General features: G+C 65.7%; 52 protein-coding genes and 1 riboswitch (2 of these 53 only partly in view). Of the genes, 13 read left to right on the top strand and 39 right to left on the bottom strand.

Going from position 1 to position 56,329, the window contains the following annotated elements; translation table 11 throughout:
- From QF118_RS15920 to QF118_RS15830, 19 genes are all read right to left on the bottom strand, one after another.
- Window positions 1–1,063: the 5' portion of a DegT/DnrJ/EryC1/StrS family aminotransferase gene (locus QF118_RS15920; RefSeq protein WP_282300034.1), read on the bottom strand. The gene continues 131 nt to the left of window position 1, outside the view; 1,063 of the gene's 1,194 nt are visible here — the first part of the coding sequence; its start codon is at window positions 1,061–1,063; its stop codon lies beyond the left edge, outside the window.
- A gap of 146 nt (window positions 1,064–1,209) precedes the next feature.
- Window positions 1,210–2,511, bottom strand: a complete 1,302-nt coding sequence (locus QF118_RS15915) for an NAD(P)/FAD-dependent oxidoreductase (protein WP_282300033.1) — start codon at window positions 2,509–2,511, stop codon at window positions 1,210–1,212.
- A 106-nt stretch (window positions 2,512–2,617) separates the two neighbouring features.
- Window positions 2,618–3,982 (bottom strand): glutamine synthetase family protein, encoded by a 1,365-nt coding sequence (locus QF118_RS15910; RefSeq protein WP_282300032.1) that lies wholly within the window; start codon window positions 3,980–3,982, stop codon window positions 2,618–2,620.
- On the bottom strand, window positions 3,979–4,662 hold the full coding sequence (locus QF118_RS15905; RefSeq protein WP_282300031.1) for a type 1 glutamine amidotransferase: 684 nt from the start codon (window positions 4,660–4,662) through the stop codon (window positions 3,979–3,981). The genes QF118_RS15910 and QF118_RS15905 overlap by 4 nt, the downstream gene beginning before the upstream one ends.
- Before the next feature lie 42 nt (window positions 4,663–4,704).
- Window positions 4,705–6,048, bottom strand: a complete 1,344-nt coding sequence (locus QF118_RS15900; protein ID WP_282300030.1) for a glutamine synthetase family protein — start codon at window positions 6,046–6,048, stop codon at window positions 4,705–4,707.
- A gap of 91 nt (window positions 6,049–6,139) precedes the next feature.
- Window positions 6,140–6,946 carry an ABC transporter permease gene (locus QF118_RS15895; protein WP_282300029.1) on the bottom strand — a complete coding sequence of 269 codons (807 nt, stop codon included), beginning with the start codon at window positions 6,944–6,946 and terminating at the stop codon, window positions 6,140–6,142.
- Window positions 6,947–7,034: 88 nt separating this feature from the next.
- Window positions 7,035–7,916: an ABC transporter permease gene (locus QF118_RS15890; protein WP_282300028.1), complete on the bottom strand. Its 882-nt coding sequence runs from the start codon at window positions 7,914–7,916 to the stop codon at window positions 7,035–7,037.
- A 45-nt stretch (window positions 7,917–7,961) separates the two neighbouring features.
- A complete protein-coding gene (locus QF118_RS15885) occupies window positions 7,962–8,687 on the bottom strand; it encodes a transporter substrate-binding domain-containing protein (RefSeq protein ID WP_282300027.1) in 726 nt (241 codons plus the stop codon).
- A gap of 127 nt (window positions 8,688–8,814) precedes the next feature.
- A complete protein-coding gene (locus QF118_RS15880) occupies window positions 8,815–9,588 on the bottom strand; it encodes an ABC transporter ATP-binding protein (protein WP_282300026.1) in 774 nt (257 codons plus the stop codon).
- Window positions 9,589–9,684: 96 nt separating this feature from the next.
- The gene (locus QF118_RS15875) at window positions 9,685–10,428 is read right to left on the bottom strand and encodes a phosphate/phosphite/phosphonate ABC transporter substrate-binding protein (RefSeq protein ID WP_282300025.1); all 744 of its coding nucleotides are present in this window, start codon (window positions 10,426–10,428) and stop codon (window positions 9,685–9,687) included.
- Window positions 10,425–10,862 carry a tellurite resistance TerB family protein gene (locus QF118_RS15870; RefSeq protein WP_282300024.1) on the bottom strand — a complete coding sequence of 146 codons (438 nt, stop codon included), beginning with the start codon at window positions 10,860–10,862 and terminating at the stop codon, window positions 10,425–10,427. The genes QF118_RS15875 and QF118_RS15870 overlap by 4 nt, the downstream gene beginning before the upstream one ends.
- Before the next feature lie 56 nt (window positions 10,863–10,918).
- Complete coding sequence (locus tag QF118_RS15865; protein WP_282300023.1) at window positions 10,919–11,362, bottom strand: tellurite resistance TerB family protein; 444 nt, start codon at window positions 11,360–11,362, stop codon at window positions 10,919–10,921.
- Window positions 11,363–11,440: 78 nt separating this feature from the next.
- Window positions 11,441–12,217 (bottom strand): 23S rRNA (adenine(2030)-N(6))-methyltransferase RlmJ, encoded by a 777-nt coding sequence (locus QF118_RS15860; RefSeq protein WP_282300022.1) that lies wholly within the window; start codon window positions 12,215–12,217, stop codon window positions 11,441–11,443.
- 808 nt (window positions 12,218–13,025) lie between these two features.
- Complete coding sequence (locus tag QF118_RS15855; protein ID WP_282299042.1) at window positions 13,026–13,958, bottom strand: IS5 family transposase; 933 nt, start codon at window positions 13,956–13,958, stop codon at window positions 13,026–13,028.
- Window positions 13,903–14,478, bottom strand: a complete 576-nt coding sequence (locus QF118_RS15850; RefSeq protein WP_282300021.1) for a hypothetical protein — start codon at window positions 14,476–14,478, stop codon at window positions 13,903–13,905. Before QF118_RS15850 ends, QF118_RS15855 begins: the two co-directional genes overlap by 56 nt.
- A complete protein-coding gene (locus QF118_RS15845; protein ID WP_282300020.1) occupies window positions 14,475–16,118 on the bottom strand; it encodes a CTP synthase in 1,644 nt (547 codons plus the stop codon). Before QF118_RS15845 ends, QF118_RS15850 begins: the two co-directional genes overlap by 4 nt.
- A gap of 160 nt (window positions 16,119–16,278) precedes the next feature.
- Window positions 16,279–16,650, bottom strand: a complete 372-nt coding sequence (gene secG, locus QF118_RS15840) for a preprotein translocase subunit SecG (protein WP_282300019.1) — start codon at window positions 16,648–16,650, stop codon at window positions 16,279–16,281.
- A gap of 145 nt (window positions 16,651–16,795) precedes the next feature.
- Window positions 16,796–17,191, bottom strand: a complete 396-nt coding sequence (locus QF118_RS15835; protein WP_282300018.1) for a DUF6524 family protein — start codon at window positions 17,189–17,191, stop codon at window positions 16,796–16,798.
- Window positions 17,192–17,220: 29 nt separating this feature from the next.
- Complete coding sequence (locus QF118_RS15830; protein ID WP_282300017.1) at window positions 17,221–17,700, bottom strand: GNAT family N-acetyltransferase; 480 nt, start codon at window positions 17,698–17,700, stop codon at window positions 17,221–17,223.
- Window positions 17,701–17,805: 105 nt separating this feature from the next.
- Between QF118_RS15830 and QF118_RS15825 the strand changes: the two genes are divergently transcribed.
- Together QF118_RS15825 and QF118_RS15820 are read left to right on the top strand one after the other, a co-directional pair.
- Complete coding sequence (locus QF118_RS15825) at window positions 17,806–19,101, top strand: adenylosuccinate synthase (RefSeq protein WP_282300016.1); 1,296 nt, start codon at window positions 17,806–17,808, stop codon at window positions 19,099–19,101.
- 17 nt (window positions 19,102–19,118) lie between these two features.
- Entirely contained in the window at window positions 19,119–19,352 is a 234-nt protein-coding gene (locus tag QF118_RS15820) for a DUF2842 domain-containing protein (protein ID WP_282300015.1), read from the top strand.
- 108 nt (window positions 19,353–19,460) lie between these two features.
- Here the strand turns inward: QF118_RS15820 and QF118_RS15815 are convergent, their stop codons facing one another.
- Both QF118_RS15815 and QF118_RS15810 read right to left on the bottom strand, forming a co-directional pair.
- Entirely contained in the window at window positions 19,461–20,675 is a 1,215-nt protein-coding gene (locus QF118_RS15815) for a hypothetical protein (protein ID WP_282300014.1), read from the bottom strand.
- A 151-nt stretch (window positions 20,676–20,826) separates the two neighbouring features.
- A complete protein-coding gene (locus QF118_RS15810; protein ID WP_282300013.1) occupies window positions 20,827–23,469 on the bottom strand; it encodes a hypothetical protein in 2,643 nt (880 codons plus the stop codon).
- Between the two features lie 121 nt (window positions 23,470–23,590).
- Here QF118_RS15810 and QF118_RS15805 point away from each other — a divergent pair, with 121 nt between their 5' ends.
- A complete protein-coding gene (locus tag QF118_RS15805; protein WP_282300012.1) occupies window positions 23,591–24,277 on the top strand; it encodes a thiamine diphosphokinase in 687 nt (228 codons plus the stop codon).
- Here QF118_RS15805 and QF118_RS15800 read toward each other — a convergent pair.
- From QF118_RS15800 to QF118_RS15735, 14 genes are all read right to left on the bottom strand, one after another.
- Window positions 24,198–25,133 (bottom strand): DMT family transporter, encoded by a 936-nt coding sequence (locus tag QF118_RS15800; RefSeq protein WP_282300011.1) that lies wholly within the window; start codon window positions 25,131–25,133, stop codon window positions 24,198–24,200. The two genes, QF118_RS15805 and QF118_RS15800, sit on opposite strands and share 80 nt — an antisense overlap.
- A 57-nt stretch (window positions 25,134–25,190) precedes the next feature.
- Window positions 25,191–26,114 carry a DMT family transporter gene (locus tag QF118_RS15795; protein ID WP_282300010.1) on the bottom strand — a complete coding sequence of 308 codons (924 nt, stop codon included), beginning with the start codon at window positions 26,112–26,114 and terminating at the stop codon, window positions 25,191–25,193.
- 155 nt (window positions 26,115–26,269) lie between these two features.
- Window positions 26,270–27,199, bottom strand: a complete 930-nt coding sequence (locus QF118_RS15790; protein WP_282300009.1) for an AEC family transporter — start codon at window positions 27,197–27,199, stop codon at window positions 26,270–26,272.
- Window positions 27,200–27,382: 183 nt separating this feature from the next.
- Window positions 27,383–28,183 (bottom strand): MBL fold metallo-hydrolase, encoded by an 801-nt coding sequence (locus tag QF118_RS15785; RefSeq protein ID WP_282300008.1) that lies wholly within the window; start codon window positions 28,181–28,183, stop codon window positions 27,383–27,385.
- Window positions 28,180–28,974 (bottom strand): TatD family hydrolase, encoded by a 795-nt coding sequence (locus tag QF118_RS15780; RefSeq protein ID WP_282300007.1) that lies wholly within the window; start codon window positions 28,972–28,974, stop codon window positions 28,180–28,182. Before QF118_RS15780 ends, QF118_RS15785 begins: the two co-directional genes overlap by 4 nt.
- Window positions 28,975–29,058: 84 nt before the next feature.
- On the bottom strand, window positions 29,059–30,105 hold the full coding sequence (locus QF118_RS15775) for a TonB family protein (RefSeq protein ID WP_282300006.1): 1,047 nt from the start codon (window positions 30,103–30,105) through the stop codon (window positions 29,059–29,061).
- Window positions 30,102–30,494, bottom strand: a complete 393-nt coding sequence (locus tag QF118_RS15770) for an ExbD/TolR family protein (RefSeq protein ID WP_282300005.1) — start codon at window positions 30,492–30,494, stop codon at window positions 30,102–30,104. Before QF118_RS15770 ends, QF118_RS15775 begins: the two co-directional genes overlap by 4 nt.
- A gap of 4 nt (window positions 30,495–30,498) precedes the next feature.
- Window positions 30,499–30,873, bottom strand: a complete 375-nt coding sequence (locus QF118_RS15765; protein ID WP_282300004.1) for an ExbD/TolR family protein — start codon at window positions 30,871–30,873, stop codon at window positions 30,499–30,501.
- Window positions 30,874–30,955: 82 nt separating this feature from the next.
- Window positions 30,956–31,594, bottom strand: a complete 639-nt coding sequence (locus tag QF118_RS15760) for a MotA/TolQ/ExbB proton channel family protein (protein ID WP_282300003.1) — start codon at window positions 31,592–31,594, stop codon at window positions 30,956–30,958.
- On the bottom strand, window positions 31,588–32,385 hold the full coding sequence (locus QF118_RS15755) for a cobalamin-binding protein (protein WP_282300002.1): 798 nt from the start codon (window positions 32,383–32,385) through the stop codon (window positions 31,588–31,590). Before QF118_RS15755 ends, QF118_RS15760 begins: the two co-directional genes overlap by 7 nt.
- Entirely contained in the window at window positions 32,382–33,131 is a 750-nt protein-coding gene (locus QF118_RS15750) for an ABC transporter ATP-binding protein (protein WP_282300001.1), read from the bottom strand. The genes QF118_RS15755 and QF118_RS15750 overlap by 4 nt, the downstream gene beginning before the upstream one ends.
- Window positions 33,128–34,108 (bottom strand): FecCD family ABC transporter permease, encoded by a 981-nt coding sequence (locus QF118_RS15745; RefSeq protein WP_282300000.1) that lies wholly within the window; start codon window positions 34,106–34,108, stop codon window positions 33,128–33,130. Before QF118_RS15745 ends, QF118_RS15750 begins: the two co-directional genes overlap by 4 nt.
- Window positions 34,109–34,229: 121 nt before the next feature.
- On the bottom strand, window positions 34,230–35,063 hold the full coding sequence (locus tag QF118_RS15740; RefSeq protein ID WP_282299999.1) for an ABC transporter substrate-binding protein: 834 nt from the start codon (window positions 35,061–35,063) through the stop codon (window positions 34,230–34,232).
- Complete coding sequence (locus QF118_RS15735) at window positions 35,050–37,026, bottom strand: TonB-dependent receptor plug domain-containing protein (protein ID WP_282299998.1); 1,977 nt, start codon at window positions 37,024–37,026, stop codon at window positions 35,050–35,052. The genes QF118_RS15740 and QF118_RS15735 overlap by 14 nt, the downstream gene beginning before the upstream one ends.
- A 148-nt stretch (window positions 37,027–37,174) precedes the next feature.
- Window positions 37,175–37,359, bottom strand: a riboswitch (cobalamin riboswitch).
- 256 nt (window positions 37,360–37,615) lie between these two features.
- Between QF118_RS15735 and QF118_RS15730 the strand changes: the two genes are divergently transcribed.
- The 9 genes from QF118_RS15730 (at window position 37,616) to murD (ending at window position 47,781) form a co-directional block, all read left to right on the top strand.
- Complete coding sequence (locus QF118_RS15730; RefSeq protein ID WP_282299997.1) at window positions 37,616–37,783, top strand: hypothetical protein; 168 nt, start codon at window positions 37,616–37,618, stop codon at window positions 37,781–37,783.
- 709 nt (window positions 37,784–38,492) lie between these two features.
- On the top strand, window positions 38,493–39,002 hold the full coding sequence (mraZ, locus tag QF118_RS15725; protein WP_282299996.1) for a division/cell wall cluster transcriptional repressor MraZ: 510 nt from the start codon (window positions 38,493–38,495) through the stop codon (window positions 39,000–39,002).
- 4 nt (window positions 39,003–39,006) lie between these two features.
- Window positions 39,007–39,981, top strand: a complete 975-nt coding sequence (rsmH, locus tag QF118_RS15720; protein ID WP_282299995.1) for a 16S rRNA (cytosine(1402)-N(4))-methyltransferase RsmH — start codon at window positions 39,007–39,009, stop codon at window positions 39,979–39,981.
- A 3-nt stretch (window positions 39,982–39,984) separates the two neighbouring features.
- Window positions 39,985–40,329, top strand: a complete 345-nt coding sequence (gene ftsL / locus QF118_RS15715) for a cell division protein FtsL (RefSeq protein WP_282299994.1) — start codon at window positions 39,985–39,987, stop codon at window positions 40,327–40,329.
- Entirely contained in the window at window positions 40,326–42,125 is a 1,800-nt protein-coding gene (locus QF118_RS15710) for a peptidoglycan D,D-transpeptidase FtsI family protein (protein WP_282299993.1), read from the top strand. The genes ftsL and QF118_RS15710 overlap by 4 nt, the downstream gene beginning before the upstream one ends.
- Before the next feature lie 140 nt (window positions 42,126–42,265).
- Entirely contained in the window at window positions 42,266–43,747 is a 1,482-nt protein-coding gene (locus QF118_RS15705) for a UDP-N-acetylmuramoyl-L-alanyl-D-glutamate--2,6-diaminopimelate ligase (protein ID WP_282299992.1), read from the top strand.
- Window positions 43,744–45,180, top strand: a complete 1,437-nt coding sequence (locus QF118_RS15700) for a UDP-N-acetylmuramoyl-tripeptide--D-alanyl-D-alanine ligase (RefSeq protein ID WP_282299991.1) — start codon at window positions 43,744–43,746, stop codon at window positions 45,178–45,180. The genes QF118_RS15705 and QF118_RS15700 overlap by 4 nt, the downstream gene beginning before the upstream one ends.
- A gap of 11 nt (window positions 45,181–45,191) precedes the next feature.
- Window positions 45,192–46,274 (top strand): phospho-N-acetylmuramoyl-pentapeptide-transferase, encoded by a 1,083-nt coding sequence (mraY, locus tag QF118_RS15695; RefSeq protein ID WP_282299990.1) that lies wholly within the window; start codon window positions 45,192–45,194, stop codon window positions 46,272–46,274.
- 109 nt (window positions 46,275–46,383) lie between these two features.
- The gene (murD, locus tag QF118_RS15690; RefSeq protein ID WP_282299989.1) at window positions 46,384–47,781 is read left to right on the top strand and encodes a UDP-N-acetylmuramoyl-L-alanine--D-glutamate ligase; all 1,398 of its coding nucleotides are present in this window, start codon (window positions 46,384–46,386) and stop codon (window positions 47,779–47,781) included.
- Window positions 47,782–47,910: 129 nt separating this feature from the next.
- On the opposite strand, the gene QF118_RS15685 is transcribed toward murD, so the two are convergent.
- The 4 genes from QF118_RS15685 to QF118_RS15670 form a co-directional block, all read right to left on the bottom strand.
- Window positions 47,911–50,484 carry a putative PEP-binding protein gene (locus tag QF118_RS15685; RefSeq protein ID WP_282299988.1) on the bottom strand — a complete coding sequence of 858 codons (2,574 nt, stop codon included), beginning with the start codon at window positions 50,482–50,484 and terminating at the stop codon, window positions 47,911–47,913.
- Between the two features lie 171 nt (window positions 50,485–50,655).
- A complete protein-coding gene (glyS, locus tag QF118_RS15680) occupies window positions 50,656–52,881 on the bottom strand; it encodes a glycine--tRNA ligase subunit beta (protein WP_282299987.1) in 2,226 nt (741 codons plus the stop codon).
- A 3-nt stretch (window positions 52,882–52,884) separates the two neighbouring features.
- A complete protein-coding gene (locus QF118_RS15675) occupies window positions 52,885–53,421 on the bottom strand; it encodes a DUF6446 family protein (RefSeq protein ID WP_282299986.1) in 537 nt (178 codons plus the stop codon).
- A complete protein-coding gene (locus tag QF118_RS15670; RefSeq protein WP_282302499.1) occupies window positions 53,418–54,347 on the bottom strand; it encodes a glycine--tRNA ligase subunit alpha in 930 nt (309 codons plus the stop codon). The genes QF118_RS15675 and QF118_RS15670 overlap by 4 nt, the downstream gene beginning before the upstream one ends.
- A gap of 222 nt (window positions 54,348–54,569) precedes the next feature.
- On the opposite strand from QF118_RS15670, the gene QF118_RS15665 reads away from it, so the two are divergent.
- Window positions 54,570–56,329, top strand: partial view of a serine protease gene (locus QF118_RS15665; RefSeq protein WP_282299985.1) — the 5' portion only. Its footprint extends 31 nt past the window's final position; the window shows 1,760 of its 1,791 coding nt (coding positions 1–1,760); the start codon lies at window positions 54,570–54,572; its stop codon lies beyond the right edge, outside the window.

Below are 56,329 nucleotides of genomic sequence, written 5' to 3'. Positions count from 1 at the left end.
CGCGGGTCTGCGGCAGCTGCGGCATTTCGGGCATGAACTGCCAGTTCCAGAAGGCCCGCGCGTTGTCGGTGGTCATGCCAAAGACCTGGACCTTGACGCCCTCGGCCGCGGCGGCCTGGACAAAGGCCTGCACCTCTGCGTCGCTCATCCCTTCAAGATTGAACTGAAGCGAGTCCGGCGCGCGCTCTTCGGGGGGCAGGCTGGGCGGCACGGCGATCCAGGGGCTGCGGGCGATGGAGTGGGCGACGTGGTCGTGGTTGCGACGGCCATCGCGCACGCGGCGCGGGATCTCGGCCAGCTGCGGCCGGATGATCGCCGCCGACAGGTTGCCAAGGCGCAGGTTGTACAACGGCAGCTTGTTCTGCCAACGCGCAAAGGCCTGTTCCAGCGCGGCGGAATTGTCGCCGGGGGTCAGGTGTTTGGCCCACATGTGTTCATAGGCGCCGGACATGATCACGGCGCGGGCAACGATTTCGGCGTCGTCGGTGATCAGGATGCCGCCTTCGCCCGCGTTCAGCAGCTTGTAGCTTTGAAAGCTGAAACAGCCGATGCGCCCCAGCGTCCCGATCTTGCGCCCGTTCCAGGTGGTGCCCAGCGAATGCGCGGCGTCCTCGATGACGGGAATGCCGCGCGCGTCGCACAGCGCCATGATCGCGTCCATGTCCGAGGTATGGCCGCGCATGTGGCTGATGATCACCGCGCTGACGTCCTCCAGCCGGGCTTCGAAATCGGCCATGTCGATGCGGTAATTCTGCGCCACTTCGCACAGCACCGGCACGCAATCGGCATGCACCACCGCCGAGGGCACCGCGGCAAAGGTGAACCCGGGGATCAGCACGCGCGCGTCGCGCGGCAGGTCCAGCGCCTTGAGCGACAGGAAAAGCGCCGCCGAACAGCTGGACACCGCAAGCGCGTATTTCACCCCCATCTCGCGGGCGAATTCCTGCTCCAGCAGGGTCACGGGCGCGTCTTGCGGTGCGGTATAGCGGAACAGGTCCCCCGAGCGCAGCAAGCGGTCAATCTCGGCGCGGGCGGTTTCGGGGATCGGTTCTGCGTCATGCATGTTTGGCGTCATGGTTTTCACTTTTCCGAATTCAAGTTTTCGGAAATGTAAATTGAATGCGCGGGTAGGCCAAGCCTTTTCCGCCGCCCGGGGGCGACGGATTGCGGTCAGCTGTCTTTGGGAAGGATTTGGGAAAGCGACGGCGCCTAAAGGCCCAGCTTGTCGCGCAGCGCGTACCAGCTCATCGCCAGGGCCAGAAGCGGGCTGCGCATGCCGACCCCGCCGGGAAACCGCGGGCTGGGCAGGGCGGCAAAGGCATCAAAGCCCGCCGACTGGCCGCGCACGGCCTCGGCCATCAGGCGCCCGGCCTGGACCGCATTGCCCAGACCATGACCGGAATAGCCCGAGGCGCTCAGAACCCGGTCGCCCAGGCGGGCCAGATAGGGCATGCGCTTCATGGTGATGGCCAGGGTGCCGCCCCAGGCATAGTCCAGCTTGACGTCGGCCAGATGCGGGTAGATCTCCAGCATGGGTTTGCTGACAACCGCGCGGATATCGCGCGGAAAGCGATAGCCATAGCTTTCGCCGCCACCAAACAGCAGCCGCCCATCGTGGCTGAGCCGGAAGTAGTTCACCACAAACCGGTCATCCGCCACCGCCACATCGCGGCGCAGAACCTCGGCGGTGCGTGCGCCCAGCGGCTCGGTGGCGACGACAAAGTTGTTTATCGGCATGACCCGCGCCGCGACCTGCCGGTCCAGCCCGCCAAGATAGCCGTTGCAGGCCAGGATCAGGTGATCGGCCTCGACATGGCCGCCGCCGGTGGCGATGCGCAGCGGGCTGCCCTGGCGGATGTCATGCACCTCGGAACGTTCATGGATCCGGACCCCGGCCTGCTCGGCCGCGCGCGCCAGGCCAATCGCCAGGGCCAGCGGATGCAGATGCGCGGCGCCCATGTCCAGAATGCCGCCGCAATAGGCCGGTGACGGGCAAAGCCCGCGAAACGCCTCGGCGTCAAATGTTTCCATCGCATAGCCATAGCGCCGCGACATGTGGTCGGCATAGTCATCCAGCTCGCGCCGCGACGCCTCCGACGAGGCCGCCCAGGCAACGCCATCCTTCAGATGGCACGCGATGCCGTAGCGGTCGACCAGCCCGCGCACCAGAGCCTTGGCATCCTCGCCCAGGTCCCAGAACTGCCGGGCGCGTTCAACCCCGACCAGCTTTTCCAGCTTGACCTGGTCCAGCCGCTGCCCTGACCCAAGCTGCCCGCCATTGCGCCCCGAGGCACCAAACCCGACCCGGTGCGCCTCCAGCAAAACCACGTCCAGCCCCGCCTCGGCCAGGTGCAGCGCGGCCGACAACCCGGTATAACCGGCACCGACCACGCAGACATCGGCCTTGGTCGCCCCGGCAAGCGGCGCAAACCGCGGCAGCGGATCGACCGTCGCGGCATACCAGCTGTCAGGGTATTCTCCCTTGCGATCATTGGCGTAAAGCAGGTTCATGGCAGGGCCTTTCGCTTCCAGTTGCCCGAAATATCCCGGGGTCTGGGGCAGAGCCCCAGGAACGACACCCCGGGTCCAGCCGCACCGGCCCGGGTGGGCATCAGGCCTAGACGTTCATCAGCAGGTGCTCACGCTCCCAGGGGCTGATCACCTGCAGAAATTCCTCGTATTCCGACCGCTTCACCCCGATATAGACCTTGGCGAATTCCTTCCCCAGCACCTCGTGCAGGGCGGTGGCCTCTTCGAACATCTCCAGCGCCTGGCCCAGCACCTGCGGGATGTCGCCCTCGCCCTCGTAGGCATCGCCGCGCAACTGCTTGGATGGGCGGCGTTCCTCCATCAGTCCCAGATAGCCGCAGGCCAGCGAAGCCGCGATTCCCAGGTAGGGGTTGCAGTCCATCCCCGCCAGGCGGTTTTCCACCCGGCGTGCGTTGGGGTCGGAAATCGGGATGCGGATCCCGGTGGTACGGTTGTCGCGCCCCCATTCCAGGTTGATCGGCGCGGCGTGGTCCTTGACGTAGCGCCGGTAGGAATTCACATAGGGCGCCAGCACTGCGATGGCCGACGGCAGGTATTCCTGCAGCCCCCCGATAAAGTGGTAAAAGGCGTCGGTTTCCCCGCCCTGCGGTCCGACAAAGATGTTCTGCCCGGTCTCGATATCCAGGATCGAGTGGTGGATGTGCATGGCGCTGCCGGGTTCGTCGGCGATGGGTTTGGCCATGAAGGTGGCAAAACAGTTGTGGCGCAGCGCCGCCTCGCGGATCAGGCGTTTGAAATAGAACACCTCGTCCGCCAGCTTGACCGGATCGCCGTGCCGCAGGTTGATTTCCAGCTGCCCCGCGCCGCCCTCCTGGGTGATGCCGTCGATCTCAAAGCCCTGCGCTTCGGCGAAATCATAGATGTCGTCGATGACCGGCCCGAATTCGTCCACCGCCGTCATCGAATAGGCCTGACGCGCCGCCGCCGGGCGGCCCGAGCGGCCCATCATCGGCTCGATCTCCTTGGCCGGGTCCAGGTTGCGCGCCACCAGGAAAAACTCCATTTCCGGCGCGACCACCGGTTTCCAGCCCTGCGCCTCGTACAGCGACACGACGCGTTTGAGCACGTTGCGCGGCGAAAACGGGATCGGCTTGCCCTTGCGGTCAAAGGCGTCGTGGATCACCTGAAGCGTCCAGTCCCCGGTCCAGGGCGCCGCGGTGGCGGTGCTCATGTCGGGGCGCAGGATCATGTCGCGTTCCAGGAACCCGACGTCCTCGGCGGCTTCCTCGCTCCAATCGCCGGTGATGGTCTGGAAAAAGATCGAATCGGGCAGGTGGAAATAAGCCTGGCGTTCGAATTTCGAGGCCGGCACCGCCTTGCCCCGCGCAATGCCGGGGAAATCCGAGATGATGCATTCGACTTCGTCCAGGCGGCGCCCCTCAAGGTATTCCTGCGCGGCCTTGGGCAGTTTTTCCAATAGATCGTCGCTCATGACAGGCTCCTTTCGCGGAAGAACCGCGCGAATTGGCGGGCGATATCGGCGCTGTTCAGCGGCGTGCCCATTCGGGCCATGGCGGCGTCCAGCTGGTCATCGGGCACGACACCGCGCCCGCGCGTCTCGATCAGGCCCTGGATGAAATCGTCACCGTATTCGGGATGCGGTTGCAGGCTATAGGCCTTGCCCGGATAGACCAGCGCCGCGTAGGGGCAAAAATCGTTCGAAGCCACGACCTCGGCGCCTTCGGGCAGTTGCGTCACCTGATCCTGGTGCCAGGCCTGAATGGTGCGGGGGCCTTCGGGGAAATCATAGACCTGCGGGCCAACCGCCCAGCCGCCCTTGTATTTCTCGACCTTGCCGCCCAGGGCCTGCGCCATGATCTGATGGCCAAAGCAGACCCCGATCAGCGGCCGGTCCGCCGCGACGATCTGGCGGATCAGCTCTTCGAGGCGGGGAATCCAGGGCAGGTCCTCATAGGCCCCGTGGCGCGATCCGGTGATCAGCCAGCCATCCGCCGCCTCGGGGCCTTCGGGGAATTCGCCATCGACCACCGACCAGCGGTCAAAGTCGAACCCCTGATCGGCCAGCAGGCGTTCGAACATGTCGGGATAGGTCCCGTGCTTGTCCAGAAGGGTGTCAGGGGTCAGGCCGGTTTGCAGGATACCGATTTTCATGGGGCACCGTTGGTCGTGAAAAGGTGGGTGTGTCCGTTCAGGTCACACCGTATCGAGATAGACTTCAATCTGTTCGGGGCCGGAAAGCTCGGCCATGTAGCGAAGTTCCTGTTTCTTGGTCAAAAGCAGGTTGCGGATCAGGTATTCGGGGAAGATGCGCGGCATGATCTTGCTGTTTTCAAAGGCCGCGATGGCCGAGGCCCAGTCCGTCGGGATCTGCGGCAGGTCCAGCGCATAGGAATTGCCGGTGATCGGTTCGGGCGGCATGACGCCATCCTCGATGCCGTTCAGGGCCGCACCCAGCATGGCCGCCACCGCCAGATAGGGGTTCACGTCGCCGCCCGCCACGCGGTGCTCGATCCGCCGCGCCACCGGTGCGCCCGAAGGAATGCGGATCGCCGAGGTGCGGTTTTCATAAGCCCAGCAGATCCCGGTCGGGGCATGGGCATCGGGCACCAGCCGGTCATAGGAATTCTGGTGCGGCGCAAAGATCAGCGTGCTGTCGTGCAGCGCGTCCATGCAGCCGGCCACCGCATGCAGCAGCGCATCGGTGCCGCGTTCGGTGCCATCGTCAAAGATGTTCTTGCCCTTGTCGTCCAGCACCGAGAAATGCGCATGCATGCCGCTGCCGGCGTAATCGTCATAGGGTTTCGCCATGAACGAGGCCGCAAAGCCGTGGCGCCGCGCCAGCCCCTTGACCAGCATCTTGAACAACCAGGCGTCGTCGGCGGCGCACAGCGCGTCGGACTGGTGCATCAGGTTGATTTCGAACTGTCCCAGACCGGCCTCGGAAATCGCGGTATCGGCCGGGATGTCCATCGCCTCGCAGGCCTCGTAGAGGTCGGTGAAAAAGGCGTCAAAGGCATCCAGCGCCCGGATCGACAGGATCTCGGCCGCCTTGCGCCGCTTGCCCGATCGCGGCGCGACCGGAACCTGCAGGTTCCGGGTGCTGTCGTCGATCAGAAAGAACTCCAGCTCGACCGCGACCACCGGCGTCAGGCCATGGGCCTTGTAACGGTCGACGACGCGGGCCAGCGCATGGCGCGGATCCCCCTCGAAGGGGCGGCCGTCCTCGTGGAACATCCAGATCGGCAGCAGCGCGGTGGGCGCATCCAGCCAGGGCATCGGCACAAAGCCGCGTTCCGTTGGCAGCAAGACCCCGTCGCGGTCCCCGGTTTCGAAGACCAGCGGGCTGTCGTCGATATCCTCGCCCCAGATGTCCAGGTTCAGCGCCGACATCGGAAAGCGCGTTCCGCCCTCGACAGCCTTTTCGGCATAGCGCGACGGGATGCGCTTGCCGCGCGCCACCCCGTTCAGGTCACAGGCAGCAACGCGGATGGTCCGCACTGCGGGGTTTTTGCGCAACCAGGTGGAAGGTGCGGACATGGAAAGCCTCTCGAGGTGATCGGGTCAAGGTCAGGGTAATTTGATCAAATTAGTAACGCCGCGCGCCTGTTCTGGCAAGCGACGTGAAAGCTCAGCGCAGGATGGTGGGCCTCAGCTTGATCCGGCGGCGCGCCTCTTGTGGAAGATGGCGATTGAGACGGCGGTTTACCACTCCGAAAAAGCCGATGACCGTCAGGGTCAGCAAGATGAAGAACCCGGCCAGGATCGGATAGGGCACAAAGGGGTTGAAGGTCTTGTCGGCAAAGTAGTTGGCGTAATACAGCGCGTCGCCCTTCTGCCGCCAGGCCGGAAAGCCGCTGAAATAGACCAGCGTGGTGGCATGGAACAAAAAGATCGCCTCGTTGGTATAAGCCGGCCAGGCCAGCCGCAGCATGGTCGGCCAGGTGATCTTGCGAAACTTGGCCCAGCCCGAAAAGCCATAGGCATCCGCCGCCTCCAGGTCGCCGCGCGGGATCGACTGCAAGGCGCCATAGAAAATCTCGCCGCTATAGGCGGCAGTGTTCAGGAACAGCACGATCAAGGCCCCCAGCCAGGCCGCGGTGAACACGTCAAAGATCGGCGACACCCCCTTGAGGCTGAGAAACAGGAAATAGGCAAAGAAGAACTGGATGAACAGCGGGCTGCCACGAAACACAAAGATGAACCATTCGCTCAGCTTGCGCAGCACCAACCGGTCCGACGCCTTGCCAAGCGCGGCCGCCGTGGCCAGGAAAAACCCCGATACCAGCGCCAGCAGGCCAAAATAGATGTTCCAGATCATCCCCGACCCGATCAGCGTGACCTGCTGACACAGGGTAAAATTCTCGCGCGGCAAAAGCCGCTCTCCGATCCCAATGGATCGCAGGCCATAATCGGCAATCGTCTCCCAGCAGCTCATTGCCCGGCTCCCGGTTTCTTTGTGCCGAAAATATCCCGGGGGGCGGCTCGCAGAGCCGGGGGGCAGAGCCCCCAGTGCGCCATCGCCATCATGCCGCCTTCCTCTGTGCTTCGCCGCCCAGCGTCGCCTGGCCGTGTGTCAGACGCTTCATGATGCGCTCCAGCACCAGCTCGGACACCCGCGTGAACCCCAGGTAGAACACCAGCAAGGCCAGGAAATACCACATCCGCCAGTCCGGGTGCGGATAGTCGGTGAACCGCGCGGTCTTGGCGCCGCCCAGCTCGCGCGCCCAATAGACGATATCCTCGACCCCCAGCAGGAACAAAAGCGGCGTCGCCTTGATCAGCACCATCCACAGGTTCGACAGCCCGGGCAGGGCATAGACCCACATCTGCGGCACCAGGATGCGCCAGAACGACTGGCGCGGGGTCATGCCATAGGCCTCGGCGGTTTCCATCTGGGCGCGCGGCACCGCGCGCATGGCGCCATACAGCACGTTGGCCGCAAAGGCGCCAAAGACGATGGCAAAGGTCAGGACCGCCAGGAAAAAGCCATAGGTTTCGTGCACCCATTGCGCGGCATTGCCCAGCGGCAGCTTTGCCTCGGCGCAGACCACGAAATCATTGCCCTGGCGGACCGGCTGGTCCCAGTCGGGGCATTTGACCTTGTGGCGCAGCCATTCAAAGCCCTGGTCCAGCGCAATCACGAAGAACAGGAAAAAGGCGATGTCCGGAACGCCGCGCACCAGCGCGATATAGCCGCGCCCCAGCCAGCGAAGCGGCGCGAAATGCGCCCGCGCCGCCGTGGCGCCGCCAAACCCGAACAACAGCGCGACAGGCGCCGTGATCGCCAGCAACAACAATACCGTTCCCACCGACCAGTAGATCGACAGGTGTTTTCCGGTCGTCAGATAGCACGACAGCCAGGACAGGCCGGACAGGGCAGCGGGATCGGTGCAAAAGTCGAACATGGCGCGAAAAAGCAGGGCGGGGTTTTACCCCGCCCCTCCCGTGGTTCAGAACTGGGCGCCCACTTCCCATTTGGCGATCAGGGCGTTCAGGCTGCCGTCATCCTTCATCGACTGGATGGCTGCGTCGAACTTGGCCTTCAGCTCGCCGTCGCTTTCGCGCAGGCCCAGGCCGATGCCACCACCGATCAGCACGTCTTCGCCGACAAAGGACAGGTCCGCCGCTTCGTCCGCGATCGGCGCCAGATAGGCCTTGTCCGCCAGGACTGCGTCCGCCTCGCCGTTGCGCACGGCGGCGACGGTTTCGTCGGGCGATGCGAATTCCACCAGCGTCGCGCCGGATTCGGCCACGTAAGAGGCCTGGATTGTGCTGGCCTGCGCCGCGATCACGCCGCCGGTCAGGTCCACGTCGGCCCCGTCCAGCGCCAGGTAGGCAGAGGGATCGGGCTGGGTGTAGTTCTGGGTAAAGTCGATGACCTCGTCACGCTCGGCGGTGATGCTCATGCCGGCGATGATGACGTCATAGTTGCCCGACACCAGGTTGGGGATGATCGAATCCCATTCGTTGGTGACCCACTCGCAGGTCAGCTCGGCGCGGGTGCACAGCTCATCGCCCAACTCGCGCTCGAAGCCGTCGACTTCGCCGGCATCGTTGATGAAGTTGTACGGAGGGTAGGCGCCCTCGGTGCCCAGGCGCACAACGGAATGGCTTTCGGCCAGCGCCGCGCCGGCGCTCAGGGCCAGAACGGCGGTTCCCAGGATCAGCTTGTTCATTGGTAGTCTCCCTAAAGTATCGTATCTTGCGCTTTGAACGGGCAAGTTTGATGCCCCAGCGTTAAGCGATTTGCGCGCGATTACAAGCGTTGCGTCGGGTCATATCGCCTGCAAACCGCGCATTTGATCAAACGTGCATCGTGGCGGACAGGAATCCGCGCAGCCGTTCCGATCGGGGTTGCCCGAACAGGGTGCCGGGGGGGCCTTCTTCCTCGATCAGGCCCTGGTGCAGGAACACCACGTGATCGCTGACATCGGCGGCCAGCTTCATGTCATGGGTGACGATCAGCATGGTGCGGCCTTCGTCGGCCAGCGCCTTGATGACGCGCACCACCTCTTGTTCCAGCTCGGGGTCCAGCGCGCTGGTGGGTTCGTCGAACAGCAGCGCCTCGGGCTCCATGCACAGGGCGCGGGCGATGGCGGCGCGCTGCTGCTGGCCGCCCGACAGCTGCGCCGGAAAGACATCGCATTTGTCGCCGATGCCGACCTTGTCCAGATAGCGCCGCGCCGCGTCCTCGACCTCGGCCCGGTCGCGGCCCAGGACCGTCACCGGCGCCTCCATGACGTTTTGCAAGATGGTCATGTGGGCCCACAGGTTGAATTGCTGAAAGACCATCGACAGGTTGGTTCGGATGCGCAGCACCTGCTTGCCATCGGCGGGGCGGCGGGAAAGGCCCTTGCCGTGCCATTTCACCGGCTCGCCCTTGAATTCGATCGCGCCCTGCTGGCTGTCTTCAAGCAGGTTGCAGCAGCGCAACAGCGTGGATTTCCCTGACCCTGAGGACCCGATCAGCGACACGACCTCGCCCTGGTGCGCCGTGATGTCGACCCCTTTGAGCACCTCAAGACTGCCATAGGCCTTGTGCAGGTTTCGGATTGCTATGACGGGGATGTCGGTCACGGGCCGCTGCCTTTTCGCTGTTGGCTGAATTGCGGCACAGGATGGCGCGAAAAGGCGGGCAATGGCAATCGGCAAATGCCCCTTTTTGACGGGGCGTCAGCCCGTCGCCAACAGATGCGCCGGGGTCGGCAGGTCCAGCATCAGGCGGGCCGGAAGTTGCACCAACCCGTTCAGGTTGATCTCCGCGCGGTGTTGGGCGGGCAAGGCGGCGATTGCATGGCTCAGGCCGGCGCGCACCGCGTCCACATCCTGCGCCGCGCCGCAGATATAGGGGGTCGCCGGGGTCGGCACCGTGCGGTCGATTTCCCGCAGGGTATCGGCGTGGTCGTCGTGGCGCTGGATCAGCCGCCAGCTGTGGGCGTCGATGCAGGCGATATCGGCCGCGCCATCGGCCACCATCGCGGCGGAAAACACTTGCCCGCCGCTTTCCCCGGTGATGTTCGGCGTGATCCCCATGGCCTGCGCGTGATCCCACAGCGCAAGATGGCCCGACTGGCTGTGATCCTGGTTGATCAAGGCCCGCGCCGACAGCAGCTGCGCCAGGCTGCGATCATCGTCGCGGCGCGCCACCAGGACCGAGTTGTAAAACCCCGCAGGACAGCCCGGCAGGTCGTAGTCGGGGTGCCCGACAACCTGCACCTTGCCGCTCAGCCGTAGCCGGTAGGGCAGGTTGCAGGTCTGGCCAAGGACCAGGTCGGGGTCTTCCCACCCCTCCCAGAGGCCGACCGTGCGGTTCAGCTGGTCCGGGCCGTATCCCAGATGCGCGCGCACCAGTGCCCAAAGCGCATCATTCGCGGCCCGGCATTCGGGCCGGTCGTACATCGGCAGTGCGGCAATCACGCCTTTTCCACCCTTTGACGGGCAAGGGCGCTGTCGCGGTCATTGATGCCCAAAAGGTTCGATACCAGCCGCAGCAGCGCGTCTTCTTCGGCCTCGCGCACGCCATCGGCCAGAACCACCTGCCACAGCGCTTCGATCACGCCAAGGCGGTCCTCGAAGGGCACGGCATCCTTGATGGCGCGGGTAAAGCGGACGGTGTCGGGGGCCTCGGCCTCGAGCGATTCGGCCTCGTTGCGCAGCTTGGTCGCCTCGAAGGGGGACAGGCCATAGCGGGCGCGCACGATGCGGTCGATGCGCGTCGCCTCGGTTTCGTCGTAAGAGCCATCGGCGCGCGCCACCCGGACCAGCAGGGCGGTCAGGGCAAGGCGGGCGTCGCTGTCATCCAATGGGACGGGTTGGGGCGCGGTCAGGCGCCTGATGAAATCACCGAACATGCAAGGTATCTAGGATCGCCTGTTGAGAATGGAAAGCGCTATGCGGGAAAACGTGATCAGGGGATGCTGGCGGCGGCGCGGGCGGCCTCGGAATCCTCGCGGTCGATGCCTAGGGTCTGTTCGACCAGTTCGACCAGCGCCTGTTCGCGTTCGTCATTCACACCGTCGGCCATGACCACCGCCCAAAGCGCCGCCACCTTTTCGCGGCGGTGTTCGTAATCCACCGCCTCGCGGATGCGCCGGGCCATGTCGGTGTCATCCTCGATGTGAAAAGCGAGCTTTTCGCAATCGGCCCGCATCTTGGCCGCCTCAAGCGGTTTGAGATTGTAGGCACGCGCCAAGATGTGGTCGATTTCCTCAACCTCTTCAAACAGATAGGCGCCATCGGCCATGGCAACCCGCACCAGCAGCGTTCCCAGCGCCAGTCGCGCATCCGGTTCCGGAAGCGGCTGTTTTTCCGGGGTCGGGTGGGTGAAGAAGTGTTTCAGTCGTTCCAGCATGCTGCTCTCTCCCTGCGCGGTCGGCCTGCGCGTTTTGATGCAGTGTGACGTGGCAATCCCTTGCGGGCAATAGCAACCCTAGAGCGCCGCAAAGCGTTTGGCGAGCGATTTGGCCGTCTCGTCCAGACCCCAGGGCGGGTTGATCACGAACATGCCCGACCCGACCATCCGGTGGCCGTCGCGTGCGGGGGGAAAATGGACCTCGCTGGTCAGCGCCTCGGGGTAGGCGGCCTGCAGGGCGCGGATCATCGGGCGGTGCTGGGGATCGGTCAGGATCGGATACCACAGCATGATGACGCCGACGTTCCATTTCCTTGTCAGATCGGCCAGGAACTTTGGCAGCCGGGCGTAGTCGTCCTTGATCTCCCAGCTGGGGTCGATCAGCATCAGGCCGCGGCGCGGCTCCGGCGGGCAAAGGCCCTGCGCCAGCTCAAATCCATCCTGTTGATAACGCTTGGTGTTTCGCGCCCATGCCGCCTTTTTCAAGGCGGCGTATTCCTGCGGGTGCAGTTCGGCCAGGTGCAGCCTGTCGGTGTCGCGCAGCAGTGCCTGCGCAATCAGCGGCGAGCCGGGATAGGCGGCATCCCCATGCGCCGCGCGCACCCTGGACAGCGCGCGCAGATAGGGGCTGTCCTTTGCAAACCAGTGCTGCACTTGGGAAATTCCCTGCGCCGCCTCGCCTGTCTTGAGCGCCTCGGCGCTGGTCAGATCGTAGAGGCCGCGCCCCGCGTGGGTTTCGATATAGGACAGCGGTTTGTCCTTGCGGGTCAGGTATTCCAGCGCCTCGGCCAGCAGGGCGTGTTTGTGAACATCGGCCAGATTCCCGGCGTGATAGGCGTGTTGATAGGACAGCATGAGGGCTGCTTACGGGGGGAGGGGGCGGCGCGCAAGGGGCGTGTTGGAACGGGCCTTTGGTACGAAACCCGCCCGGTTTGGTACGGATTGCAGGGCGGGGCGGGAAATGATCCGTGGTGGCGCGATTATTTCATCAACGGTTTGGCAGGATTGATGAAGACGCGAGGGGGTGGCGCATGGGATTGCTGTTCTGATACCGGGTGATCTTTGCCGGGGTCTGCCTGGGCGGTCGTTGTGATTGGAAACTAGGGCCAGTAGTCTTGGCCGACTTGGCGAAGCTCCCCAAATGGGAATTCTGTTGCCCGCAAATGATACACAGCCGTGCTTATGCCAAATATTTCGTATAACGCGAACGCAAGTTTTGCACATCCTGCATCCAAAGTCGCGAAACAGTTGGTTCCGGAGCACGTAACAATATGTTCAATGTCTCGCCATTGCGCGGCGCCACCTTGCAGACTTGAGTGTGCTCTCTCCTTTTGTATTCTCTTATCTTTTTGGAAACCTAACACGACCAAAATCATGCCAGCTACCCGGAGGCTTTCGTAACTCGCTATGCAGTGCGGTGGAAAGAACTGTGATAGTTCGGATTGGGCTACCGTATTGAGGCTTGATAAAATGCTCTTCACAATATTGGGTGGCCCAAAGTTGTTCAAATATAGAGGGCCAATCTTCTCAGCAGTCATTTCTTCGGCAGAGACAAGAAATCCAGCTTCTCGCCACTGCAATGGCATGTTGCGCGCTGCGTCTTCAGAAGGGCTCTGTTGCACAAATCGGCTGAACGCCGAGTTTCCCCTTTCCCCGGGCGGACTTATCCTACGACTTCCGTGACGGGCATGCCGAGCGCGGTGTAGCCGTTCAGGACGGCAATGCGGACCTGGAGTTCCGCGACCTGGCGGTCGAAGTCCCGCGCCATGAGCCGCTGGCCCAGCAACTTCATACAATGCATTTTTGTCTCGACGCGGCTTCGGCGGTGGTATCCGCTCCATCGTCGCCAGAGTGCGCGGCCCAGGTATTTCGCCGCGCGCAAGGCCTCGTTTCGCGCCACGGCTCCGGCGGTGATCGTCTTCCAGGGCTTCGCGTTTTTGCGGGGCGGGATGACGGCATGGGCGCCGCGATCTGCAATCGCATCGTGGCATTTGCGCGTGTCGTAGGCGCCATCAGCCGTGACGCTACCGATTTCCTGGTCCTGCGGGATTTGGTCGAGAAGGTCGGGTAGGATCGGCGCATCACCGATGTGGCTCCCGGTGATTTCGACGGCCCGAACCTCCAGCGTTTCCTCATCAATCCCCAAGTGGATCTTGCGCCAGACGCGGCGTTTAGGGCCGCCATGCTTGCGGGCGTGCCACTCGCCTTCGCCCTCGACCTTGATCCCGGTGCTGTCTATCAACAGGTGCAACGGCCCCTTGGAGCCGCGGTATGGGATGTTGACGGCCAAGGTCTTCTGGCGGCGAGATAGCGTGCTGAAGTCGGGCACCGTCCAGTTCAGACCGACCAGCTGCAGCAGGCTCTCGACGAACCCGGTCGTCTGCCGGAGCGCCATGCCGAACAGCACTTTCATCGAGAGGCACGTCTGTATGGCGGCGTCGCTATAGCTCTGCTGGCGGCCACGCCTGCCTGTCGGCACGGCATCCCAGATCATCTCAGGGTCGAACCAGATCGTCAGCGAGCCCCGGCGCTTGAGCGCTTCATTGTAGGCTGGCCAGTTTCTGGTCTTGTAGGTCGGGGGTATGGGTCTGCTCATGCATCCCAGCTACCACGCTGGATTCACGAGATGAATCCCTCACGCGATTTGTGCAACAGAGCCCTTCAGAAGCAAAAAAAAGCCGTTCTCTCAGGCCGTAAAGTCCGAATTCTTGCAAGTCAGTTTCAACCGGCTTCATCGTTTGCTCAACCGACCTTAGAAGGCTTTTTGACAAGTCCAGATCCGACTTTGTACCTGCGACCTTTCTAAATACATCGATTAAAAAATCTTCGGCGTACTTACCGCTTTCGCTCAAAGGTACCTCGTTCGCGTTCCAGCTATCTGGGCGGATGGCATTGGAATCAGTAGGCAGGCCGAGCACTACGGCTTCAACATCAATGAGGAGTTGTTCCTCACCTTCTGGTTTGCCGTTGCCGATTTCCGCAAAACATGTTGCCGAAGTGAAAACTTGAATTCTGTCGGACCCAAGCAATTGGGCCGATGGAGAATTGGGGTGTTTCCTAGCGTTGCTGATAAAGTTCGTGTCAATCGCTAAGCTGATAGGGGCAATATCATTCACACCAACCGCGACACCTCTTTCGCCGCCCGGACAAAGTCGCGGAACAGCGGGTGGGGGGCGAAGGGTTTTGATTTCAGTTCCGGGTGGAATTGCACGCCGATGAACCACGGGTGGTCGGGCCATTCGACGATTTCGGGCAGGGAGCCATCGGGCGACATGCCGGAGAAACGCATGCCGGCCTCTTCCAGCGCCTTGCGGTACTTGATGTCGACCTCGTAGCGGTGGCGGTGGCGTTCGTCGATGGCGCAGGTGCCATAGACCTCGGCCACCTTCGATCCGGGCGTGAGCACCGCGTCATAGCTGCCCAGGCGCATGGTGCCGCCCTTGGCGTCGGTGACCTTGCGCGACACTTTTTCGTTGCCCTGCACCCATTCCTTGAGGTGGTAAACCACGGGCTCGAAACGCTTTTCCCCGGCTTCGTGGTCGAATTCCTCGGACCCCGCCTTGGCCATGCCGGCGACGTTGCGGGCGGCTTCGATCACGGCCATCTGCATGCCAAGGCAGATGCCAAGGTAGGGGATCTTGTGTTCGCGGGCGTATTGCGCGGCCTTGATCTTGCCCTCAGTGCCGCGTTCGCCAAAGCCGCCGGGCACCAGGATGGCGTCGAATTTTTCAAGGTGGGGGGCCGGGTCCTCGCGTTCGAAAATCTCGGCGTCGACCCATTCGACGTTGACCTTGACGCGGTTGGCCATGCCGCCGTGGGTCAGGGCCTCGGCGATGGATTTGTAGGCGTCTTCAAGCTGGACATATTTGCCGACGATGGCGACGGTGACCTCGCCCTCGGGGTTGTGGACGCGGTCGCTGACGTCCTCCCATTTGTCGAGGTTGGGTTTGGGGGCGGGGGTGATGCCAAAGGCATCCAGAACCGCCTGATCCATGCCTTCGCGGTGATAGGCCAGCGGGGCGTCGTAGATCGTGGACAGGTCCTGCGCGGCGATCACGGCGTCGGGGCGCACGTTGCAGAACAGCGCCAGCTTTTCGCGTTCCTTTTCGGGGATCGGCCCTTCGGAGCGGCAGACAAGGATGTCAGGGGCCAGACCGATCGAGCGCAGCTCTTTGACGGAGTGCTGGGTCGGCTTGGTTTTCAGCTCTCCGCTGGCCTTGATGTAGGGCAGCAGCGTCAGGTGCATGAAGATGCACTGGCCGCGCGGCTTGTCCTGGGAAAACTGGCGGATCGCCTCGAAGAAGGGCAGGCCTTCGATATCGCCGACAGTGCCGCCGATCTCGCACAGCATGAAATCGACCTCGTCTTCGCCGATCTTGATGAAGTCCTTGATTTCATTGGTGACGTGGGGGATCACCTGGATCGTCTTGCCCAGGTAGTCGCCGCGCCGTTCCTTTTCCAGAACGTTGGTATAGATGCGGCCGGAACTGATGGAATCGGTCTGGCGCGCGGGCACGCCGGTAAAGCGTTCGTAATGGCCAAGGTCGAGGTCGGTTTCGGCGCCGTCATCGGTGACGAACACCTCGCCGTGTTCAAAGGGCGACATGGTGCCGGGATCGACGTTCAGATAGGGGTCCAGCTTGCGCAGGCGTACGGAAAAGCCGCGGGCCTGAAGCAGCGCGCCAAGGGCGGCCGAGGCAAGCCCCTTGCCAAGCGAAGAAACAACACCGCCGGTGATGAAGATAAAGCGTGCCATGTGCGGAGCCCCGTGAAACTGAGTGCAATTGGTGGTCACCCGCTGGCCCGAGGGACAGCAGCATCACGGGATTTGACCAATAGAGGATTCGGACGAGTTTGTCCAGCGGACCGCAAGATGCTGTTGCGGTCCGTGGGGAATGTTCAAGGTTTGGTGTGGCTTAGTCCGCGCGCGGGACCAGCGGGGCGTCGGTGTCGGCGCCCGAGGGCGGCGGCAGAAGGCCGTCGGTTTCCAGCGGCGCCGGGGCGTCGGTGGTTTCGGCCGCAGGGGCCGGGCCATCGCCGATCCGGTCAAGGATCGAAGCGCCCGAGGCATTGCGCGCCGAGATGATGGTCAGCGAAATCGAGGTGATGATGAAGGCGATCGCGAGGATCCAGGTCACCTTGCCCATGGCGGTTGCCGCGGAACGCTGGCTCATGGCGCCGCCACCGCCACCCATGCCAAGGCCGCCGCCTTCGGAGCGCTGAAGCAGCACAACCCCGATCAGGCCGAGGGACAGCAGAAGATGGACAATGAGGATGACGTTTTCCATGGGGCGCGGGCCTATCGTTCGGGTTTGCGGGTATGTAGGCGCAAAGCGTCGCCTGTGCAACCCGGCTTTCGCCCCTGACGCCGGGTTTGGCAGGCGCGCAAAAGCGCCCATGGTGAGCGGCGTTCAGGCGGGGCGTAGTCCGGTGTCAGTCTTCCACATCGTCCATGTCGACCTGACCCGACAGCTTGCGCCTAATGATCGACCACGACAGCCCGACGCCCAGCACCAGCGACAGGGCAAGGATGCCGACCCATGTCATCAGCTTGGGGTTGGACAGGTCGAACAGGCCAAGGTCGATCAGCACCCACAGGATCGCGCCGACCAGCGCCAGCACGAGGATCATGCCAAAACCGCCGATCGAACGCAGCGTGGCGCGCAGGTAGATGACATAGCCGACCAGCAAGATCAGCCCGAACAGCACCGCCAGCGGCAATTGCGCCTGCCAGTTGGTCATGGCCCAGCGGGTGAAATTATAGGGCGTCGGGTTGTAGGTGGCGGTCAAAAGGATCAGGGCGAACAGCCAGCGTAGCAGGAAACTCATGGAAACTCCGGTCTTGGGGTGCGCCCTGTTTAGCGCATCATGGCGCGCTGGCCAGCCCCCTGGCGCTGCATCAGGGCGCGGGTCAGGGTTTCGCCGCCGCGCTGCACGTCTTCGTGGTGCATCAGCGTAAAGCCAAGCGCCGCAAAGGGGCCTTGGGCGGCAAGGCTGGCGTGGGTGGTCAGGGCGGGCATTTTCTGGGCCTCGGCCTCTTGGATCAGCATGTTCAGCAACGCGCGGAAATGGCCGCGCCCGCGGGCCTGCGGCAAGATAAAGGCCAGATCGACATAACCATCGGCGCGCAGGCTGGCGAACCCCAGCGGGCCCGTCTTTGTTTCGGCCAGGGCGACGCGCTGCGCGGCAAGGCGGTTCTGCCAGTCCGGTCCAACAGGCGGTTGCAGCGCCCAGACGGCGCGTTGCGCTTGGGTATAGGGGCTGGGCTCGGCGTGAATAGCCTGGAACATCACTTGTCCAAGCGCGTCATAATCGCCCGAATTGGCCCAACGATACATTTTGCCCCTCATCTGCGCGACGCTTTGGTGATTTTGAGGTTTCACGCGCCTGTCCCCGGTTATATAGGGAGCCGGGTTTGAGGTCATCACCGAAAGGTTCGAGATATGGCAAATGTGGTCGTCGTGGGCGCCCAGTGGGGCGACGAAGGCAAAGGCAAGATCGTCGATTGGCTGTCCAGCCGCGCCGATGTGATCTGCCGCTTTCAGGGCGGGCACAATGCGGGCCATACCCTTGTGGTCGATGGCAAGGTCTACAAACTGCACGCGCTGCCCAGCGGCGTGGTGCGCCCCGGCAAGCTGTCGGTGATTGGCAACGGCGTGGTGCTGGACCCCTGGCACCTGCTGAAAGAGATCGAGACGATCCGCGCGCAGGGCGTTGAAATCACGCCCGAAACGCTGATGATCGCGGAAAACACGCCGCTGATCCTGCCGATCCACGGCGAATTGGACCGGGCGCGCGAAGAGGCCGCCAGCAAGGGCACCAAGATCGGCACCACCGGGCGCGGCATCGGCCCCGCCTACGAGGACAAGGTCGGCCGCCGCGCCGTGCGCGTTGCGGACCTGGCCGACGCGGCGACGCTGGAGGCGCGGGTGGACCGCGCGCTGATGCACCACGATCCGCTGCGCAAGGGTCTGGGCATCGAGGCGGTGGACCGCGATGCGCTGATTGCGCAGCTGCGCGAGATCGCTCCGAAAATCCTGGAATATGCCGGTCCGGTCTGGAAGGTGCTGAACGAAAAGCGCCGCGCCGGCAAGCGGATCCTGTTCGAAGGCGCGCAGGGCGCGCTGCTGGACATCGATTTTGGCACCTATCCTTTCGTGACCTCGTCCAACGTGATCGCGGGGCAGGCGGCGACCGGCACCGGCATCGGCCCGGGGGCGATCGATTTCGTGCTGGGCATCGTCAAGGCCTATACCACCCGCGTCGGTGAAGGGCCGTTCCCGTCCGAGCTGTTCGACGCGGATGGCGAGATGCTGGGCAAGCGCGGCCATGAATTCGGCACCACCACGGGGCGCAAGCGGCGCTGCGGCTGGTTCGACGCGGTGCTGGTGCGCCAGACCTGCGCGACCTCGGGCGTCAACGGCATTTCGCTGACCAAGCTGGACGTGCTGGACGGGTTCGAAACGCTGAAGATCTGCACCGGCTACGAGCTGGACGGCAAGGTTCTGGACTATCTGCCCTTTGCCGCCGATGAGCAGGCGCGCTGCAAGCCGATCTACGAAGAGATGGAAGGCTGGAGCGAGTCGACCGAAGGAGCGCGCAGCTGGGCCGACCTGCCGGGCGCCGCGATCAAATACGTGCGCCGGGTCGAAGAGTTGATCGGCTGCCCTGTCGCGCTATTGTCCACGTCACCCGAGCGGGATGACACGATCCTTGTGACGGACCCGTTCGAGGACTGACCGGAAAGGGGGCGCGGATGGCGCTGAGTTATAAAGCGAAAAAGCGCTGGTCGCTGATTGTGCTACTGATCGGACTGCCGGTTTACGTGGTGGTGGCGGTGACGCTGGCCGATTGGCTGCGCCGGGTGCTGGAAACGCCGCCGATGATCCTGGAACTGGTAGTGTTCGTGGTGCTGGGGTTCTTGTGGATGCTGCCGCTACGCTCGGTCTTTCTGGGTGTTGGCCAGCCGGACCCGGACGAAAAGGAGTGACGCCGTGCGGCGCTGTTTCCCCTGACGGGGAAAGGCGCCCCGCCCACCGTCCCATCTGGTTTGTACTGCAAACGGCGCCCCGAGACGGGCGCCGTTTGTCTTTGTGCCTCAGTCCGAGGGGCAGGCGTAGGGCCGCGTCTGGAAGGCGATCGGCCACATGAAATCGAGCGAGACATAGCCATCGCCAAGTGCTGTGGAAAAACCGTTGCAATCTTGCGTGGTCGTGCCGGTGCCGATGTAGTGGTCGGACAGGGTTCCCACCGGCACGGTGAAGGGAAAGAAGTTCCCGGTTTGCGGATTGATCGAGGCCGAGGCGTGACAGGTGTGGCACGAGGTGCTGTCGGTGATCCAGCCGCTGGGGTCGTCGTGGTCGGGGTAGCCCGCGAAATCCTCCATCATCGTGTGGCCCAGGATCACCGGCGTCTTGCCGTCGGCGTTCACGGTAAAGCGGATCTGAGTGCCGTTGGGCGAGTAGTTTTCATAGCCGATGCCCGCGATGCCGCCCTGTTCGAGCACGCGCGCCACCATGTCCGCCCCGATTGGCGCGTTCTGGTTCATGAAGGCGTCGCGGACATGGGCCACGCCCAGACCGTTGGTGAATTCATAGGTTGTCCAGAACCAGCTGGGGTCCTCGCTGAAAAACGGATCGGCCGGCAGCGGGCGCATCTTGGCCATGATGTGGATGCCCGCCCACCAGTAATCGCCCGAGGCAAAGCGGAACACCATCGCGCCCTCGGGGGCGGGGGTGCGGGCGTTGACCTTGACCCATTTGATCTTGGTCTCGATCGTGCCGATGGGCATGTCGACCTGTGCGCCGCTGCGCACATGGGCCAGCACCCCGGCATAGGTATTCAGGCCCTTGCCGGTGAGATAGTCATAGCTGATGGCGTTTCGGGTGACTTCCTCGCCGCCGGCGTTGGGCGCGCCCTCGGCCGTGGTGCTGGCGATCTTGCCGGCCAGTTCGTCCTTTGGGGTGATGAACTGCGGGTCGTCGCGCGGGGTCGGGGCATAGGTGAATGCGGGCGTTTCGGTAAAGGTTTCGGGATCGGTGGCCCAGGCCATCCAGACCGGGACCGTGCCGGTGTCGATGTCGACGCGTTTGCCTTCGGCGGCGATCTGCTGGTTGACGCGGGCGAACCAGAGCCAGGCGACAAGCTGGCGCTGTTGCAGGTCGTCGCCAAAGGCCATGTCGGCATAGGCGGCGGCAAACTCGGCGTCGCTCATGCTCAGCCAGTCGTCGTCGATGGATTGGGCAAGGGCAGGCAGCGACAAAAGCGCGGTAGAGATCAGCCCGAGGGCTGTCTGACGCAGGGGAAGGGCCATGACGAATATCCTTTGAATGAAACGCCCCAAAACGGGCAATTGCAATAAAAATACAACCAAAAGGATAGTCCGGCGGGCTTTGTGCTGTCAAAGGAAAAGCCCGCCCCGATGGATCGGGACGGGCCTTGTGGTCTGGTCCGGCGCGGCGCGGTTACCCGGCGGCGCGGTCCGGTTTGAAGCTGATCCGGTCCGAGGCGGTAAAGCGTCCGCCGCTGGTCTTCTCGATCTTGCCCTCGCGCAGCAGCTGTCCAAAGCTGCGCAACCGGTCCTCTCGGCTGGATTCGCGGTCTTCGGCCTGGCGCACCGTCGACATCAGCTGCGGCCTGGAGAATTGGTCGCGCCCTTCGACAAAGGACATGTAGGCGGCCGCTGCTTCGAGCAGGTCGGACAGCTCGGAGGCGCCGACGCTTTCGGCGTAGGCCGCGAAATCGCCGCCATCGACAGGCGCCTCGGGGGCTGCGACCTGGCGCGGGGTCGGCGCTTCGGCGTGGTCGCGGCCGACACGGCGCGGACGCACCGGCGTGACCGGCTGCGCCGGGGCGGCGGGCTGGTCCTCGACCCGCTGTTCGGCCACCAGCTTCAGCGGCGCGGGGCGCGCTGCCGGGGCTTCGGCCGGACGGTCCGTGCGCGGGGTGCCCGCCTGCGGACGGCGCGGACGCACCACGGCAGACAGGTCCTCGCGGTAGCTTTCCATCTCTTCTTCGGCCTGGGCGGATTTGCGGCCCAGCAGCTTGTCGGCCTTGGTCGCGGCGACAGCGGCACGCAGATGTGCGATGGCGCTGCGGCGGCGGTTGCCTTCCGGTTCTTCCAGCTCTTCGTTGGTCTGGTCGAGAATGCGCGAGGTGTCGTTGTCCTCGACCTTTTGTTCGGTCAGCATGGCGCGGGCCGGGCTGGACATCTTGACCGCCTTGCGCACCCCTTCGACGGCCGAGCGGATGTGATCCTCGGTCTTGTCGGTGACGGCATCCTGGCGGGCGGCGTCCTGATCGTCGTCAAGGTCCGAGGCATCGCCCCAACCGGCGCGCGGCTTGGCCACGGGGTTGTCCAGACGCAGCGGCGCGGCGGGGGCCTGTGCGGCGGCGGGGGTGTCATCCCAGTCGTCGTCATCATCCCAATCGTCGTCGTCATCGTCCCAGCCGGTGTCCATCGGGGCGGGCTTGGCCGGCTCGCTCAGGCGCTGGGGCGCCTTGGCTTCGGGGGCCTTGGCCACGATCTCTTCGTCGTCAAAGGCATAGTCCTCGTCGTCCTCGTCCTCATCGTCCCAGGCGGTCGGGGCCGGTTCGGCCTTGGCCGTCTGCGCGCGCGGGGCGGGGGTGTCCTGAACGTCGTCGTCAAAGCCCAGGTCGTCATCGTCCCAATCGTCATCGTCGAAATCGCCGGCAAGCTCGGCCTTTACGGCGGCCAGTTCGCGGGCCAGTTCGTCCTCTTCCTCGGCGCTCAGGCTGCTGCTTGCGGCACCGGGCACGGCGGGCACGGCGGCGCTGGCCTTGTCCTCTTCGTCGTCGATTTCCTCAAGCTGGCCTGCGGCCACGGCCTGTTCGAAGGCGGCGCGCTTGACCTTGATCACGCGGGCGCGCAGCGGGGCGGGGCGGGTTGCGGGCTGGGCCGGGGGCGGCGGCGGTGTCTGTTCGGCCAAGGGGGCGGTTGCCGCGTCCTCGCCGATGTCGTCCTCGTCCTCGTCGTCGAAGTCCCAGTTGTCCGCTTTGGCCGCGGTCTGCGCCGGAAGATCGTCTCCGGCGTCCTCGTCCCAGGCGGCAAAGGCGTTGTCGTCTTCGGCCTCGGAAGGGGCGGTCGCGGCGGCGACCAGATCGGTCAGGTCCGCGTCATCGTCTTCGTCGTCCTGCTGGTCGGCGAACAGACCGGCAACGGTGCTGTCGATATCGGCGGTTGCGGCGTCTTCCAGGTCGTCCTCGATGAAATCCAGGCTGTCGTCGCCGGTTTCGGTGCCCTGAAGCGATCCCAGGATGGCGTCAAGGCCGGTGTCGTCCTCGTCGTCAAGATCGTCCTCGAGGAAGGCGTCGCTGTCGTCCTGGGCGCTGGGCGCCTCGGCGACAACGGCGCGAATCCGGTCCAGCTTGGCCGCCACAGAGGCCGGGTCGGCCTGGCGCGGAGCAGGCGCGCCAAGGGCCGGTTCGACCGCCTGTGCACCCGTATCGGGCAGCAGGGCGTCCAGGCTGAAGTCGGCGCCGGCCTCGGGGGTATCCCCGGTCGTCAGCTCGGCGGCGCTGTCTGCGGCCATGTCGGCCAGCAGCGAAGGATCAAGCGCCAGCGCGCTGTCCGCCGTCGCATCCGGGGCCTGCGCGGGTGCAGAGACCGTGGCAGCGGTCGGGGCAGGCTGTTGGATGGGGGCGGATTGTGCGGCGTCGGCTGCGGCTTGCGCCTGGGCTTCGGCCTGCGCTTGCGCGGCGGCTTTTGCCTCGGCCTCGGCGGCGGCGGCCTCGATGGTATCGTCATCGGGCAGGGTGGCGGCGGCGCGTGCGGGGCCTGCGGACAGGGCGGCGGTCAGGGCACCGGACGATGCGGCACCGGCGGCGATCGCCGGACGCAGGGTCAGCTTGCCATCGCGGGATTCGGCCGCGATCTGCTGGCGCATCAATTCGCCCGCCAGTTCGGGATCGAACTGCGGTGGCTCGGCCCCGAAAAAGCGGTCCTCGCCGACGACGCCGCGGAAGAAATGGGTCGTCTCCTTGACGACGGCCAGCGGATCTTCGAAACCTTCCGCGGTGCAAGAGAATGTCCCATAAGAGACTGTCAGGATCTTGCTCGAACTCACCATTGTGCTGCTCACTTTCATTCGTTCTGCAACAGAGTGTTTACCACGCTGTCCAAGACCAAAGCTGACCGAATCTGTGCCCTGCAGGGTATCATTTCGTGACTTGATTGTGGTCTGTTTCCTAAATTGCCATTAATTCGCCATGGAAAACGAGATTGTTCACGCCTCCGGGCCCGTTCTACTGGTTGGCGGCGGCGAATGCACGGATAGCGTGCTGAAACGCGCCGCGGCGCAAGCGTCCCGGATCGTCGCGGCGGATGGCGGGGCCGTGCCCCTGCTGGCCGCGGGGGTGATTCCGGACGCAGTGATCGGCGACATGGATTCGCTGGACGCGGCGATGGCCGCGCGGATTCCGGCAGGGCGCATCCACCGGATTGGTGAACAGAACAGCACCGATTTTGATAAATGTCTTCGCAATATCCGCGCGCCGCTGGTGCTGGCGCATGGCTTTCTGGGCGGGCGGGTCGACCATCAGCTGGCGGCGATGACGGTGCTTTGTGCCCGTGCCGACCGGCGCTGTGTGCTGATCGGGCGCGAGGACGTGATCGTTCTGGCGCCGCCCGACCTGGCGCTGGACCTGCCGATCGGCAGCAGGCTGTCGCTGTATCCGATGGGGGCGGTCTCTGGCCGCTCCGAAGGGCTGCGCTGGCCGATCGACGGCATCGCGATGCGCCCGGATGGCCGGACCGGCACCTCGAACGAAGTGACAGGCGCGGTGCGGCTGCAGATGGATGCGCCGCGGATGCTGCTTATCCTGCCGGTGGCGCAGCTTGCGGCGCTGATGGCGGGGTTGGCGGCCGCGCCCGGTGGCTGGCCCGCTCGCGCATGACGACATAAAGCCCCGAGGCGATGGTGATGGCGATCCCCAGCGCCGCCAGCGGGCCGGGAAGATCGCTGAACAGCGCCCAGCCGATCAGTGTGGCCATGGGGATTTCTAGGTATTGCATCGGCGCCAGGGTCGAGGCGGGCGCATAACGCAGCGACCATGTCATCAGCAGGTGGGCCAACGTGCCCGCCGCGCCCATGGCGGCGATCAGCGTCCATCCGGTCGGGCTGGGCGGGGTCCAGGCCAGCGCCGGGGTGCCAGGCAGCAGCGCCATCGCGGGCACCAGGATGGCCAGGGCGATCAGGGCCGACACCGCCTGCATGCCGATCGGGTCGGTCTGCGCCGCGATGCGCCTTGTGACCAGCATGAAGGCGGCAAAGATGAAGGCGACGGCCAGCGGCAACAGGGCCGGCGCGCCGACGGTGTCAAAGGCGGGCTGGATGACCAGCAGGGTGCCGACAAAGCCCACAGCGCAGGCGGCAAGACGGCGCCAGCCGACCTCTTCACCGAGGATATAATGGCCCATCAGCAGAAGGATGAAAGGCATGACATAGGCAATGGCGATGGCCTCGGCCAGCGGCAGGTACAGCAGCGAGACAAAGACCGTGGCGATGCCCGCGATGTGGAGCAAGGTGCGCAGAGTGACCAGCAGCGCGATGGTGCGGTCCATCCGCATCGGGCGGCGGGTGGCGATGGCAAAGGGCACAAGGATCACGGCCTGAAAAGCAAAGCGCAGGGTCACCAACTGGCCCACGCCCATGTGCGGCCCCAGCAGCTTGGCCAGGGCGTCGGCCAGCGGCGCCAGGGCGCAAAAGCCCAGCATCAGGGCGATGCCGAAAAGGGGGCGGTCCTTGTCCATCGCGTCAGGCTAGGCCGGTGCCGCCCGCCGGACAAGCCTGCTGAGGCCGAGGGGCGCTCAGACCGGGGGTTTGGGCGCGCGGGCCTCGCGTTCCAGGCGGCGTTCGCGCTGGATGATATAAAGCCCCGAGCCGACGATGATGGCGATCCCGACCCAGGTCAGCGGCGTGGGGAAATCGGCAAAGGCCAGGTAGCCGATGACCGTCGCCCCGACGATTTCAAGGTATTGCAGCGGCGCGATGATCCCGGCGGGGGCAAGGCGCAGGGCCTTGGTCAGCATCAGGTGCGACAGGGTGGCGATCACGCCAAGGCCCAGCAGGGTCCAGACGGCCTTGCCCTGCGGCATGATGGGATCGAACAGGGCGTTTCCGGTGCCATTCATCAGCGCCAGCGGCGGCAGGATCATCAGGCTGGCGGCCAGGGCGGTGTGAGCCTGCAACACGATCGGGTTGAGCCGCTGGCTCATGGCGCGGGTCAACAACATGTAGATGGCAAACAGCATCGCGGTGCCCAGCGGCAAAAAGGCGACCGGCCCAAGATCGGAAAAGCTGGGCCGGATGACCAGAAGTGCCCCGCCAAATCCGACAGCCGAGGCGGCCACACGGCGCCAGCCGATCGGCTCGCCCAGAAAAACCGCCCCCAATAGGGTCAGAATGAACGGTTCGACAAAGAAGATCGCGATGGCGTCGGCGATGGGCATGTAGCGCAGCGCGGTAAAGAAACAGCCCGTGGCCGCCAAAAGCGCAAAGGCGCGGGCCGTGTGCAGCCCCAGATCGTTGCGCGACAGCATCAGCGGAAGGCCCATCAGCAGCGCAACGGGATAAAGCAGGACAACCTGGATGGAAAAGCGCGCGGCCAGAACCTGCGGGATCGGGACCTCGTGCGGGGTGGCCTTGGCCAGCGCGTCCATGCCCGGGGCAAGGATGCAAAAGGCCAGCATGAAGGCGATGCCAAGCGTGGTCTGGGTCTGCGGCTGGGTCATCGCTCGTGGTTTCCAAAAAGGGGGCTCGCTGTGCGGGCCGTGTCGCAATTGAGTATTTGTGCCAAGAAGAGTTTGAAATGGCTCATGGCTTCTTCTTGGTCCAAATACTCAGATTCCCGGGCTCGGGGCAAACGGGCCGGTTGGTTGTCCGGGGGCTAGGGCAGGATGGAAAGCCAGACCCAGGCGGTCAATACGGAAAGGGCGGTGGCAAAGAGCACGCTGGAGGCCGCGACGCGGCGGGCGCGGCCGTAGATGTTGGCAAAGACATAGGTGTTGATCCCCGGCGCCATGGCCGCCGTCAGCACCGCCGAGCGGAAGGCCTGGGTGGACAGGCCGGTCAGGCTGCCCAGCGTCCAGGTGATCGCCGGGTGCAGGATCAGAGAGATCGCGCAGATATAGGCGATCACGCGCCCGTCGCCTTGCGGTTTGTAGCGGCACAGCACGCCGCCCATGCCGAACAGCGCCGCCGGAAGCGCCGCGCGGATCATCATGTCAAGCGCGTCGGTCACCGTGCCGGGCAGGGTGATGTCGGTCACATTGGCCAGCGCGCCCAGCCCGATGCCGATCACCAGCGCGTTGCGGAACATCGCGCGCAGCACCTTGGCGGGCAACTGCCGGGCCGGGGCGCCCTTGGCCCGTACGATCTCCATCGCGGTGATGCCGATGCCGTAGCAAAAGGGCGAGTGCACGGCGACGATGACATAGTTCGCCTGCAGTGCGTCCACCCCATAGGCGCGTTCGGTGATGGCAAGGCCGATCATCACCGAGTTGGCGAAGAGGCAACAAAAGCCGATGGCGACGGCGTCCTCCCAGTCGCGGTCGAACAGCAGGCGGGCGCCCAGCAGGCCGGCGATGAAGCAGGTCAGCGAGCCGGTATAGAAAGACACCAGCAGCCAGGGGTTGAAGTCGGGACCAAGGTCAAGCGTCCAGATCGCGCGGAACAGCAGGCAGGGGATGGCGAAGCTTTGGGTAAAGCTCATCAGCCCGTCGACGGCGCTGTCCGAGAACCAGCCTTTCCAGACCGCGCCGTAGCCGGCGCCGATGACAAGGAAGACGGGAAGGATGACGTCAAGAAGTGCCTGCATGGGACCTGGCCTGTCGAGTTGGCGGCGAGCCTGCGTTTGTTGCGGCGCAGGGTTGGGGGCGGGGCGGAGGCGCCCCGGGGTCAGAGGGTCCGGCCGTGGAGGGCGGGGGAGCCTCCGGCGGGGATATTTACGGCACAAAGAAGCCCGGGCGCGGCGCGCCGCATCGGGCCCGGGGTGGCGTGATCAAAGCGCATGGCGCAGGATCATGCCGTCGTAGGCCGGGACAACGTGCTCGGGGGTTTCGTCGAGCACGGTCTGGTAGTCGAGGTCGATGTGCATGTTGGTCAGCACGGCGGTTTTCGGTTTCGCCCGCGCGATCCATTCCAGCGCCAGGTCAAGGTGGGCGTGGGTCGGGTGCGGGGTGCGGCGCAGGGCGTCGAGGATCCAGCAATCGAGGTCTTGCAGGTGGGTCCAGGCGGTTTCGGGAATGCTGGCGACATCGGGCAGGTAGGCCAGATCGCCGATGCGGAAACCCAAGGCCTCGATGCTGCCGTGGTTGACCTCGAAGGGGGTCAGGGAGATCGCACCGCCCGCGCCGTGGATGGAAAAGGGGCCGTCGATGGTGTGCAGGTTCAGGATTGGCGGGTAGGGCGAGCCCTGCGGCTGGGCGAAGGCGTAGCCAAAGCGCGAGAGCAGTTCGTTCTGCGTATCGCCATCGGCCCAGACGTTCAGGCGTTGGCGCGTGTTGAAGACGATCTGGCGCAGGTCGTCGAGCCCGTGCACGTGGTCGGCGTGGCTGTGGGTCCAGGCGACGCCGTCCAGCGTGCCGACCCCGGCGTCGATCAGCTGGGCACGCATGTCGGGGCCGGTGTCGATCAGCACGCGGGTCACGCCCTGCGCGGTTTCACGTTCGACCAGCAGCGAACAGCGGCGCCGGATGTTGCGCGGGTTGTCCGGGTCGCAATCCCCCCAGTGGCCGCCCAGGCGCGGCACGCCGCCGGAGGAGCCGCAGCCAAGGATGGTAAAGCGCAGTTCGGCGGTCATTCCGGGCTCCGGATTGCGGCCTTGGGGAAAAGGCGTTGGAAATTGGCCTCGGTCGCGGCGGCGAAATCCTCGTAGGACAGGCCAAAGAGTTCGGCCCCGACCTTGGCGGTGTTCACCACATAGGCCGGTTCGTTCCGTTTGCCACGGTTGGGCGGCGGGGCAAGATAGGGGCTGTCGGTTTCGACAAGGATGCGGTCCAGCGGCGCGGCGGCAAAGATGTCGCGCAGTTCCTGCGACTTGGGGAAGGCGGCGATGCCGGACATCGACAGGTAAAAGCCAAGGTCAAGCGCCGCGCGGGCGAGTTCGGCCGAGGAGGAGAAGCAGTGCATCACGCAGCTGTAGGGCTGGGCGCGGTAGCCTTCGGCCAGGATGCGGGCCATGTCATCGTCGGCGGCGCGGGCGTGGATGATCAGCGGCAGGCCGGTGTCCTGCGCGGCCTCGATATGGATGCGCAGGCTGTCCTTTTGGATCTGCGCGCTGTCGGCGGTGTAGTGATAGTCCAGCCCGGTTTCGCCGATGCCGACCATCTTGGGGTGGCGGGACTCGTCGATCAGATCGCGGGCCGAGATCAGCGGCTGGTCCGCCGCGCTCATCGGGTGGATGCCGTAGGCGTAGAACACCGGGTCGTTGGCCTCGGCGATGGCGCGCACGGCAGCAAGGTTTTTCGGCCTGGTGCAGATGGTGACCATGCGGTGCACGCCCGCGTCCAGCGCGCGCTGGATGACCTGCGGGCGTTCGTCGTCGAAATCGGGAAAATCGAGATGGCAGTGGCTGTCGGTGATCTGGGTCATGTGGCGTCCTTTGATCCCTTGGGAGGTATCGGGGGGCGCGGGGCGGGTCAAGTCAGGGCGGCCCTTGCGCCGGGTGGGCCGGGTTCAGCGCGGTTTGAAGGTCAGCGGGATGGCAAAGTGATAACTGCTGTCGGTCAGGACCTTGGGGGCGCGCGGAAAGCGGGCGCGCCTTGCGGTGTCCAGCGCGGCCTTGTCGAGCGCCGCGCTGCCCGACGAGCGGGTGATTTTGGCGGCGCGCAGGCTGCCCCCCGGTGAAATCGAAAGCTGGAGCCTGACGACGCCCTGATCGGCGGTGCCGCGCGGATAGCGATGGGCGCGTTCAAGGGCGCGGCGCACCTGGGCCTGCCATTTGGCCTGGGCATCGCGCAGGGCCGATTTGCCCGGCCCGGCGGCGGCTTTGGGTTTGGGCGCGGGCGGCGCGGCGGTTTCCCCGCCACCGCTGCCCGAGGCCCGCCGCGCGGGGCTGGGCGTCGAGGGTTTCGGTTTGGCCTGGGCCTTGGGCTTTGCGCTGGCCTGGGCGGCCGGTTTGCTGGCCGGGCGGGGCCTAGGCGGGATCATCAGGGTGTCAGGGCGCGGCGCGGGGCGGCGCGAGGTGGCCACCGCCATGGGCGAGGCGGCGCTGACCGTGTCGATCTGCGGCAGGGCTTCGGTGCGGGCCGGGGCCTGCGGCGGTTGCGGCATGGCCGGGGCCTGAGGCGCCGCGGGGCGCGCGGCCAGGGTGACAGTGCTGTCCGGGCTTTGAAGGGCTTTCGGCGCAATCGGGGCGTCATCGTGCAGGCCGGGCGGCGCGGGCAGGCGCGTGTCAAAGACCGGGGGCTGATCCGCCGCGCCCGGGGCGGCCATCCGGGGGGGCAAGGCGGCGGGCCGGGGGGGCTGCGCTTCGGGCGCGGGGGCGGTGAGGGTGGCGGTTTGGTCGGCCGGGGCGGTCAGGTCCGGGGCCTGGGCTGTGTCGGGCGCGGCCTCCCACCGGGCCACGAGGTCGGACAGGTGTTCGGGGGCGGCCTGCATGCTGAAGGCGGCCTGCCCGCCCGCGCCGCCCTGTGCGCCGCCGGGCAGGCCCGTCAGGGCAAGCGCGGCCACGTGCAGGCCGCCGGCAAGGGTCAGGAAGGTCAGGCCCTGAAGCAGTTTCATGGCGCGGCCTCGAGCGTGACGAGGGTGATGTCGGTCGCGCCAAGCGCCGCAAGGTCGCGTAGCAACGTGGCAAGGGTTTCGCCGCTGGCGCGCTGGTCGGCGTGCAGGCGGATGGGGCCGGCGGTATGGGCGGCGGTCAGCGCCTCGGGGCCGCGGGCGGGGCCAAAGGCGATGTCACCTGTTTGCGACAGGAACAGCGGCTGGCCCGGCGCTGGGTCATCGCCGCTGCTGGCGCTGGGCAGCTCTAGCGGAAAGGGATCGGGCGGGGTGATCTGCGCGGTCATCAGAAAGAAGATGAGCAGCAGGAAGACCACGTTGATCATCGGCACGATGGGTTCGGACCGGGTGGCGCGCGGGGTGGTGGGGCGCAGGAAGGGGCGACGGCGCATCGGGCTATTCCACCACGGCGAGGTTGGTCATGCCGGCGGCGCGCAGGGCGGTCAGCGTGTCGACAAGGCGCTGGACATCGGCGCCGTCCCGGCTGCGCAGGATGATGGTGTCGGTGGGGTCTTTCATCAGCGGGGCAAGGGCAGCGGGCAGGTCGGTCACGGGTTGGCCGTTCAGCAGGGTCTGGTCGGGGCGCAGGGTGATCAGGCGCGGCGGGCCTTGCCATGCCTCGCCGCCACTGCCTGCCAGATGCAAAGGCTGCGCCAGCGGCGCGCCGAACCGGGCGGCCAGCATGAAGAAGACCAGCAGCAAGAAGACGACGTCGATCATCGGCGTGAGCGAGGGGCGGCGTCGCTGGGGTCTGGTTGGCAGGTCGAGCATGGTTGGCGGGTCTTGGTGTTTGGGGCGGCCGGGGGAGCCTCCGGCGGGGATATTTGGGGCAATTGGAAGCGGGGTGGCGGGGTCAGGCGGCGCGGGTGTTTTCGGCGGGCAGGGGCAGGGTGAAAAGCCGGGTGGCGAGGTCTTCGAGATCGTGGGCGAGGCTGTCCGAGAGGCTGTCGAACCACGACAGGCCGATCGAGGCGGGAATGGCGACGCCCATGCCGGCGGCGGTGGTCAGGAGCGCCTCCCAGATGCCGCCGGCGAGGGCGGCGGGATCGGCGCGGTTGCCGGTTTCCTGCAGCGCCTGAAAGGCGTCGATCATGCCCAGCACGGTGCCCAGAAGGCCGATCAGCGGGGCGATGGTGACGACCAGATCAAGCGCGCGCAGACCGGTGCGGGTTTCCTGCAAGGCGGCGCGGGCGTGGCGGGCGGCCTCGTCCCTGGCGTCGAGGTCGGGCAGGGTCAGGCGGGCCTGCATGGCGGCGTGCAGGGTGCGGGCGCGCAGGCCGGGGCGGTTTGCCAGCAGCGATGTGGCGCTGCCAGTGTCGCCTTTGGCCCAGAGGCTCAGCGCCTCTTCGGCGCGCGAGCGGCGCCAGAGGCCGAGGCGCCAGAGCGTCCAGAGTTTCCACAGGATCAGGGCAAGGGTCAGGACCGACAGCGCGGCGATGGCCCAGAGGGCCGGGCCGCCACGGTTCAGGAACTCGGTGATCTGGGTCAGCATGGTGGCTCCTTCTTTTTCGGGACCTCGGCGATGATCCGGGCGATGGCGTCCAGCCCTGCGGTCAGGGCGGCGGGGCCGGGGGCAAGGATCAGCGGGGACTTTATCTCGTGAATCTGGCCGGTTTGCACGGCGGGAATGGCGTCCCAGCCGGGGCGGGCGGCGATCCGCGCAGGGCTGACCTTTTTCCCGCACCACGAGGCGAGGATGATGTCGGGCCGGGCGTCGATGACCTGCCCGGGGGTGACGATGCGATCGCTGGCTTTGGGTTTGGTCGCGAGGTCGGCAAAGATGTCCTGCCCGCCCGCGATGGCGATCAGTTCGGAGGCCCAGCCGATGCCCGAGATCAGCGGATCATCCCATTCCTCGAACCAGACGCGCGGCGGCGTGGCGGGGGCGGCGGCGCGCAGCCCTGCCTTGCGGGTGTTGAATTCCGTGATCATCTGCTGTGCGCGATCACTGGCTTCGGTCAGGCGGCCAAGGGTGTCGATCATCCGCAGGATGCCCGCGACGTCGCGCTGGTTGAAGGCGAGCACCTCGACGCCGGCGCGGATCAGGTCGGCGGCGATCTCGGCCTGCAGGTCCGAAAAGGTCAGGACCAGATCGGGGTTCAGGGCCAGGATCTTGCCGGTGTCGGCCGAGGTGAAGGCGCCGACGCGGGGCTTTTCGCGGCGCACGCGCGGGGGGCGGACGGCATAGCCGGTGACGCCCGCGATGCGGTGCTCTTGCCCCAGCAGGTAGAGGGTTTCGACCGTTTCGGCGGTCAGGCAGACGATGCGCTGCGGGCCGGTCATGGCAGACGCTCGAGCGGTTGCAGCAGCGGGCCTTCGGGGGTGTCGTGGATGCGCGCGCGCAGGTGGAAGGTTTGGGCGAGGTGGTCCGGCGTCAGGACCTGGGCGGGCGGGCCGTCGGCCCTGATCCGGCCGCGGTCGAGCAGGATCAGCCGGGTGCAATAGCGCGCGGCCAGCGACAGGTCGTGCAGTGACAGCAGCACGCCGCGCCCTTCGGCGGCGAGGCTATGCAGGACTTCGAGCGTGGCCAGTTGTGCGGCGGGATCGAGGCCCGCGATGGGTTCGTCAGCCATCAGCAGGGGCGTGTCCTGCGCCAGCGCGCGGGCGATCAGGACGCGGGCCTGTTCGCCCCCCGAAAGCGCGGTCGCGGGGCGGCTGCGAAAACTGTCAAGGCCCATGCGGGTCAGGGCACGGTCGATGGCGGCGCTGTCCTGCGCGGTGGCCTGGCGGCCGTGTGGCAGACGGCCGAGGGCGACGAGGGATTGCACGGTGATGGGCCAGGCGATCCTGCGGTCCTGCGGGATCCAGGCGGCCTGCCTCGCGCGTTGGTTGGCGGGAAGAGCAGCAAGAGAGGAGGCGCCCTGATGCGCCAGCAGGCCGAGCGCGGCGCGCATCAGGGTCGTCTTGCCCGCGCCATTGGGGCCGATCAGGCCGACACATTCGCCCGCCTGAAGGGTCAGCGAGACGTCGTCGATCACCGGGCATTCGCCGCGTCTGACGGTCAGGTTCCGCAGGCTCAGCAGGGTCATCCCATTTCCCTTCTGGTCTTGTAGATCAGGTGCAGGAACAGCGGCGCGCCGACCAGCGCCATGAGCACGCCGAGTTTCAGGTCGCGGTCCGGCAGGATCAGCCGGGTGGCGATGTCGGCGGCCAGCACCATGGCCGCGCCGCCAAGCGCCGAGGCAGGCAGCAGTTTCGACGGGTGATGGCCAGTCAAAGGGCGCAGAAGGTGCGGCACCACAAGGCCGACAAATCCCACGGCCCCGGCAACGGCGGTGGCGGCGCCCACGGCGGCAGCGGTGCCGATCAGAAGGCGCATGCGCAGCGAGGCCAGCGACAGGCCCATGGATTGCGCGGCGTCCTCGCCCAGGGTCAGCGCGTCAAGGCCGCGGCGCAGGGTCATCAGCAGGGCAAGCCCGGCCAGGATCAGCGGCGCGGCAAGGATGACATGGGCCATGGAGCGGTCAGCGACCGAGCCCATCATCCAGAAGATGATCTCGGACGCGGCATAGGGGTTTGGCGACAGGTTCAGCGTCAGCGAGGTCAGCGCGCCCGCAAGCGCCGAGATGGCGATGCCCGCAAGGATAAGGGTCAGCGAAGTGCCGCGCGGTCCGGCCAGCAGCACGATCAGGGTGACGGCGGCAAAGGCAAAGGTGAGCGCGGCAAGCGGCAGCGCGAGGGCAAAGGCAGCGGCCAGCCCGGTTTGCAGGGCGATCACCGCGCCAAGGGCGGCAGAGGCGGAGACGCCGATCAGCCCCGGTTCGGCCAGCGGGTTGCGCAGGTAACCTTGCATCGCCGCGCCGGACAGGCCAAGCGCGGCGCCGACAAGCAGCGCCAGCAGGGCGCGCGGCAGGCGGATTTCCTGCATCACCATCTGGTAAAGAGGATCGCCCCGGCCTGCGAGGCCCTTGAGGGCGGTGGCCATGGGGATCGGGCTGTAGCCGATCAGCAGGGAAGCAAGGAAGAGGGCGGCGGTGAGTGCCGCGAGGCTGAGCAGGAGCTTCATCGGCGGCCCCCCCATGGGGTTTGCGCCGCGCGGGGCGCGTCGCCGTGGGTTGGGGGCTCTGCCCCCGCCGCTGACGCGGCCCCCCCGGGATATTTGGGGCAATTGGAAGCGGGGAAGCGGGTCATTGCGCCGCGCTCCAGTCCTGGCGCAGGGCGATCATCTGGGCGATGGCGTCCAGCAGGTGCGGGGTTTCGCAGACCCAGGATGCGCCGTCTTCGATCAGGCGGAGTTTGCCGCTGGCGGTCAGCACCGGGTGGGTGAGCAGTTCGGTGGCGCGGGCGTGGCCGCCGTAGGGGCGGCCGATCAGGATCAGGTCGGGGTTGGTGAGGACGAGGTCCTCGAGCGGGAGGGCGCCGCCGAAGGCCAGGCCTTTTTCGGCGGCGATATTGGTCATGCCGGCGGCGTCGAGGATATCGCCGGGCAGGGTGTCGCGGCCAGCGGTGCTGCCCAGTTCATAATAAAGCGCGACGCGCGGGGACGGGCCGGGCGTGGCCCTGAGCCGGGTCAGGCGCTGGTCGAACTGGTCGAGGATGGTTTGCGCCCGCGTTTCCTGCCCCAGCAGGGCGCCCATGCGGGTGATGTTGGCGCGGGCTTCGTCCAGGGTATTTACCGGCGCGAAGATTTCGACGCGCAGGCCGAGGCGGGTCAGCATGTCGACCGTGGCGCGGGTGGTCCAGGTTCCGGCAAGCACCAGGTCAGGCTGGGCCAGCACGACGCTTTCGGCGCTGCCGTCGTTGGCGGGAAAGCCGCGGGCCTGATCGGCCATGGCGGAACTGCGCGGATCGGAGGCCAGCGCCGACAGCGAGGCGATCTGGCCGGGGTCGGCCAGCATCAGCGCCAGTTGGTCGGTGCACAGGTTGAGAGAGACGACACGCCGGGGCGACTGGGCCCCGGCGTGGGTGGTCACGGCGCAGATCAGCGCCGCGACGCAGGCCATGAGCCTAGAAGGACGCATTGATCCCGAACTTGATCGCGCGGGGCGAGGTGCCGTAGCCGGGCACCAGTTCATAGTCTTCGTCCAGCAGGTTGTGCACCGCGACATAGGCGCGGGTCGTGTCGGTGATGTCATAGCCGACCTTCAGATCGACCACGGTGTAGGGGTCCATGTCCACCAGCGCAAAGGCGGCGGTGTTGTCCTGCGGGCGGTCGGTGACGTGGCGCGCCACCAGCCCCATGTCCAGCCGGTCGGTCAGCTGGGCGTCAAGGCCAAGCGTGAATTCACGCCCCGGCACCCGGGCCAGGCGGCCGCCGCTGCCATCGTCGGTGGTCATGAAGGTGGCATTGCCAAAGACATCAAGGCGTTCGCCCAGAGGGGCGTCAAAGCTGAACTCGAGCCCTTCGCGGCGGGTGGTGCCGTTGGCATTGGTCAGCGTGCCGATGAACAGCGGCGCGGTGCCGGCCTGGTAGACGACCAGGTTGTCGACATCGAGGCGGAACAGCGTCGCGCTGACGCTGGCGCCATTGCCGAAACGGTGGTCGACGCCCAGCTCGTACGAGCGGCTGCGCTCGGGGTCGAGGGCGGGGTTGCCGACAAAGAACACGTAGTCGCCGTAGAGCTCGTCGATCGAGGGCGGGCGATAGCCGGTGGCCACGGCGCCGCGCAGCGTGGTGCTTTGCGTCGGGCGCCAGGCAAAGGCCAGGCGTCCGGTGGTTTCGCCGCCAAATTCGGAATGGTCGTCGTGGCGCAGGGTTGCGGTCACGTCCAGCTGGTCGCTGGGCGACCAGAGCGCTTCGGCGAAGAGGCCCTTGGTGGTGATATCGGCATCGCCGCCGGGCAGCGAGGTGGCCTCGACCTCTTCGCGCTGGATGTTCAGGCCAAAGCTGAGCCGCCAGTCCGAGGTGACCTGCGACGTCGTCTTGTAGCTGAAGGCCAGACGGCGCGCGTCAAAGGACGACGAGAAGGGCGTGCCATCGGGGCTGCCCACGGTCGGGCTGCTCAGGTCGCGGTCAATGGTATAGACCGAAACATCGGCGACATGGTCCCAGGCGCCGGTGGTGAATTCGGCAAAGGCGCGCAGGCCGCGGGCGCGGCGTTCGCTGATCTCGTCGGCGGTGCCGTCCGTATAGGCATAGACGTCGTCGCCAAAGTTGAAGGTGGGAAAGCCGTTGTTGTCCTGATCGTCGCTGTAGAATTCGTCGAACTCGGTCTCGCCTTCTTCGGCAAAGCCGTTCAGGCCGACGGTCAGATCGCTGTTCACCTCGTAGCGGGCGCCGAAGGTCAGCCGGTCACGGCGAAAGCCGTCGGCTTCGTCGTTCTTGTCGCCGGGGGCGGCGGTGCTGAGGTTCAGGTCGTTTTCGCTGGCGGCCGAGAACCCGTCCGAGCGGTCGCGCGACAGGCCCAGCGACAGGGTCAGCGGGCCGTGGCGCTGGGTGATGCGCGCCGAGGTGGAGACCGACCCAAAGCTGCCAAAGGACAGCCCGAGGTTGCCGCTGGTGCCTTCGGGGGCGTTGGCGGGCAGGGTGGAAATGTCGATCACGCCGGCAACCGCGCTGCCGCCGTACAGCGCCGACTGCGATCCGCGCAGGACCTCGACCCGTTCGACGTTGCCAAAGCCAAAGCCGCCGAAATCGTCATAATAGACGTTGGTGCCCGACGGGTCGGTGACCAGGATGCCATCGATATAGACGGGGATATAGCGCGAGCGGGCGCCGCGGATGGTCAGGTTCGCGGTCGACCCCTGCGGGCCGGTCTGTGAAAACGACACGCCGGGCAGGCGGTTCAGGCGGTCGGCCAGCAGGGCGTCGGCGCCATCGTTCAGGTCTTCGGCCTCGAGGACGGAAACGCTGGTGCCGCTGCGCTCGACTTCGATCGGGGCGGCAGTGGCGGTGACGGTCAGACCTTCGAGTTCGATGATTTCCTGCGCAGAGGCGGCAGAAGCAAGGGCAAGCACAGAGGCAGTCAGCCAGAAACGGTGCATCAGGGCGATCCTTTCCAGATCATCCCGCCCGGAGTGGGGCGGGCCATGAGGGTATGTTCTTGGAAAAGCCTGTGATGGGGCCTCCGCGAACGGTGAATGAAATGCCACCACGCCGGAGAACCGTACCCGCAGACGCGCCCCGCGCCCCGGATGGGTGATCACCTTGGCAGGTCTCCTGACTGGCGGGTCATCGCGTCTGCCGGGCCTTCCCGGGGTTTTCCCCAGTGGCTGTGCCGGCTACGCTCGTCGCTTACAGTTGCGGGGGCAGTCGCGGATTTTCACCGCGTTCCCTATTAACCGGAAATCTTCCGGACCGAGGCAGCCCCGTGCTAGCCGCGCCCCGCAGGAAAGGCAACCGGGCAAAGCGACACCTTTGGGTATTGTCGCGACCTTGCAACGCTGTCGCGTGCGCGGGGGGCGGGCCTTCGGTAATGAATTTTTAACCAAAGATTGATTGAAAGCGAGGATGCTCCCGCCAGGCTTGAAGGTGTGGGGTTTGTGCGGGACAGGCGGGGCAAGCCCGCGGGTTTCCCCGGCGCTTCCATTCTGGAAAGGGGCGGCGCCGGCCCTTATCGCAGGATGATAGTGCATGGGTTTCGATCGAATGCCGCAATTGACCACGATTGTTGCCGCAACCTCGCGGCGCCATCAGGGCGGGCGGCTGGCGTCTGGGTGGTGGATCATCCCCGGCATGGTGCTGGGTCTGGTGGTCTGGTGGCAGATCATTCGCGGCCTTTTGTGGCTGTTTGGCGCCTGACGCCGCGCGCCGTCGTCCTTTCCACCTGATTTCACACTTTTGATCGCCGCTGTCGCCGTCCCATGGGAAACCATGGGACAGGGGCATGGGAAATCGTGGGACGCGGTCTGGGAAAACATGGATCAGACCTGAAGGCACCGCGCGCAGACGAATCAAATCCTTAATTTTTGGGGTGATTCTGGCCCTGTTCTGGGGTAAATGCAGGTTTGGCGGCCTCTCACCCGTCCTGTTTTCGCCCTGTTTTAGAGAAATCCGGGAATTCATGGGAAAAAACTTGGGCCCCCGCGCTGGCCTATATCTTGTGTTTGAATTTGGGATTTCCACCACTTCTGCCCGAAAAATGCCCAAATTCACCGCAATATGTTGTTTTTCAGGGTGGGTCAGAACAACATCCGGTGCCGTTCGCCCATAAAAACAGTTGATCCCCATGAATTCCCATGGCATCCCTAGTTCACACGATGGGAAACGGACAGGGGCAGCAAGACCCCGCACCGAACTACCAAAAACAAAAAAAGAGCAGGTTTCATACAGGCACCGCTTTCCATCGTGAAAACAAGGATCCGGCGCGCGGGCGAGCAGACATCCCCCCAGGTGGCGCGCGCAGTCGGAGATACCCGCATCGCGGGTCAGCGGCGGGTTGATCAGTGGCAGCAGATCAACCCGCCGTTTTACGTTTTTGGGGCAATGTTTACGAGGGACGACCAGGACAGTGGGCCGCAGGCTTAAATTCAGAGGTGAAAGCCATCACAAGGTTGATGGCAAGGGGCGGGTGTCTATCCCGGCCTCTTTTCGCCGTGTTCTGGAGGCGGGCGACCCCAACTGGACCGACGGGCTGAGCCCCGAACTGGTCATCGTCTACGGCGACCACCGCCGCAAGTACCTTGAAGTTTACACCATGGAAGCCATCGAAGAGGTCGACGACAAGATCGCCGCCCTGCCGCGTGGCTCGGTCGAACGGCGGATGCTGGAACGGCTGTTCAACGGTCAGTCGATGCCGACGACGGTGGATGACACCGGCCGCATCGTCCTGCCCGCCAAGCTGCGCCAGAAGATCGACATCGAGGGCGAAGCCTTTTTCATCGCCTCGGGCGATACCTTCCAGGTCTGGAAGCCGGAAACCTACGAGCAGGAAGAACTGGCCAAGACCGAAGAATGGCTGGACGAACTGCCCGATGATTTCGACCCGCTGGTCCTTCTTGACAAGAAGCTGGGCGAATAGGCCGATGCCCGGGGACGCACCACATATTCCCGTTCTGCTGAGGCCGCTGCTGGAGGCGGTTGCCCCGGTACATGGCCTGTGGATCGACGGCACGCTGGGGGCGGGGGGCTATACCCGCGGCCTTCTGGATGCGGGCGCCGAGCGGGTGATCGGCATAGACCGCGACCCCACCGCGCATGATCTGGCGCTGGACTGGATCGGCCCCTACGCGGACCGCATCACCCTGGTCGAGGGCAATTTCGCCGACATGGACCGCTGCGCCAGCGATGTTGACGGCGTGGTGCTGGATCTGGGCGTGTCCTCGATGCAGCTGGACCAGGCTGAGCGCGGCTTTTCCTTCATGAAGGACGGGCCGCTGGACATGCGCATGGGGCAAAGCGGCGCCTCGGCCGCCGATCTGGTCAATACCCTGAGCGAAGAGGAACTGGCCGACATTCTGTATCACTACGGCGAGGAACGGCAATCGCGCCGCATCGCCCGGCGCATCGTGCTGGCGCGCGGCGACAAGCCGTTCGAGACGACGCTGGAGCTGGCCGAACTGATCGAAAACACCATCGGTCGCAGCAAGCCGGGGCAATCCCATTCCGCCACCCGCAGCTTTCAGGCGCTGCGCATCGCGGTGAACGAGGAATACCAGGCGCTGTGGCAGGGCCTGCTGGCCGCCGAGCGCGTGTTGAAACCGGGCGGCCACCTGGCGGTCGTGACCTTCCATTCCGTCGAAGACCGCATGGTCAAACGCTTTTTCCAGGCCCACGGCGAGGCCAAGCGCCACGTCAACCGCTATGGCAGCGACAGCCACGAGGCAAGCGCACCCTTTGACGTGCTGACCCGCAAGGCCATCGGCCCGGACAAGGACGAACTGGCGCAGAACCCGCGCGCGCGGTCGGCCAAGCTGCGCGTCGGGCGGCGCACCAGCGTTCCGGCGCAGGATCTTGCCGCGACTGAAATCGCCATGCCGGACCACCAAAGGAGACGTTGACCCATGCGCACCTTGCTGTTTCTGCTGACCGCGATGGCCGTCATCGGCTCGGGCTTTTGGGCCTATCACGAAAACTATGCCACGCAGGCCGAACAGGACCGCGCGCAAAACCTGCGCAACGACATTGGCGCGGCGCGCGAACGGCTGGCGATTCTGCGGGCGGAATGGGCCTATCTGAACCGTCCCGACCGGCTGCGCGACCTGGCCGAGCTGAACTTTGACCGCCTTGGCCTGTTGCCGCTGCGCCCCGACCAGTTCGGGCGCGTCGATCAGGTGGCCTTTCCGATGCCCGAGCAGATCGACATTTCCCAGCCCATCGACGTGACCAGCGCCGGAGCCGACGAATGATCCGCACCCCCCTGCGCCCGCTGGCGCGCATTCTTGAAGCCCGCCAAAAGGGCGAAAACCCCGACGCCATCGAACGCGAGAACCTGCGCATCCGTCACGAACAGATGCGCGACAAAAGCCGGGTGCGCGCCGAAGGGCGCCTTCTGGTCATGGGGGTCGCGTTCTTTTGCGCCTTTGTGGTGATCGGTGCGCGCATGGGCACCCTAGCCGCGACCGAACCGACCGAACCGCGCGCCCATACCTCGGGCAATTCGATCATCGCCAGCCGCGCCGACATCGTCGATCGCAAGGGCCGGATGCTGGCGACGAACATGTCGACGCACAGCCTGTATGCCCACCCGCACCAGATGATCGAGCCCGAGCGCGCCGCCGCCGAGCTGGCGCGCATCTTTCCCGATCTCGATCAGCAGGACCTGCTGAAGGATTTCACCGGCGGCAAGCGCAAGTTCCTGTGGGTCAAAAAGAAAATCAGCCCCGAACAGATGCAGGCCGTGCATGACATCGGCGAGCCGGGGCTGCTGTTCGGCCCGCGCGAGATGCGTCTTTATCCCAATGGGGCGCTTGCTGCGCATGTGCTGGGCGGCACCAATTTTGGCCGCGAGGGCGTGCATGCCGCCGAGGTCATCGGCGTCGCCGGCATTGAACGCTTCATGGACGAGACGCTGCGCGACCCGGCCCGCGAAGGTGCGCCGCTGGAGCTGTCGCTGGACCTGACCGTACAGGCCGCATCAGAAGAGGTGCTGGACGCCGGGATGAAGCTGATGAACGCGCGCGGCGCGGCCTCGGTGCTGATGGATGTCCGGACCGGCGAGGTGATTTCCATCGTCTCGCTGCCCGATTTCGACCCCAACGACCGGCCGCGCCCGGCGGTTCAGGGCAGCCCGTCCGACAGTCCGCTGTTCAACCGCGCGGTGCAGGGGGTCTATGAGCTGGGCTCGACCTTCAAGATCTTTGCCGCAGCGCAGGCGATGGACCTGGGCCTGGTGGGGCCCAACACGATCATCGACACGCGTCCGCCCTTCAAGGTCGGTGGCCACAAGATCGGCGAATTCGACAACCACAACTATGGCGAAATTTCCGTCGAAGAGATCATCGTGCAATCGTCGAACCGGGGCACCGGCAAGATGGCCCTGGCCATCGGCCCGGCGCGCCAGCAGGAATTCCTGAAGTCCATCGGCCTGTTCGACCCGACCCCGCTGGAAATCGTCGAGGCGGCGGGCGGCAAGCCGTTGATCCCGACGCGCTGGACCGATCTGAGCGCGGTAACCATTTCTTATGGCCACGGTATTTCCACTTCGCCGCTGCACCTGGCGGCGGGCTATGCGGCCATCGCCAACGGTGGCACCGCCGTGCGCCCGACCTTGCTGAAGCAGAATTCGATCCAGCAGGGGCCGCGCGTCATGTCGCCCGAATCCGCCGCCGCCGCGCGGCAGATGTTGCGCAAGGTCGTGACCGAAGGCACCGCCAGCTTTGGCGAGGTGCCCGGCTATTACGTCGGCGGCAAGACCGGCACCGCGGACAAGCCCAAGGAACGCGGCGGCGGCTATTACAAGGACAAGACGATCACCACCTTTGCCAGCATCTTTCCGGCGCATGATCCGCGCTATGTGCTGATCGTCACGCTGGACGAGGCGATCGAGACCTCGGGGACCAAACCGCGCCGCACCGCGGGATGGACGGCCGTGCCGGTCGCCGCCGAGATGATCGGCCGGATCGCGCCGCTGCTGGGGATGCGCCCCGAATTCGAACAACTGCGTCTTGAGCAGGTGGTTCAGGCCTCGGTTTCGGGCGACTGACCGGGGCAGGGCGCGGCCCCTTGCGGGGCGCCAAACGCGATTGCGCGAAATCCACATTTCCGCCCTTGCCCCCACGCGCCGTATGGCCTTGGGGGATGCTTTGCCGTATGTAGCGGGTCAAAGTCAGTCAGGGGGCAAATATGGGGTATCCTCCCAAAAGCCTGGCCGAACTGGGCCTGACCGCCCGGGGTGGCCGAGAGGTTCAGGTCACCGGTCTTGCGGTCGACAGTCGCGAAGTCCGGCAAGGCACGTTGTTTGCCGCCATGCCGGGCACCAAGGTGCATGGCGCCAGTTACATTTCCACCGCGCTGGCGCAGGGCGCTTCGGCCATCCTGACCGATGTCGAAGGCGCGCAACTGGCCGCCGAGACGCTCGAGGCTTCGGACGCGGCGCTGATCGTGGCCGCCGATCCGCGGCAGGCGCTGGCCTATACTGCCGCGCTCTGGTTTGGCCGGCAGCCCGAAACCGTGGTTGCGGTCACCGGCACCAACGGCAAGACCAGCGTCGCCACCTTTACCCGGATGATCTGGCAGGAACTGGGGCAGCGGGCGGTCAACCTGGGCACCACCGGTGTCGAAGGCGACTGGCAGGCGCCGTCGCGCCACACCACGCCCGAACCCATCGCACTGCACCGCATGCTGGCCGATGCCGCCGGCGCCGGGGTTGAATACGCCGCGATGGAGGCGTCGAGCCACGGGCTGGAGCAGCGCCGCCTGGACGGCGTGCAGCTGAAGGCGGCGGGGTTCACCAACTTTACCCAGGACCACCTGGATTACCACGCCAGTTTCGAGGCCTATTTCGACGCCAAGGCAGGTCTGTTCGCGCGCGTGCTGCCCGAGGACGGCACCGCCGTGATCAACATCGACGACCCGCGCGGCGTCGACATGCTGGCCATCGCCAAGGCGCGCGGCCAACAGGTGATCACCGTGGGCCGCGAGGCGGCGGATATCTGTCTGGAAGGCCAGCGCTTTGACGCCACCGGGCAAGAGGTGCGGATTTCCCATCGCGGCATGGTCCGGCAGGAACGGCTGAACCTGATCGGCGGGTTCCAGGCGGAAAACGTGCTGCTGGCGGCGGGGCTGGTGATTGCCTGCGGCGCCGACGCGGGCGATGTCTTTGACATGCTGCCTTTGCTGGGCACCGTGCGCGGCCGGATGCAGCTGGCCGCGACGCGCGACACCGGCGCGGCGGTCTTTGTCGATTACGCCCATACGCCCGACGCCGTGTCGACCGCCATTCAGGCGCTGCGCCCGCATGTGATGGGCAAGCTGGTGGCGATTGTCGGCGCGGGCGGCGACCGCGATACGTCGAAACGGCCGCTGATGGGGCGGGCGGCGGCGCAGCACGCCGACCTGGTGATCGTGACCGACGACAACCCGCGCAGCGAAGACCCCGCCAGCATCCGCGCCGCCGTGCTGGCCGGCGCCCCCGAGGCGCTGGAGGTCGGCGACCGCGCCGAGGCGATCCTGCGCGGCGTCGATGCGCTGGGCCCTGGCGATGCGCTGCTGATTCTGGGCAAGGGCCATGAATCCGGGCAGACCGTCGGCGACACGGTCTATCCCTTTGACGATGCAGAACAGGCAAGCGTGGCGGTTGCGGCGCTGGATGGGAGGGGCTCGTGACGCTCTGGACTTCCGAGGCGGCGGCGCAGGCCACCGGCGGGCGCGCAACCGCGCCCTTTTCCGTGTCGGGCGTGTCGATCGACACCCGCACGATCGAACCCGGCGATCTGTTCGTCGCCCTGAAGGCGGCGCGCGACGGCCATGACTTTGTGGCCCAGGCGCTGGAAAAGGGGGCGGGCGCGGCATTGGTCAGCCACATCCCCGAAGGTGTCGCACCCGATGCGCCGCTGCTGCTGGTCGATGACGTTCTGGGCGGGCTCGAAGCGCTTGGCATCGCGTCGCGGGCGCGGTTTCAGGGCAGGGTCGTGGCGGTGACAGGCTCGGTCGGGAAAACCTCGACCAAGGAAATGCTGCGGACGGTGCTGGGCGGGCAGGGCAGGGTCCATGCCGCCGAGAAAAGTTACAACAACCACTGGGGCGTGCCCCTGACGCTGGCGCGGATGCCGCAGGACGCCGATTTCGCGGTGATCGAGATCGGCATGAACCATCCCGGAGAGATCTCTCCGCTGGCGCGCTTTGCCCGGCCGGACGTGGCGATGATCACCATCGTCGCCCCCGCCCACCTTGAGGCCTTTGAAAGCCTCGAAGGCATCGCGCGCGAAAAGGCAGCGATCTTTGACGGGTTGGAGCCGGGCGGCGTGGCCGTGATCAACGGTGATCTGCCAGTCAGCGACATCCTGCGTGCCGCAGGCCAGGCGAAGGCCGCGCAGGTCCTTGAATTCGGAGAGAATACCGGCAATTCGCATCGCGTGACGCAGGTCCAGCTGCATGACAGCGTGACCGTCGCCCAAGGGCTGATCGCCGGGCAGGATGTTCTTTACAAGGTCATGGTGCCGGGCCGTCATTTTGCCGTCAACGCCATGGGCGTGCTGGCGGTGATCGATGCGCTGGGGCTGGACCGTGCGCAGGCGATCATGTCGCTGGCGCAATGGAACCCCGGCGCCGGGCGCGGCGCGCGGCAAAAGATCGTGCTGGACCTGGTGCGCCCCGAACTGTCGGTCGAACTGATCGACGACGCCTACAACGCCAACCCCGCCTCGCTTGGCGCCGCGCTCGAAGTGCTGGCGGCGGCGCGTCCGGTGGATGCGGTGGGGCGCGTCGGGCAGGGGCGGCGCATCGCCTATCTGGGCGACATGAAGGAACTGGGCCAGACCGAGGCAGCCCTGCACGCCGCCATCGCGGCGCTGCCCGCCATGGAGCAGATCGACAAGGTACACTGCGTCGGCCCGCTGATGCGCCATCTCTGGGAGGCCCTGCCCGAAGACAGGCGCGGCCGCTGGCACGCGGATGCGGCGCAGATGTCGGACGGCGTGGCACATGATCTGGACGCGGGCGACGTGGTCCTGGTCAAGGGATCGCTGTCGATGGGGCTGGCGCGCGTGGTTGACGCGATCCGCAAAATGGGCCAAGGCCCTGCGGATCAGGACGGGTAAGGGACGAATAGATGCTGTTTTGGCTGACGGAACTCAGTGACGGGGGGGATTTTTTCAACCTCTTCCGCTATATCACCTTCCGCGCGGGCGGGGCCTTTCTGACCGCCCTGATCTTTGGCTTTCTGTTCGGGCGTCCCCTGATCAACGTGCTGCGCAGGCGGCAGGGCAAAGGCCAGCCGATCCGTGATGACGGCCCCGAAGGGCATTTCGTCAAGGCCGGCACGCCGACCATGGGCGGACTGCTGATCATCGGCGCGCTTGTCACCTCGACCCTGCTTTGGGCGCGGCTGGACAATCCCTTTGTCTGGATGGTGCTGTTTGTCACAATGTCCTATGCGGCCATCGGCTTTGCCGACGATTACGCCAAGGTCAAGAAACAGAACACCGCCGGGGTGTCGGGCAAGATCCGGCTGCTGCTGGGGCTGCTGATCGCGGGCATCGCCGGGTGGTGGGCCGCGCAATACCACCCCGAGGCGCTGACCAACCAGCTGGCGCTGCCGATCTTCAAGGACACGCTGATCAACCTGGGCTACCTGTTCGTGCCTTTCGCGGTGATCGTGATCGTCGGCGCGGCCAATGCGGTCAACCTGACCGACGGCCTGGACGGGCTGGCCATCATGCCGGTGATGATCGCGACCAGCACCCTTGGCGTGATCGCCTATGCGGTGGGGCGCGTCGACTTTACCGAGTATCTGGACGTGCATTACGTGCCGGGCACCGGTGAAATCCTGATCTTTGCCGCTGGCGTGGTGGGCGGCGGCCTTGGGTTCCTGTGGTACAACGCACCGCCTGCCGCCGTGTTCATGGGCGACACCGGATCGCTGGCCCTTGGCGGCGCCCTGGGCGCGATCGCCGTGGCCACCAAGCACGAGCTGGTCCTGGCCATCGTCGGCGGCCTTTTCGTGGTCGAGGCGCTGAGCGTGATCATTCAGGTGCTGTATTTCAAACGCACCGGCAAGCGGGTCTTCTTGATGGCGCCGATCCACCACCACTACGAGAAAAAGGGCTGGGCCGAGCCGACCATCGTGATCCGGTTCTGGATCATCTCGCTGATCCTGGCGATTGTCGGGCTGGCGACGCTGAAGGTGCGCTAAAGCTGTCGGCCGGGCCGCTTGCGGCGGCGGTTGAAGTGAGTATTTTTGCCAAGAAGAAGCATGGGGTGGGTCGCAGGGCCGCCCCCATTGCGTATGGGGGACAGTCCGAATGATACCGGTACGTGGATTTGACGGGGCGCATGTGGCGGTCCTGGGGCTTGGGCGCTCGGGGATATCGGCGGCGCGGGCGCTGCGCGAGGGCGGTGCCCAGGTGCTGGTCTGGGATGACACCCCCGCCGCGCGCGAACGCGCCGAGGCCGAGGGCTTCGAGGTGCGCGACATGCTGCGCCCGGGGGCCTTTGACGATATCGCCTGCCTCGTGGTGTCGCCGGGCATTCCGCATCTGTACCCTGCGCCCAACCCGGTGATCGCCGCCGCCTATGCGGCCGGCGTGCCGGTGGACAACGATATCGGGCTGTTCTTCCGCTCGCTTGGCGAAGGCTGGGAGATGTTCGACCGCGCCCCCAAGGTGGTGGCGGTGACCGGATCGAATGGCAAATCGACCACCTCGGCGTTGATCCATCACCTGCTGCACGCGTCAGGGCGCGACAGCCAGCTGGCGGGCAACATCGGGCGCGGCGTGCTGGACATTGACCCGCTTGAAGACGGCAGCGTGGTGGTGCTGGAATTGTCCAGCTACCAGACCGACCTGGCCCGCGCCCTGACCCCGGATGTTGCGGTCTTTACCAACCTCTCGCCCGACCATCTTGACCGGCACGCTGGCTTGGGCGGCTATTTCGCCGCCAAGCGCCGCCTGTTTGCCGAAGGCGGCCCGGACCGCGCCATCATCGGCGTCGACGAGGTCGAAGGCCGCTACCTGGCCAATCAACTGAGCGAAGGGCGCGGTGATGACCGGGTGATCCGCGTGTCATCGGGAACCAAGCTGACCGGGCCGGGCTGGCAGGTGTTTGCCCGCAAGGGGTTCCTGACCGAATGGCGCAAGGGGCGGCAGGTGGCCTCGATCGACCTGCGCGAGGTCACGGGCCTGCCAGGCGCGCACAACCACCAGAACGCCTGCGCCGCCTATGCGGCCTGCCGCGCCCTGGGCCTGGGCCCGCGCGACATCGAGGCGGGGTTGAAAACCTTCTCCGGTCTGCCGCACCGCAGCCAGACCATCGCCGAGGCAAAGGGCGTGCGCTATGTCAACGACAGCAAGGCGACCAACGTCGACAGCGCGGTCAAGGCACTTCAGGCCTTCACGAACATCCGCTGGATCTGTGGCGGCCTGATGAAGGAAGGCGGCCTCGAAGGGCTCGCGCCGGGCCTGCCCAATGTCACCAAGGCCTATGTCATCGGCCGCGAAGCCGCCGCCTTCGCCCTTGGCCTACCCGGGGTCGAGGCTGAGATCTGCACCACGATGGAGCGCGCCGTCGCCCAGGCCATGCATGACGCGCAACCGGGTGATGTGATCCTGCTCGCCCCCGCCGCCGCCAGTTTCGACCAATACGACAACTTCGAAAAACGCGGCGAAGACTTCGCGGCACGGGTGCTGGCAAGCCTCGGTTAACCAGGGCCTGCGCGCTTCCAATTGCCCTAAATATCCTGGGGGGTGAATTGGCCAGAGGCCAAGAGGGGGGCAAGGCCCCCCTTTCTTCGGGCGGCGCGCCTCGCGCGGCGCAACATCCGGCCCCCGGTGTCAGACGTCTTCGCCCAGCCTGTCCTTGATCGCCAATTGCGCTGCCGCCAGCCGCGCCACCGGCACCCGGAACGGCGAGCAGCTGACATAGTCCATGCCCACCGCGCGGCAAAACTGGATCGATTCCGGGTTGCCGCCATGTTCGCCGCAAATCGACAGGGTGACATCGGCGCGGGCCTGACGTCCACGCTCGGCGCCCATGGCCACCAATTCGCCCACGCCCTCGACGTCCAGCACGTGGAACGGATCTTCGGCGAAAACACCTTGCTGTACGTAGTTCGACATGAACCGCCCGGCGTCGTCGCGCGACAGGCCATAGGTCATCTGGGTCAGATCGTTCGTCCCGAAGGACAGGAAATGCGCGTGCTGGGCGATCTCGTCGGCGCGCAGACAGGCGCGCGGCGTTTCCACCATCACGCCAAAGCGATAGGTGAAGTCGGCCCCGCGTTCGGTGCGCACGGCGGCCGCCACGGCGTCGATCCTTGCGCGCAGGATTTCGACCTCGCGCTTGGCCGACACCAGCGGCAGCATGATTTCTGGCACCACCGGCGCGCCGTCGCGGCTGGCGTCCAGCGTCGCCTCGAATATCGCGCGGGCCTGCATGTCGTAGATTTCGGGCACGGTGATGCCCAGGCGCACGCCGCGCATCCCCAGCATGGGGTTGTATTCGCCCATCGCCTCGACCCGCCGGGTCACGTCGGACACCGGCAGGTCCAGCGCCTCGGCCAGATCGCGCAGGCCGGCGCGGTCGGTGGGCAGGAATTCGTGCAGGGGCGGATCGAACAGGCGGATGCAGACCGGCATGCCTTCCATGATGCGGAACAGCTCGGTGAAGTCGGCGCGCTGCATCGGCAGCAGCACCGCCAGCGCCGCCTTGCGATCCTCGGGCGTGTCGGCAAAGATCATCTCGCGCATGGGGGTCAGGCGATCTTCTTCAAAGAACATGTGCTCGGTCCGGCACAGCCCGATGCCCTGCGCGGCAAAGTTGCGCGCGGTGCTGGCATCGGCTGGGGTGTCGGCATTGGCGCGCACGCCGATATCGCGCGCCTCGTCGGCCCAGGTCATGAAGGTCTGGAAACTGTCGTCCAGCACCGCCTCGACCATCTCTGGCGCACCGGCCAGCACCTGACCATGGGTGCCGTCGATGGTGATCACATCGCCCGCCTTGAACACGCGCCCGTCCTCGGTGGTGATCTGCCCACGCTTGAGGTTGAACTTCATCCGCGCCGCCCCCACCACGCAAGGCAGGCCAAGGCCGCGCCCGATGACGGCGGCGTGGCTGGTCATGCCGCCGCGTTCGGTCAGCACGCCCACGGCAGCATGCATGCCGCGAATATCCTCGGGCGAAGTTTCGCGCCGCACCAGGATGCAGGGCTCATCCCGCGCGGCGCTGGCCTGCGCCTCGGACGAGGAAAAGACGATCCGCCCGGTCGCGGCACCGGGCGAGGCGGCGACACCGCTGCCGATGACGTCGCGCGGCGCATCATCGGCCACCTGCCGGTGCAGCAGTTCCGACAGCGAATGCGGATCGACGCGCATCAGCGCCTCTTGCTGGGGGATGATGCCATCCTCGGCCAGCCGCACGGCAATGCGCACGGCAGCGCGCGGGCTGCGGTCGACCCGGACACCGTCCAGGATATGCACATTGCCATTCTCGATGGTGAATTCGATCTGCATTTCGGCGCGCAACCGGCGGCGCATCAGTTCCGCGTGGGCCTTGAGTGCCTCGAAGGCCTCGGGCTCCAACTCTTCGAGCGAGGGACCGCGCGGGTCGCGAGTCAGGAACAGCGCCTTGGTGCCTTGCTGCAATGCCTCGCGGCCCTGGCTCTGGCTCAGGTAGCGGCCGGTGATCTGGCGCAGCCCGGTTTCGGAACTCACCAGTTGCAGCACGCCCGACCCGCATTCGCCCTGGCCCAGCCCCAGCGCCATCTGCTGCACCACAAGGCCCAGACCGGCATTGGCGGGCGCGCCGCGTGCCTGCCGCAGCAGACGCGCTGTCGTGCCTTCCCAGGCCCGCGCCATCGAGCGCAAAACCTCGTGCAGTTGTTGCGCGGGGTCCTGGGGAAAGGGTTCCTCGGCCTCTTCTTCATAGGCGGCAAGGGCCAGTGTCAGGCCCTCTTGTCCGGCTTGATCGATCTCGTCGAACATGTCGGGGTCCAGCCGGGCGACGTGCACCGCGTAGCTTTGGACAAACCGCAGGTACAAGGAGGCTGCGGCGTCGCGGCCGATGGTGTCGGACAGCTCGACAAAGCGCGCGTCGTTCATGCCGATGTTCAGCATCGCACCTGGCCCGCCCCAGTCGGGGTCTTCGGACGAGGGGCGCACACACAGCAGCGCGCCGTCGGGAAAGCTGGCCACGATGGCGGCGACGTCGGGCATTTCGCCCGCCGCTATGGCATGGACGGCCTTGAAGGACAGGGCAACGGTCGGCGGCACGGGCAGGTCCAGCCGGACCAGACGTTGCAGGCATTTCGCCCGCCCCCCGTGGCTGGGCGTGGCCATGGGCGAGGTCGCGGTGATCACAGTGACATCAGGGTTGTCGGCTGCGGGTTGCTGCGGTGCGGCGTGTGTCATGCGGTGCAGCATACGCAGGTGCAGCATTCTGGCAAGATGGGATGTCGTCGCGTATGCGTCGCGCCTGCGGATAGGGGGGGCAGGCCGGCAATGTACCGGGGCTTCGCCCGTGATTGCCTCAAACCCTCCCCCGGAGGGTTTGCCGGGCCGCGTTGCGGCCCGGACCGGCAATCACCCCTCGATGCGGGTCAGGTCGGCGACTTGCAGGCAGATGGTGCGAATGCGCGCCAGCAGGTTCAGGCGGTTGCGGCGCACCACCTGGTTGTCCGAATTCACCTGCACCGCCTCGAAAAAGGCGTCGATCGGGGCGCGCAGGGCGGCCATCGCCTCCATGGCATCGGAAAACGCTTCGGAGTCCATCGCCGGGCCGATGCGGGCTTCGGCGGCGTCCAGGGCCGCGAACAGGGCCTTTTCGGACTCGTCCTCGGCGAACTTGATGTCGGCGCCAAAGGAGTATTCGACTCCATCGTTTTCTTCGGCCTGGGACAGGATGTTGTTGGCCCGTTTGAAGCCCTGCACCAGGTTCGTGCCATCCTCGGTCGCGAGGAAATCCGACAGCGCCGAGGCGCGTTTGACCAGCAAGGTCAGGTCGTCGTGGTTCTGCATCGCCAGGCAGGCGTCGATCACGTCGTGGCGCAGGCCTTCGCCCTTGAGATGGACCTTGAGCCGGTCATGGACAAAGCCAAGCAGGTCGTCGCTGGTGTCGGGCGTGTGTTTCGTGACCTGTTCGATCCAGTTCGGCGCATCGCCTTCGAACTGGTCGATCACGGCGCGCACCGCGGCGCCAAAGACACCGTGCTGGGCGATCTCGTCCAGCAGCTCTTCTTTCAGGACGGCCTCTTTGGCGTCGCCATTGGTGACGATCTGGTGGCGCAGCAGCTGCGCGTCGATCTTGCGGTCCAGGTGCAGGCGCAGGTTGTTGGTCAGGATCAGCCGGATCACACCCAGCGCGGCGCGGCGCAGGGCATAGGGGTCTTTCGACCCGGTGGGCTTTTCGTCGATGGCCCAGAAGCCGGTCAGCAGATCCAGCTTGTCGGCCAGCGCCACGGCGACGGAAATCGGCGCGGTGGGCACGTCGTCCGACGGGCCAAGCGGCGAATAATGGTCCTGGCAGGCGGCGGCGACCTCGGAGGGCAGGCCCGCTGCCGTCGCATAATAGCGGCCCATCAACCCCTGCAATTCGGGGAATTCATAGACCATTTCCGACGAAAGGTCGGCCTTGGCGACCTCGGCTGCCTGACGTGCCAGCGCGGGGTCGGCCCCGGCAAAGGGGGCGATCTGTTCGGCCAGCGCGGCAATGCGCGCGATGCGCGCCTGCTGGCTGCCCAGCTGGTTGTGGAAGGTCACGTTGGACAGACGGTCGGTCCAGGCGCCCAGCCCTTCGGAACGGGCGACGCGCAGGTCGTTTTCCCAGAAGAACTTGGCATCCGACAGCCGCGCGGCCAGCACCTTTTGGTTGCCGGCAAGGATCGTCGCGCCGTGATCGTCGGTTTCGATATTGGCGACGGTGATGAATTTCTCGATCCGGCCGGTGCCGGGGTTCTTCACCGAAAAGAATTTCTGGTGTTCCTTCATCGAGGTTTGCAGCACCTCGGGCGGCAGGCCAAGAAATTCGTCGTCGATCGAGCCCATCAGCACCACGGGCCATTCCACCAGCCCCGCGACCTCGCGCAGCAGGCCGGCGTCCTCGACCACCTCAAGACCCTGGGCAAAGGCCTGGTTCTGCGCATCCTGCCAGATCGCCTGCTGGCGCTCCTCGGGGTTCAGGATCACCTTGGCGCGTTTCAGACGGGCCTCGTAATCGTCAAAGGAGGTCACATCAAAGGGCCCGTCGCCCATGAAGCGGTGGCCTTCGGTGGTCTGGCCCGACTTGATGCCATCCACCTCCATTTCGATTACCTGATCGCCGTGGTCGTCGGACAACAGGCACAGGATGCGGTGCAGCGGGCGCACCCAGCGCAGGCTGCCGGCACCCCAGCGCATCGACTTGGGCCAGGGAAAGTTGCGGATCGTGCGTTCCAGCACCTCGGCGACGATCTCTTCGGCGGCGCGGCCCGGGGTGGTCACGGTGGCGTAGTAGAACGCCCCTTTCTTTTCCTCGCGCTCTTCCAACTGGTCGCGGGTCACACCCGCGCCGCGCAGGAACCCCTCAAGCGCCTTGTCCGGGGCGCCGACCTTGGGGCCGCGGCGTTCTTCGGTCAGGGTCGGGCTTTGCCGGGACAGGCCCTGCACCGTCAGCGTCAGGCGGCGCGGCGTGGTAAAGGCGGCGGCGCCGGTATAGGTCAGACCGGCCTCGACCAACCCGTCGGTCATCAGCTTTTTCAGGTCATCGCCCGCCTTGCCCTGCATGCGGGCCGGGATTTCCTCGGAAAAGAGTTCGATCAGCAGATCGGCCATGGGTCAGTTTCCTTCGGCGGTGTTGGGTCGGGGCGGACAGTCGTCGCCCAGCGGCGTGCCGTCATAGGCCTTGTCGCCGCAATCGTTGATTTCGTGCCAGACATAGCCGCGCCCGTCATCGGTGATGGCGACGACGCGGTCGATGCCCCATTCGATATTGGCCTGTCCGGTAAAGACCAGCGCGGTGCCGGCCTCGATCTCGGCGGCGATGGCCTCGGCGTCGAAACAGGTGAACCAGTCGGGGGCGATACGCGGATCGGCGCCTTCGTAGGGTTCATAGGTTTCGGTCATCATCGGCAGCGACTGGGTGGTGGTAAAGCAGGCGCGATAGCGGATCGGGCTGCTGTCGGCGTCGATCGCCTGAAAGCTGTCATACAGGATCGGTTCGGGCAGGCCGGTGGCCATGACCGTCAGTTCGACGTCGGTGGTGCCATTGGCCTCGACCGGTTCGTAATACTTGTAGACCTGCGCGTAATAGACATAGGCGCCGAAAGCCAAGGCACTGATCACCGTCGCCCCCGCGAATAGCTTGCCGCTCACGCTGCGTACCCCCCGGCTTCGGTCTGCACGAAGGCATCGGCGCAGGCCTTGGCCAGGGTGCGCACCCGGCCGATATAGGCCTGGCGTTCGGTGACCGAAATCACCCCGCGCGCGTCCAGCAGGTTGAAGATATGGCTAGCCTTGATGCACTGGTCATAGGCCGGATGCGCCATGATGATGCGCTTGCCGGTCTTGGGGTCCAGGTGCTCCTGCTCGAGGATGCGGGCGCATTCGGCCTCGGCCTCCTGGAAATGGCGCAGCAGAACGTCCGTGTCGGCCACGTCGAAGTTCCAGCGCGAATATTCCTGTTCGGTCTGGCGGAAAACATCGCCATAGGTCAGGGCAATCGGCGCATCGGGATCGTTGAAGGGCATGTCCATCACGTGATCGACGCCCAGAATGTAGATCGCCAGACGTTCCAGACCGTAGGTCAGCTCGCCCGAGACGGGGTGGCAGTCATGCCCGCCGACCTGCTGGAAATAGGTGAACTGCGACACTTCCATGCCGTCGCACCAGACCTCCCAGCCCAGACCCCAGGCGCCCAGGGTGGGCGATTCCCAGTCGTCTTCGACAAAGCGCACGTCATGCAGCGCCACGTCGATGCCGATGGCCTCAAGGCTGCCCAGATACAGCGCCTGCAGATCGGGCGGGCTGGGTTTGATCACGACCTGGTACTGGTAGTAATGCTGCAGCCGGTTCGGGTTTTCACCATAGCGCCCGTCGGTGGGGCGACGCGAGGGCTGCACATAGGCCGCTGACCAGGGCCGCGTGCCCAGCGAACGCAGGGTTGTCGCCGGGTGAAAGGTGCCTGCGCCGACCTCCATGTCATAGGGTTGCAGCATGGCACAGCCCTTGGCAGCCCAATAGGTCTGAAGCCTCAGAATGATTTCCTGAAAACTGCGCGGTTTGAGGATGGTCTCGGCCATGGCGTCTTTCCCGATCATGATTGGCGTCTGATTAGGGTGCGCATGGGTGAATATCAACCCGAATGGCGCGCCGGGGCGGCCGTTCCGGCGGGAATCCGGACCCTTGCACGATTGCATCGGAAACAGACAGGTAAGGTTTTTTGGACGTGCAACCGACAAACCATCTGTTAAGAATACATCAATCACCCTGACGTAACCCGTGACCCAGAGGCCCCCTCACTGATGAAAACCAATCTTTTTGCGGCCCTCGTGGCGGCGAGCATCACAGCAGGTGCCGCATTTGCCCAGGACGACGTTGTCTTTATTCAGGTTGAAGCCCGCACCAGCCTGAACGGCGCTCAGGAAAGCATCCGCGCCTTTTCCGAAGAACTTCAGAACGTGAACGGCTTTTCGCTGGGCGGTGGCTGGTATGGCGTGGCGCTTGGCCCCTATACCCGCACCGAGGCGCAGGCCCGCATGGGGGAGTTGCTGCGCAGCGGCGTGATCCCGTCCGATTCCTATATCGAATCCGCCGCCTCTTATGGTCAGCAGTTCTGGCCGGTGGGCGCGCAGGTCAACCAGCCGGTGGCCGCGGACCCGGCGCAGGATACCGCCGCCGTTGCCCCGGAACCGGTGGTCGCCGAACCCGCGCCCGAACCCGTCCAGGTGGCCGAGCCTGCACCGGTCGCCGAACCCGAGCCGGAGCCCGAGCCCGAGGAAACCCCGCGCCAGGCCCGCGCCTCGGAGGCGGCGCTGACCCGCGCGCAGCGCGACGAATTGCAGATCGCGCTGAAATGGGCCGGTTACTACAACTCGACCATCGACGGCGCCTTTGGCCGGGGTACCCGCAACGCCATGGCGGTCTGGCAAAATGACAACGGCCATGATGCCACGGGCATTCTGACCACCCGCCAGCGCGAACAGCTTTTGGGCCAGTACTACGCCGTGCTCGAAGGTCTGGACATTGCCGAGGTCGCCGATGAACGGTCGGGGATCGCGATGCAGATGCCCATGGGCGTGGTGGAGTTCGACCGCTACGAGGCGCCCTTTGCGCTGTTCAAATCCAGCACCGAGCTGGGCGCGCAGGTCTTGCTGATCTCGCAGCCCGGCGACAGCCAGACCATGAACGGCCTGTACGAGATCATGCAGACGCTGGAAATCGTCCCGCTGGAAGGCGAACGCAAGCGCGACCGTGACGGATTCCTGCTGACCGGGGCGAATGACCGGATCGTCAGCCATACCGAGGTGTCGCTGCGCGGCGGAGAGATCAAGGGCTTTACCCTGATCTGGCCGGCAGGCGACGAAGAACGCCGGACCCGCGTTCTGGGTCTGATGCAGTCCAGTTTTGAACGCACCGATGGCGTGCTGGACCCGGCCACCGTCACCGATCAAAGCCAGTCGGTCGACCTGGTGTCGGGGCTGAAGGTGCGCAAACCCCGGACCTCGGCCTCGGGCTTTTTCATCGACACGCGCGGCACGGTGCTGACCAGCGCCGCAACGGTGGCGGGCTGTGAACGCGTGACCCTGGAAGGGGTCTATGACGCCAAGGTGCTGGCCTCGGACGACCGGCTGGGTGTCGCGGTGCTGCGCGCCGAGGCCACGCTGGCCCCGCGCAAGGTGGCGCAATTCAACGTCGATGCGCCGCGGCTTCAGTCCGAAGTGGCGGTGTCGGGCTACAGCTTTGGCGGCGTTCTGGGCGCGCCTTCGCTGACCTTTGGCACGCTTGAGGACCTGCAGGGTCTGGGCGGCGAAGCAGAGATGAAGCGCCTGGCCATGGCGACCTTGCCCGGTGATGCGGGCGGCCCGGTCTTTGACACGGGCGGCACGGTCGTGGGCATGTTGTTGCCGCGCGGCGACGATGGCAACCGCCGCCTGCCCGAAGACGTGAACTTTGCCACCAAGCCCGAGGAAATCCTTGGCTTCCTGCGCGCGCAGGGCATTCAGCCGGTGGCGCGCGGCACCGCCAGCGCACTGGCGCCCGAGGATCTGACCGCGCTGGGCAA

It is taken from the genome of Tropicibacter oceani, from assembly GCF_029958925.1.
Lineage (GTDB): Bacteria > Pseudomonadota > Alphaproteobacteria > Rhodobacterales > Rhodobacteraceae > Pacificoceanicola > Pacificoceanicola oceani.
This window is presented reverse-complemented; position numbering and strand designations above follow the sequence as displayed.

What these genes read in the sequence shown, in the direction of transcription:
- QF118_RS15915 (WP_282300033.1), bottom strand. Translation starts at nt 2,511, where the DNA reads ATGAACCTGCTTTACGCCAATGATCGCAAGGGAGAATACCCTGACAGC.
- QF118_RS15910 (WP_282300032.1), bottom strand. Translation starts at nt 3,982, where the DNA reads ATGAGCGACGATCTATTGGAAAAACTGCCCAAGGCCGCGCAGGAATAC.
- QF118_RS15905 (WP_282300031.1), bottom strand. Translation starts at nt 4,662, where the DNA reads ATGAAAATCGGTATCCTGCAAACCGGCCTGACCCCTGACACCCTTCTG.
- QF118_RS15900 (WP_282300030.1), bottom strand. Translation starts at nt 6,048, where the DNA reads ATGTCCGCACCTTCCACCTGGTTGCGCAAAAACCCCGCAGTGCGGACC.
- QF118_RS15895 (WP_282300029.1), bottom strand. Translation starts at nt 6,946, where the DNA reads ATGAGCTGCTGGGAGACGATTGCCGATTATGGCCTGCGATCCATTGGG.
- QF118_RS15890 (WP_282300028.1), bottom strand. Translation starts at nt 7,916, where the DNA reads ATGTTCGACTTTTGCACCGATCCCGCTGCCCTGTCCGGCCTGTCCTGG.
- QF118_RS15885 (WP_282300027.1), bottom strand. Translation starts at nt 8,687, where the DNA reads ATGAACAAGCTGATCCTGGGAACCGCCGTTCTGGCCCTGAGCGCCGGC.
- QF118_RS15870 (WP_282300024.1), bottom strand. Translation starts at nt 10,862, where the DNA reads ATGTTCGGTGATTTCATCAGGCGCCTGACCGCGCCCCAACCCGTCCCA.
- QF118_RS15865 (WP_282300023.1), bottom strand. Translation starts at nt 11,362, where the DNA reads ATGCTGGAACGACTGAAACACTTCTTCACCCACCCGACCCCGGAAAAA.
- QF118_RS15860 (WP_282300022.1), bottom strand. Translation starts at nt 12,217, where the DNA reads ATGCTGTCCTATCAACACGCCTATCACGCCGGGAATCTGGCCGATGTT.
- QF118_RS15855 (WP_282299042.1), bottom strand. Translation starts at nt 13,958, where the DNA reads ATGAGCAGACCCATACCCCCGACCTACAAGACCAGAAACTGGCCAGCC.
- QF118_RS15845 (WP_282300020.1), bottom strand. Translation starts at nt 16,118, where the DNA reads ATGGCACGCTTTATCTTCATCACCGGCGGTGTTGTTTCTTCGCTTGGC.
- secG (WP_282300019.1), bottom strand. Translation starts at nt 16,650, where the DNA reads ATGGAAAACGTCATCCTCATTGTCCATCTTCTGCTGTCCCTCGGCCTG.
- QF118_RS15835 (WP_282300018.1), bottom strand. Translation starts at nt 17,191, where the DNA reads ATGAGTTTCCTGCTACGCTGGCTGTTCGCCCTGATCCTTTTGACCGCC.
- QF118_RS15830 (WP_282300017.1), bottom strand. Translation starts at nt 17,700, where the DNA reads ATGTATCGTTGGGCCAATTCGGGCGATTATGACGCGCTTGGACAAGTG.
- QF118_RS15825 (WP_282300016.1), top strand. Translation starts at nt 17,806, where the DNA reads ATGGCAAATGTGGTCGTCGTGGGCGCCCAGTGGGGCGACGAAGGCAAA.
- QF118_RS15820 (WP_282300015.1), top strand. Translation starts at nt 19,119, where the DNA reads ATGGCGCTGAGTTATAAAGCGAAAAAGCGCTGGTCGCTGATTGTGCTA.
- QF118_RS15815 (WP_282300014.1), bottom strand. Translation starts at nt 20,675, where the DNA reads ATGGCCCTTCCCCTGCGTCAGACAGCCCTCGGGCTGATCTCTACCGCG.
- QF118_RS15810 (WP_282300013.1), bottom strand. Translation starts at nt 23,469, where the DNA reads ATGAAAGTGAGCAGCACAATGGTGAGTTCGAGCAAGATCCTGACAGTC.
- QF118_RS15805 (WP_282300012.1), top strand. Translation starts at nt 23,591, where the DNA reads ATGGAAAACGAGATTGTTCACGCCTCCGGGCCCGTTCTACTGGTTGGC.
- QF118_RS15800 (WP_282300011.1), bottom strand. Translation starts at nt 25,133, where the DNA reads ATGGACAAGGACCGCCCCCTTTTCGGCATCGCCCTGATGCTGGGCTTT.
- QF118_RS15795 (WP_282300010.1), bottom strand. Translation starts at nt 26,114, where the DNA reads ATGACCCAGCCGCAGACCCAGACCACGCTTGGCATCGCCTTCATGCTG.
- QF118_RS15790 (WP_282300009.1), bottom strand. Translation starts at nt 27,199, where the DNA reads ATGCAGGCACTTCTTGACGTCATCCTTCCCGTCTTCCTTGTCATCGGC.
- QF118_RS15785 (WP_282300008.1), bottom strand. Translation starts at nt 28,183, where the DNA reads ATGACCGCCGAACTGCGCTTTACCATCCTTGGCTGCGGCTCCTCCGGC.
- QF118_RS15780 (WP_282300007.1), bottom strand. Translation starts at nt 28,974, where the DNA reads ATGACCCAGATCACCGACAGCCACTGCCATCTCGATTTTCCCGATTTC.
- QF118_RS15775 (WP_282300006.1), bottom strand. Translation starts at nt 30,105, where the DNA reads ATGAAACTGCTTCAGGGCCTGACCTTCCTGACCCTTGCCGGCGGCCTG.
- QF118_RS15770 (WP_282300005.1), bottom strand. Translation starts at nt 30,494, where the DNA reads ATGCGCCGTCGCCCCTTCCTGCGCCCCACCACCCCGCGCGCCACCCGG.
- QF118_RS15765 (WP_282300004.1), bottom strand. Translation starts at nt 30,873, where the DNA reads ATGCTCGACCTGCCAACCAGACCCCAGCGACGCCGCCCCTCGCTCACG.
- QF118_RS15760 (WP_282300003.1), bottom strand. Translation starts at nt 31,594, where the DNA reads ATGCTGACCCAGATCACCGAGTTCCTGAACCGTGGCGGCCCGGCCCTC.
- QF118_RS15755 (WP_282300002.1), bottom strand. Translation starts at nt 32,385, where the DNA reads ATGACCGGCCCGCAGCGCATCGTCTGCCTGACCGCCGAAACGGTCGAA.
- QF118_RS15750 (WP_282300001.1), bottom strand. Translation starts at nt 33,131, where the DNA reads ATGACCCTGCTGAGCCTGCGGAACCTGACCGTCAGACGCGGCGAATGC.
- QF118_RS15745 (WP_282300000.1), bottom strand. Translation starts at nt 34,108, where the DNA reads ATGAAGCTCCTGCTCAGCCTCGCGGCACTCACCGCCGCCCTCTTCCTT.
- QF118_RS15740 (WP_282299999.1), bottom strand. Translation starts at nt 35,063, where the DNA reads ATGCGTCCTTCTAGGCTCATGGCCTGCGTCGCGGCGCTGATCTGCGCC.
- QF118_RS15735 (WP_282299998.1), bottom strand. Translation starts at nt 37,026, where the DNA reads ATGCACCGTTTCTGGCTGACTGCCTCTGTGCTTGCCCTTGCTTCTGCC.
- QF118_RS15730 (WP_282299997.1), top strand. Translation starts at nt 37,616, where the DNA reads ATGGGTTTCGATCGAATGCCGCAATTGACCACGATTGTTGCCGCAACC.
- rsmH (WP_282299995.1), top strand. Translation starts at nt 39,007, where the DNA reads ATGCCCGGGGACGCACCACATATTCCCGTTCTGCTGAGGCCGCTGCTG.
- ftsL (WP_282299994.1), top strand. Translation starts at nt 39,985, where the DNA reads ATGCGCACCTTGCTGTTTCTGCTGACCGCGATGGCCGTCATCGGCTCG.
- QF118_RS15710 (WP_282299993.1), top strand. Translation starts at nt 40,326, where the DNA reads ATGATCCGCACCCCCCTGCGCCCGCTGGCGCGCATTCTTGAAGCCCGC.
- QF118_RS15705 (WP_282299992.1), top strand. Translation starts at nt 42,266, where the DNA reads ATGGGGTATCCTCCCAAAAGCCTGGCCGAACTGGGCCTGACCGCCCGG.
- mraY (WP_282299990.1), top strand. Translation starts at nt 45,192, where the DNA reads ATGCTGTTTTGGCTGACGGAACTCAGTGACGGGGGGGATTTTTTCAAC.
- murD (WP_282299989.1), top strand. Translation starts at nt 46,384, where the DNA reads ATGATACCGGTACGTGGATTTGACGGGGCGCATGTGGCGGTCCTGGGG.
- QF118_RS15685 (WP_282299988.1), bottom strand. Translation starts at nt 50,484, where the DNA reads ATGACACACGCCGCACCGCAGCAACCCGCAGCCGACAACCCTGATGTC.
- glyS (WP_282299987.1), bottom strand. Translation starts at nt 52,881, where the DNA reads ATGGCCGATCTGCTGATCGAACTCTTTTCCGAGGAAATCCCGGCCCGC.
- QF118_RS15670 (WP_282302499.1), bottom strand. Translation starts at nt 54,347, where the DNA reads ATGGCCGAGACCATCCTCAAACCGCGCAGTTTTCAGGAAATCATTCTG.